At 64.5% G+C, this 55,312-nt stretch carries 52 protein-coding genes (1 of these 52 running past the window's edge); 20 read left to right on the top strand and 32 right to left on the bottom strand.

Annotation, left to right across the window (positions count from 1 at the left end; genetic code table 11):
* Positions 1–27: 27 nt before the first annotated feature.
* Entirely contained in the window at positions 28–1,251 is a 1,224-nt protein-coding gene (locus AC3RCP_RS12555) for an acetylornithine transaminase (protein ID WP_492571588.1), read from the top strand.
* A 140-nt stretch (positions 1,252–1,391) separates the two neighbouring features.
* Here AC3RCP_RS12555 and AC3RCP_RS12550 read toward each other — a convergent pair whose 3' ends face one another.
* Positions 1,392–1,931: a DUF4174 domain-containing protein gene (locus AC3RCP_RS12550; protein WP_007924989.1), complete on the bottom strand. Its 540-nt coding sequence runs from the start codon at positions 1,929–1,931 to the stop codon at positions 1,392–1,394.
* A 504-nt stretch (positions 1,932–2,435) separates the two neighbouring features.
* Between AC3RCP_RS12550 and AC3RCP_RS12545 the strand changes: the two genes are divergently transcribed.
* Positions 2,436–3,305, top strand: a complete 870-nt coding sequence (locus AC3RCP_RS12545) for an isocitrate lyase/PEP mutase family protein (protein ID WP_009043268.1) — start codon at positions 2,436–2,438, stop codon at positions 3,303–3,305.
* A gap of 95 nt (positions 3,306–3,400) precedes the next feature.
* On the opposite strand, the gene AC3RCP_RS12540 is transcribed toward AC3RCP_RS12545, so the two are convergent.
* The 4 genes from AC3RCP_RS12540 to AC3RCP_RS12525 all read right to left on the bottom strand — a co-directional run bounded on the left by AC3RCP_RS12540 (position 3,401) and on the right by AC3RCP_RS12525 (position 7,535).
* A complete protein-coding gene (locus AC3RCP_RS12540; protein ID WP_007924986.1) occupies positions 3,401–3,808 on the bottom strand; it encodes a response regulator in 408 nt (135 codons plus the stop codon).
* A gap of 82 nt (positions 3,809–3,890) precedes the next feature.
* Positions 3,891–4,955: an MBL fold metallo-hydrolase gene (locus AC3RCP_RS12535; RefSeq protein ID WP_256593473.1), complete on the bottom strand. Its 1,065-nt coding sequence runs from the start codon at positions 4,953–4,955 to the stop codon at positions 3,891–3,893.
* A gap of 37 nt (positions 4,956–4,992) precedes the next feature.
* Positions 4,993–5,403, bottom strand: coding sequence for a hypothetical protein (locus tag AC3RCP_RS12530; RefSeq protein ID WP_101337518.1), 411 nt, complete (start codon positions 5,401–5,403; stop codon positions 4,993–4,995).
* A complete protein-coding gene (locus AC3RCP_RS12525; protein WP_492571587.1) occupies positions 5,400–7,535 on the bottom strand; it encodes a C1 family peptidase in 2,136 nt (711 codons plus the stop codon). Before AC3RCP_RS12525 ends, AC3RCP_RS12530 begins: the two co-directional genes overlap by 4 nt.
* Before the next feature lie 293 nt (positions 7,536–7,828).
* Here AC3RCP_RS12525 and ppnN point away from each other — a divergent pair, with 293 nt between their 5' ends.
* Together ppnN and AC3RCP_RS12515 are read left to right on the top strand one after the other, a co-directional pair.
* On the top strand, positions 7,829–9,202 hold the full coding sequence (gene ppnN / locus AC3RCP_RS12520) for a nucleotide 5'-monophosphate nucleosidase PpnN (protein WP_007924984.1): 1,374 nt from the start codon (positions 7,829–7,831) through the stop codon (positions 9,200–9,202).
* Positions 9,203–9,370: 168 nt separating this feature from the next.
* The gene (locus AC3RCP_RS12515) at positions 9,371–9,688 is read left to right on the top strand and encodes a DUF2388 domain-containing protein (RefSeq protein WP_492571585.1); all 318 of its coding nucleotides are present in this window, start codon (positions 9,371–9,373) and stop codon (positions 9,686–9,688) included.
* A 53-nt stretch (positions 9,689–9,741) separates the two neighbouring features.
* Here the strand turns inward: AC3RCP_RS12515 and AC3RCP_RS12510 are convergent, their stop codons facing one another.
* Positions 9,742–10,356: an NAD(P)H-dependent oxidoreductase gene (locus tag AC3RCP_RS12510; RefSeq protein WP_492571584.1), complete on the bottom strand. Its 615-nt coding sequence runs from the start codon at positions 10,354–10,356 to the stop codon at positions 9,742–9,744.
* Between the two features lie 104 nt (positions 10,357–10,460).
* Between AC3RCP_RS12510 and AC3RCP_RS12505 the strand changes: the two genes are divergently transcribed.
* Positions 10,461–11,087 carry a TetR/AcrR family transcriptional regulator gene (locus AC3RCP_RS12505; protein ID WP_009043262.1) on the top strand — a complete coding sequence of 209 codons (627 nt, stop codon included), beginning with the start codon at positions 10,461–10,463 and terminating at the stop codon, positions 11,085–11,087.
* Here the strand turns inward: AC3RCP_RS12505 and AC3RCP_RS12500 are convergent.
* Both AC3RCP_RS12500 and AC3RCP_RS12495 read right to left on the bottom strand, forming a co-directional pair.
* The gene (locus AC3RCP_RS12500; protein WP_492571583.1) at positions 11,084–12,325 is read right to left on the bottom strand and encodes an MFS transporter; all 1,242 of its coding nucleotides are present in this window, start codon (positions 12,323–12,325) and stop codon (positions 11,084–11,086) included. The two genes, AC3RCP_RS12505 and AC3RCP_RS12500, sit on opposite strands and share 4 nt — an antisense overlap.
* A 135-nt stretch (positions 12,326–12,460) precedes the next feature.
* Entirely contained in the window at positions 12,461–13,420 is a 960-nt protein-coding gene (locus AC3RCP_RS12495) for an AraC family transcriptional regulator ligand-binding domain-containing protein (RefSeq protein ID WP_492571582.1), read from the bottom strand.
* Between the two features lie 69 nt (positions 13,421–13,489).
* Between AC3RCP_RS12495 and AC3RCP_RS12490 the strand changes: the two genes are divergently transcribed.
* The 6 genes from AC3RCP_RS12490 to AC3RCP_RS12465 all read left to right on the top strand — a co-directional run bounded on the left by AC3RCP_RS12490 (position 13,490) and on the right by AC3RCP_RS12465 (position 17,331).
* On the top strand, positions 13,490–14,344 hold the full coding sequence (locus AC3RCP_RS12490; RefSeq protein WP_492571581.1) for a sterol desaturase family protein: 855 nt from the start codon (positions 13,490–13,492) through the stop codon (positions 14,342–14,344).
* Positions 14,341–14,937, top strand: a complete 597-nt coding sequence (locus AC3RCP_RS12485) for an NADPH-dependent FMN reductase (protein WP_101337510.1) — start codon at positions 14,341–14,343, stop codon at positions 14,935–14,937. The genes AC3RCP_RS12490 and AC3RCP_RS12485 overlap by 4 nt, the downstream gene beginning before the upstream one ends.
* Positions 14,938–15,237: 300 nt before the next feature.
* On the top strand, positions 15,238–15,957 hold the full coding sequence (pcsA, locus tag AC3RCP_RS12480; RefSeq protein WP_007924962.1) for a phosphatidylcholine synthase: 720 nt from the start codon (positions 15,238–15,240) through the stop codon (positions 15,955–15,957).
* A 36-nt stretch (positions 15,958–15,993) separates the two neighbouring features.
* Positions 15,994–16,359, top strand: a complete 366-nt coding sequence (locus AC3RCP_RS12475; protein WP_009043256.1) for a DUF2784 domain-containing protein — start codon at positions 15,994–15,996, stop codon at positions 16,357–16,359.
* Between the two features lie 116 nt (positions 16,360–16,475).
* On the top strand, positions 16,476–16,874 hold the full coding sequence (locus AC3RCP_RS12470; RefSeq protein WP_124321289.1) for a hypothetical protein: 399 nt from the start codon (positions 16,476–16,478) through the stop codon (positions 16,872–16,874).
* Positions 16,875–16,890: 16 nt separating this feature from the next.
* Positions 16,891–17,331 carry a GNAT family N-acetyltransferase gene (locus AC3RCP_RS12465; protein ID WP_492571580.1) on the top strand — a complete coding sequence of 147 codons (441 nt, stop codon included), beginning with the start codon at positions 16,891–16,893 and terminating at the stop codon, positions 17,329–17,331.
* Positions 17,332–17,345: 14 nt separating this feature from the next.
* On the opposite strand, the gene AC3RCP_RS12460 is transcribed toward AC3RCP_RS12465, so the two are convergent.
* Entirely contained in the window at positions 17,346–18,686 is a 1,341-nt protein-coding gene (locus tag AC3RCP_RS12460; protein WP_101337508.1) for a dicarboxylate/amino acid:cation symporter, read from the bottom strand.
* A gap of 91 nt (positions 18,687–18,777) precedes the next feature.
* Complete coding sequence (locus AC3RCP_RS12455; protein ID WP_007924955.1) at positions 18,778–19,833, bottom strand: tartrate dehydrogenase; 1,056 nt, start codon at positions 19,831–19,833, stop codon at positions 18,778–18,780.
* Positions 19,834–19,970: 137 nt separating this feature from the next.
* Here AC3RCP_RS12455 and AC3RCP_RS12450 point away from each other — a divergent pair, with 137 nt between their 5' ends.
* Positions 19,971–20,900 carry a LysR family transcriptional regulator gene (locus tag AC3RCP_RS12450; RefSeq protein ID WP_102680607.1) on the top strand — a complete coding sequence of 310 codons (930 nt, stop codon included), beginning with the start codon at positions 19,971–19,973 and terminating at the stop codon, positions 20,898–20,900.
* Between the two features lie 61 nt (positions 20,901–20,961).
* Here the strand turns inward: AC3RCP_RS12450 and AC3RCP_RS12445 are convergent, their stop codons facing one another.
* From AC3RCP_RS12445 to AC3RCP_RS12435, 3 genes are all read right to left on the bottom strand, one after another.
* Complete coding sequence (locus AC3RCP_RS12445) at positions 20,962–21,372, bottom strand: hypothetical protein (RefSeq protein ID WP_492571579.1); 411 nt, start codon at positions 21,370–21,372, stop codon at positions 20,962–20,964.
* Between the two features lie 93 nt (positions 21,373–21,465).
* Positions 21,466–22,305, bottom strand: a complete 840-nt coding sequence (locus tag AC3RCP_RS12440; protein WP_102680605.1) for an AraC family transcriptional regulator — start codon at positions 22,303–22,305, stop codon at positions 21,466–21,468.
* A 114-nt stretch (positions 22,306–22,419) separates the two neighbouring features.
* On the bottom strand, positions 22,420–22,980 hold the full coding sequence (locus tag AC3RCP_RS12435; protein WP_492571578.1) for a TetR/AcrR family transcriptional regulator: 561 nt from the start codon (positions 22,978–22,980) through the stop codon (positions 22,420–22,422).
* Between the two features lie 171 nt (positions 22,981–23,151).
* Here AC3RCP_RS12435 and AC3RCP_RS12430 point away from each other — a divergent pair, with 171 nt between their 5' ends.
* Genes AC3RCP_RS12430 through AC3RCP_RS12420 form a run of 3 tightly spaced genes read left to right on the top strand, consistent with a single transcriptional unit; the run spans position 23,152 to position 28,880 of the window.
* Positions 23,152–24,315 carry an efflux RND transporter periplasmic adaptor subunit gene (locus tag AC3RCP_RS12430; protein ID WP_492571577.1) on the top strand — a complete coding sequence of 388 codons (1,164 nt, stop codon included), beginning with the start codon at positions 23,152–23,154 and terminating at the stop codon, positions 24,313–24,315.
* Between the two features lie 27 nt (positions 24,316–24,342).
* Positions 24,343–27,483 (top strand): multidrug efflux RND transporter permease subunit, encoded by a 3,141-nt coding sequence (locus AC3RCP_RS12425; protein WP_101337501.1) that lies wholly within the window; start codon positions 24,343–24,345, stop codon positions 27,481–27,483.
* A 5-nt stretch (positions 27,484–27,488) separates the two neighbouring features.
* On the top strand, positions 27,489–28,880 hold the full coding sequence (locus tag AC3RCP_RS12420) for an efflux transporter outer membrane subunit (RefSeq protein ID WP_101337500.1): 1,392 nt from the start codon (positions 27,489–27,491) through the stop codon (positions 28,878–28,880).
* 91 nt (positions 28,881–28,971) lie between these two features.
* On the opposite strand, the gene AC3RCP_RS12415 is transcribed toward AC3RCP_RS12420, so the two are convergent.
* Complete coding sequence (locus AC3RCP_RS12415) at positions 28,972–29,934, bottom strand: GlxA family transcriptional regulator (protein ID WP_492571576.1); 963 nt, start codon at positions 29,932–29,934, stop codon at positions 28,972–28,974.
* Positions 29,935–30,041: 107 nt separating this feature from the next.
* On the opposite strand from AC3RCP_RS12415, the gene AC3RCP_RS12410 reads away from it, so the two are divergent.
* A complete protein-coding gene (locus AC3RCP_RS12410; protein ID WP_492571575.1) occupies positions 30,042–30,587 on the top strand; it encodes a thioesterase family protein in 546 nt (181 codons plus the stop codon).
* A gap of 116 nt (positions 30,588–30,703) precedes the next feature.
* Here AC3RCP_RS12410 and AC3RCP_RS12405 read toward each other — a convergent pair whose 3' ends face one another.
* Both AC3RCP_RS12405 and AC3RCP_RS12400 read right to left on the bottom strand, forming a co-directional pair.
* Positions 30,704–32,692: a peptidase U32 family protein gene (locus AC3RCP_RS12405; RefSeq protein ID WP_101337498.1), complete on the bottom strand. Its 1,989-nt coding sequence runs from the start codon at positions 32,690–32,692 to the stop codon at positions 30,704–30,706.
* Positions 32,693–32,810: 118 nt separating this feature from the next.
* Positions 32,811–33,191: a RidA family protein gene (locus AC3RCP_RS12400; RefSeq protein WP_009043240.1), complete on the bottom strand. Its 381-nt coding sequence runs from the start codon at positions 33,189–33,191 to the stop codon at positions 32,811–32,813.
* Between the two features lie 224 nt (positions 33,192–33,415).
* Between AC3RCP_RS12400 and AC3RCP_RS12395 the strand changes: the two genes are divergently transcribed.
* Complete coding sequence (locus tag AC3RCP_RS12395; protein WP_007924943.1) at positions 33,416–33,802, top strand: VOC family protein; 387 nt, start codon at positions 33,416–33,418, stop codon at positions 33,800–33,802.
* 88 nt (positions 33,803–33,890) lie between these two features.
* Here AC3RCP_RS12395 and AC3RCP_RS12390 read toward each other — a convergent pair whose 3' ends face one another.
* From AC3RCP_RS12390 to AC3RCP_RS12340, 11 genes are all read right to left on the bottom strand, one after another.
* Positions 33,891–34,598, bottom strand: a complete 708-nt coding sequence (locus AC3RCP_RS12390) for an ABC transporter ATP-binding protein (protein WP_087088157.1) — start codon at positions 34,596–34,598, stop codon at positions 33,891–33,893.
* Complete coding sequence (locus AC3RCP_RS12385) at positions 34,595–35,458, bottom strand: ABC transporter ATP-binding protein (protein ID WP_256584104.1); 864 nt, start codon at positions 35,456–35,458, stop codon at positions 34,595–34,597. The genes AC3RCP_RS12390 and AC3RCP_RS12385 overlap by 4 nt, the downstream gene beginning before the upstream one ends.
* 4 nt (positions 35,459–35,462) lie before the next feature.
* The gene (locus AC3RCP_RS12380; RefSeq protein ID WP_492571574.1) at positions 35,463–37,457 is read right to left on the bottom strand and encodes an ABC transporter permease; all 1,995 of its coding nucleotides are present in this window, start codon (positions 37,455–37,457) and stop codon (positions 35,463–35,465) included.
* 57 nt (positions 37,458–37,514) lie between these two features.
* On the bottom strand, positions 37,515–38,633 hold the full coding sequence (locus AC3RCP_RS12375) for an ABC transporter substrate-binding protein (RefSeq protein ID WP_492571573.1): 1,119 nt from the start codon (positions 38,631–38,633) through the stop codon (positions 37,515–37,517).
* A gap of 127 nt (positions 38,634–38,760) precedes the next feature.
* On the bottom strand, positions 38,761–39,417 hold the full coding sequence (locus AC3RCP_RS12370; protein WP_007924929.1) for a GntR family transcriptional regulator: 657 nt from the start codon (positions 39,415–39,417) through the stop codon (positions 38,761–38,763).
* 18 nt (positions 39,418–39,435) lie between these two features.
* Positions 39,436–39,924 (bottom strand): RidA family protein, encoded by a 489-nt coding sequence (locus AC3RCP_RS12365; protein WP_007924927.1) that lies wholly within the window; start codon positions 39,922–39,924, stop codon positions 39,436–39,438.
* A gap of 24 nt (positions 39,925–39,948) precedes the next feature.
* Positions 39,949–41,328 (bottom strand): aminotransferase, encoded by a 1,380-nt coding sequence (locus AC3RCP_RS12360; protein WP_492571572.1) that lies wholly within the window; start codon positions 41,326–41,328, stop codon positions 39,949–39,951.
* Positions 41,329–41,354: 26 nt separating this feature from the next.
* Positions 41,355–42,947 carry a gamma-glutamyltransferase family protein gene (locus tag AC3RCP_RS12355; RefSeq protein WP_087088164.1) on the bottom strand — a complete coding sequence of 531 codons (1,593 nt, stop codon included), beginning with the start codon at positions 42,945–42,947 and terminating at the stop codon, positions 41,355–41,357.
* A gap of 31 nt (positions 42,948–42,978) precedes the next feature.
* The gene (locus AC3RCP_RS12350) at positions 42,979–44,427 is read right to left on the bottom strand and encodes an NAD-dependent succinate-semialdehyde dehydrogenase (RefSeq protein ID WP_007924910.1); all 1,449 of its coding nucleotides are present in this window, start codon (positions 44,425–44,427) and stop codon (positions 42,979–42,981) included.
* A gap of 386 nt (positions 44,428–44,813) precedes the next feature.
* Positions 44,814–46,490: an MFS transporter gene (locus AC3RCP_RS12345; RefSeq protein WP_101337494.1), complete on the bottom strand. Its 1,677-nt coding sequence runs from the start codon at positions 46,488–46,490 to the stop codon at positions 44,814–44,816.
* Positions 46,491–46,783: 293 nt separating this feature from the next.
* Positions 46,784–46,915 carry a hypothetical protein gene (locus tag AC3RCP_RS12340; RefSeq protein WP_256583235.1) on the bottom strand — a complete coding sequence of 44 codons (132 nt, stop codon included), beginning with the start codon at positions 46,913–46,915 and terminating at the stop codon, positions 46,784–46,786.
* Between the two features lie 141 nt (positions 46,916–47,056).
* Between AC3RCP_RS12340 and AC3RCP_RS12335 the strand changes: the two genes are divergently transcribed.
* Entirely contained in the window at positions 47,057–47,998 is a 942-nt protein-coding gene (locus tag AC3RCP_RS12335) for a class I SAM-dependent methyltransferase (RefSeq protein WP_101337493.1), read from the top strand.
* A 70-nt stretch (positions 47,999–48,068) separates the two neighbouring features.
* Here AC3RCP_RS12335 and AC3RCP_RS12330 read toward each other — a convergent pair whose 3' ends face one another.
* From AC3RCP_RS12330 to AC3RCP_RS12320, 3 genes are all read right to left on the bottom strand, one after another.
* Positions 48,069–49,328: a DUF1479 domain-containing protein gene (locus tag AC3RCP_RS12330; protein WP_492571598.1), complete on the bottom strand. Its 1,260-nt coding sequence runs from the start codon at positions 49,326–49,328 to the stop codon at positions 48,069–48,071.
* A 153-nt stretch (positions 49,329–49,481) separates the two neighbouring features.
* Complete coding sequence (locus tag AC3RCP_RS12325) at positions 49,482–50,348, bottom strand: helix-turn-helix domain-containing protein (protein ID WP_492571571.1); 867 nt, start codon at positions 50,346–50,348, stop codon at positions 49,482–49,484.
* Positions 50,349–50,412: 64 nt separating this feature from the next.
* A complete protein-coding gene (locus AC3RCP_RS12320) occupies positions 50,413–51,201 on the bottom strand; it encodes a DeoR/GlpR family DNA-binding transcription regulator (RefSeq protein ID WP_150050245.1) in 789 nt (262 codons plus the stop codon).
* 180 nt (positions 51,202–51,381) lie between these two features.
* On the opposite strand from AC3RCP_RS12320, the gene yghX reads away from it, so the two are divergent.
* Positions 51,382–52,281: a YghX family hydrolase gene (gene yghX / locus AC3RCP_RS12315; protein ID WP_492571570.1), complete on the top strand. Its 900-nt coding sequence runs from the start codon at positions 51,382–51,384 to the stop codon at positions 52,279–52,281.
* Positions 52,282–52,332: 51 nt separating this feature from the next.
* Here the strand turns inward: yghX and AC3RCP_RS12310 are convergent, their stop codons facing one another.
* Complete coding sequence (locus tag AC3RCP_RS12310) at positions 52,333–53,754, bottom strand: phophatidylserine decarboxylase associated domain-containing protein (RefSeq protein ID WP_492571569.1); 1,422 nt, start codon at positions 53,752–53,754, stop codon at positions 52,333–52,335.
* Between the two features lie 269 nt (positions 53,755–54,023).
* Positions 54,024–54,968: a LysR family transcriptional regulator gene (locus AC3RCP_RS12305; protein WP_101337488.1), complete on the bottom strand. Its 945-nt coding sequence runs from the start codon at positions 54,966–54,968 to the stop codon at positions 54,024–54,026.
* Between the two features lie 146 nt (positions 54,969–55,114).
* On the opposite strand from AC3RCP_RS12305, the gene AC3RCP_RS12300 reads away from it, so the two are divergent.
* Positions 55,115–55,312: the 5' end (the start) of a RidA family protein gene (locus AC3RCP_RS12300; protein WP_492571568.1), read on the top strand. It continues 207 nt past the right edge of the window; only the first 198 of its 405 coding nucleotides appear in the window; it begins with the start codon at positions 55,115–55,117; its stop codon lies off the right edge, out of view.

Raw genomic sequence — 55,312 nt, 5'->3', positions numbered from 1 at the left:
ACACCCCACTCGATGGAGCGACCCGTCATGACCGCCACCTGCCTGATGAGCACCTATCAACCGCTGCCCCTGAGCTTCACCCACGGCCTGGGCACCCGCCTCTGGGACCAGGCCGGCCGCGAATACCTGGACGCGGTGGCCGGTGTGGCGGTGACCGGCATCGGCCATTCCCATCCCAAACTGGTCAGCGTCATCCGCGAACAGGCCGGCCTGCTGCTGCACACCTCCAACCTGTACAGCATCGATTGGCAACAGCGGCTGGCGCAGCGGCTGACCCGCCTGGCTGGCATGGACCGGGCGTTCTTCAACAACTCCGGCGCCGAAGCCAACGAGACCGCGCTGAAGCTGGCACGGCTGCACGGCTGGCACAAAGGCATCGAGCGGCCGCTGGTGGTTGTCATGGAACACGCCTTCCACGGCCGTACCCTGGGCACCCTGGCGGCCAGCGACGGGCCGGCGGTGCGCCTGGGCCTGAACACACTGCCCGGGGATTTCCTCAAGCTGCCCTTCGGCGACCTGGCCGCCCTGGAGCAAGCCGCGCAGGCCCACGGCCCGCGTATCGCCGCGGTGCTGATGGAGCCGATCCAGGGCGAAAGCGGTATCCGCCTGGCCCCGCCCGGCTACCTGAAAGCCGTGCGCGAACTGTGCAGCCGGCGCAACTGGCTGCTGATGCTCGACGAGATCCAGACCGGCATCGGCCGCACCGGCCAGTGGTTCGCCTGCCAGCACGAGGGTGTGGTCCCGGATGTGATGACCCTGGCCAAGGGCCTGGGCAACGGCATCCCCATCGGCGCCTGCCTGGCCCGGGGCAAGGCCGCGCAGCTGTTCACCCCCGGCAGCCACGGCAGCACCTTCGGCGGCAACCCGCTGGCCTGCCGGGTGGCCTGCACCGTACTGGAGATCATCGAGGAACAAGACCTGCTGGCCAACGCCAGGCGCCAGGGCGAGCATCTGTTGCAACGCTTGCGGGTGGAGCTGGCCGATCACCCGCAGGTCCTGCAGGTGCGCGGCCTGGGCTTGATGATCGGCATCGAGCTCAAAGCCCCGCAGCGCGAGCTGGCGCTGCGGGCGGCGCAGGATCACGGACTGCTGATCAACGTGGCCCGGGGCACCACCATCCGCCTGCTGCCAGCGCTGATCATCGATGAACGGGAAGTCGAGATGATCGTGCGCGGGGTCAGCCGGACGCTGCAAAACGCTGAAGGTGATGGCGGTGCAGCAAAAGAGGCAGAAATGCTGGCAGTGTCGTGACCGATGCCTGATGGTCAGCGAGGTCAGGCGAGGTGAGTTAGAACGCTATCGCGAGCAAGCTCGCTCCTACAGGAGCCTGTATGTTTCTGCAGGAGCGAGCTTGCTCGCGATGCGCTATCAGGAAACGGTGATGGCCAGACTCAGTCGTCCAGCGGCTTGGGTGGTGCCGCAGGCTTGCCCGATTTGGCGGCCTTGCCGGCGTGGGCCGCCTTGACTTCCGAGACCGGCGCCAATGCCGGAGCGGTGGCTTCCTTTTCCGCGGCCGGCAGTTGGTCGATGGTGCTGAAAACTTCCTTGAGTTCGATGGCCCCGGAATGCTCGAGCTTCTTCTCACCGTCCTTGCCCACCAGGATCACCTTGGTCTGCGCCCCGGCGCCGAGCTTCAGGCTGCGGATCAGCGCCATGGTCGATTGCGGGTCCAGGTCCTTGCCGTCGCGTTGGCCGATGGTGTTGATCACCGTGTAGAGCACCATGTTGCGTTCGCTGAAGGCCTGGCGGTTGGCCGGCTCGTCGAGGGACTTCTTCAGCGCCACCAGGGTCGGGTCCACGGTGCTGGGAGCGATGACGATCAGTGGGCGCGCCTTGCCCTGATCCTGGGCCAGAGGGCCTTCGTTGTCGGCCGCCATTGCGGGGCCGACGACAGCGAGCAGCGTTGCGAGGGTCAATGACCGAATGAACATGCGTCTCTCCTTTGGGTATCCACGTCCTAATGATTGCGCATCAGGGGAAAAGGTCCAGACCCGGACTCAAATTCTGACATTTTATTGAGCCGTCCCCCTGGTTCGTGGCGTTGCAACGAGCGCTGCGTACTCTCGTCCTCGCCGCTACAGATCGACGCGCCCATAAACGCCAGTGATAACCGAACCCTCTTGTTCGGCATGATCGACCCGCCTTGGCGCCCATGACAACCGGCATGACCTATGCCGTTCTGGCATGGGCCCATACGAATTCGTCATCATTTTCGCCGCGGCGGCGTGATAGCCTTCATCCCGGCCATAACAAGAGCGCCCGCCTGGCTTTTTCCATCCAGTGCGGCGTCACCCGCCGTTTCATACCTGCTTGCTTCGTCTTCATCTGCCCAGGTTTTCGCAGCGAACCTTTTACACAGGCGCGCTGGACGACCGATTGCATTTTTGACTCGACGCTATCGTCGGCATCTCTTTTACCTCCTTCCGGGAGTTCGTATGTCCAGGCTGTCTCATCAAGATTTACGCCGTAGTTTTCGCGAGTTGATCGCTTCAGACTCCTGCTTTCACACCGCCTCCGTATTCGACCCGATGTCGGCGCGGATCGCCGCCGACCTGGGGTTCGAAGTGGGCATTCTCGGCGGCTCCGTCGCCTCGCTGCAGGTGCTGGCCGCGCCTGACTTCGCCCTGATCACCCTGAGCGAATTCGCCGAGCAGGCCACCCGCATCGGCCGCGTCGCCCAGCTGCCGGTGATCGCCGACGCCGACCATGGCTACGGTAACGCCCTCAACGTGATGCGCACCGTGGTCGAACTGGAGCGCGCCGGCGTCGCCGCCCTGACCATCGAAGACACCCTGCTGCCGGCCCAGTTCGGGCGCAAGTCCACCGACCTGATCTCGGTCGCCGAAGGCGTGGGCAAGATCCGCGCGGCCCTGGAAGCACGGGTCGACCCGGAACTGGCGATCATCGCCCGGACCAACGCGGCGATCCTGCCGATCCAGGAAATCATCAGCCGCACCCAGCAATACGAGCGCGCCGGCGCCGACGGCATCTGCATGGTCGGGATCAAGGATTTCGAGCAGCTGGAGCAGATCTCCGAGCACCTGTCGGTGCCCTTGATGCTGGTGACCTACGGCAACCCGGCGCTACGCGACGATGCGCGCCTGGCGCAACTGGGCGCGAAGATCATCGTCGACGGCCACGCGGCGTACTTCGCGGCGATCAAGGCCACCTACGACTGCCTGCGCGAACAGCGGCAGATCTTCACCCAGGCCTCGGACCTCAGCGCCACCGAGCTGGCCCACACCTACACCCAGCCCGAGGAGTACATCGTCTGGGCCAAAGAGTTCATGAGCGTCAAAGAGTGAGCCGCTAGCTCACCCTCCCTTGCGATCACCGAGGACCCAAGGTCCTGGGTGGTCGAAAGCCGCTTCACTCCTCATCTCGCCAGCGCCCCGCCCAACTACCTATTCCCCGCCTTGTTCAACGCCTCGTCGACACTGTCGAGGATCTGCCCGATGGTCCAGGGTTTGCGGATGAACGACACCGGATAGCGGATGCCGGAACTCTGCGGCGTCTCATAACCGGACATCACCAGCACCGGCATTTCCGGCCAGCACTCGCGCACCCGATTGGCCAGGCCCGCGCCGTTCAAGGTGCCCGGCATATTGATATCGGTCAGCAGCAGACGCACCTGGTCCGGGTGGCTTTCCAGGAACTGCAGCGCCTCATCCGCGCGGAGCATGGCCTGGGTGGCGAAGCCCTCGTCCTGCAGGATCTCGCAGAGGAACTCCAGGATCATCGGCTCGTCCTCGACCACTAACAGCAGGCGACAAGGCTGGCCTGGATTGACAGATGAAACTGGGCTCATGTGGATGCCGCTCCCTGACTACGTACACAACCCTGACGCGATTACGCCATTTAGAGTTATGAGCAGCGCCTGACCGATAAATTCACTCGGCCTGCCGAGGTGCTGGGCAAGACCGCGTACGCACCGCCGGTTGCGCCGGCGGCAGCGGGATCACCGCCAGAGGCGCCGGCAAGACCACCGGGACACCACGGGCGACGTGGCAGGCAACAGTGTCCAGGAAGGGTTGGAGCTTGAGCCCGGGAAGCGGCTGTGGCCGGTACGGATCGTTACCGAAGAAGTTTTCCCAGTGGCCGATCAGGACCATCCGAGGTTGGGTGACCGTGAGCAGGTGCCAGGGATAATCCCGCACCTGGGTCCAGGACGCAGCGCTGAGGATTTCCACGTCGATCCCCTTGCCATCAGCCAGCGCCGGAGGAAAACCGAAAGGCGGCGGCGCACCGGAATCCTGATAGTGCAGGCGGTACACCGGGTTCTTGCCCGACTCGTCGAGCAGGTCGATCAGCCAGGCCATCGGCTGCCCCGGTTTCCACTGCCAGATGTAATCCGGTGTGTCCTTGAGGTCGAGGACATAATGCCCGGGAATCAGGTTGATCCCGGCGACATGCCCGGCATGCTGGCTCTGGATCGGCATGGCCCGTATGCGCCCACCGGTGGAATACAGCCAGGTACCAGGCCTCGGCGGCAGCCAGGTGCCATCGCGTTCCTCAAGACGGGCCATGGCCCACTGCGCGTTGACCACCCGCTTCGGGTCGACCATGGTCCGCAGCATGTGCGCCACCGAGGACGAACCATAGACCAGGGCCTTGGGACTATGTTTTTTCATCACCCAGGGGACGTCCAGCAGATGGTCATAATGCCCATGCCCTACCAGCAGCATGCTCACGTCATCGGCGCGCGGCATGTAGAGGTCGATACGCTTGTGGTCGGCCACCACCCGCGCCGGCGGCAGGAAGCCTGAGTTCACGGCCGCCGGATTGCTGAACGACGGCGCCAACAGCACGCCCTCCCCGCGCCAGTGCAGCAGCCAACCGCCCACCCCGAGAAACTGGATCTTCGGTTCGCCGATCACCGTCCGTTCCCGATAGAGCCCCGGCATCCCGCCTTCCGGGTCGTGGGCGCAGCCGCCGAGCAGCAACAGGACAAGCATCAACGCAGCCGGCATCTCCCTTGCGCCCAGCGCTGTGTCAGCCACCCTGGGTGACATCGAGCACCCGGACGTCCATCTTCCCCGAGTTGTTCCCGTAGAAGCCCAGCACGTCGTTGGCGCAGAACTGCAGGCGCCCCGGCGGCAGGTCCGACCAGACGCCGTCGCCGCGCCCGAGCAGGCGCCAGGGCGACTTGCCCGCCGGGCCCCTGGTCCGCACCAGCAGCGCCATCCAGGCCGCCTCGGGCAAGCGCTTGGCCCAACCCAGGCATTCGCGGATGCCACCGGGGTGCGCCACGCCCTCGGGCTTGGTCGGCTTATCGCTGGCATCGGCCCACAGGCCTTCCACCAGGAAGCGGTAGCGATGCCCGGCTTCGATTTCGAACTCACTGGTGACACAGGACTGGTTGGCCGGTACTTCGATGGGGCGGATCTGCGAAGGAATGCTCATGGTTGCCTCCGGCCAATGCTGCTGGCCAGGTCCAGCTGGCGCCGCCGTTGCGCCCGCTCGGCGATGGGTTGCGACAACACCAGGGCTTGCCGCGCTCCGCCTTGCCCGAGGATCCGCGCCAGGGTCGCGCGAACCGTGGTTTCGTCGTTGTCGAAATCGCCGTGGTGACGGGCCCCGGAGGCATTCTGACTGCCCATCGGCAAGTCGTTGGGCGCGCGTACCCAGTCGGCGTTCGGAGCATTGGAGAACAGCTGCGCCAGATCGCTTTCGCCGGTGACGAACCGCTCCATGCCGAGGATCGGCTCACCGTCGGGTCGAATCAGCGGTATGCGTACCTTGTCCTCGAAGGCATCGGAGACCAGGTACAGCAAGGACTTGTTGTAGATATGCGCGCAATGGTCGTCACGTTCGGCCTGGTCGGTCAGGGTGAACAGGCCGAACTTCTGGATGCGCTTGTCGCGAATCGGCGCCAAATAAGTCTCGCGAAACAGCTTGACGGTGCAGGCCGGCGCCCACAGGTGGCAACTGGCGATCTTCACCTCCAGCCCCTTCAACTGGCTGCGCGCCATCGGCCCGCCGTTCATCTCACCCTTGGATACCAGGTACTGCACCATCGGCGCCAGCAGGATGCTGCCCGCGCTGTGCCCGACGATATGGATCTCCACCCCCTGGGCAGCCAGGCGCGCCAGGGCCCTGGCCACCACCCGCGCCCCGCCGTTGGCATTGACCATGGCACGCAGGCCGTTTTCCTTCATTTCGTCCCACTCGGCCTTGCCGGTCAGCAGCCGGGCAATGGGCTCCAGCGCATCGTCCAGGCGGTCGAGCATAAAGTCCTTGGTCGCGTCCAGCACCCCTTCGGAGCGCCGGCGCCGGGCAGCATCGGCCAGCATGTTGCCCAGGGTGCTCCAGTAATCGGTCTTCCAGATGAACGCCAGCGGATAACACTCGGCCTGCAACATGGCCGCGCGGTAGCCGGCCACGGTTTCGATGGCCCCGGCCTGCGCCACCAGGCCGCCGTGGGCATACACCACGATGCGTTTTTTCGCCCAGCCGGCGGTGATGCGCGGGAAGTCCACGGCGAATATTTCCTCGACGCTGGCCGCGGTGGTCGCCAGGTCGCCACGCGGGTCGAAGGCGCCGTCGTTGCCCAGGCTGATGACATGCGGACGAATCTCCCGCAGGGTCTCGCTGGACGAAGCCGCCGCCACCGCCTTGGCCTGCGATGCCGCCTGCAGCGACACGCGCAGGGTGATCGGCGCGCCGAGCCGAGCGACCCAGGCATCCGCGCCGTTGGCCAGCCAGTCGTCGTAGCGCAGGTGGGCAAACCCCTCGTACCCCCACGTCTCGCCCCAGGAATTCTGAATCCAGAAACCGTCCTGGTCATAGGCGACGATCGCGAAGGCATGGCCGCCGAGAATGTTCGCCGAGGGCTGGATATGGCCATCCCCACCGACCGCATGCCAGCCCTCGTGCACGCTGGCGCTGGCGTACAGCACACCGACTTCGGCAATCGCCGCGTGCATGGCGACGATGTCGGTATGGTTGACCCGGAAGTACGCCCCCAGCGGGCGCAGCGCCGACTCCTCGGCCAGCACCTGGGTCAGGGTCGTGGCCTGGTTGTTGGCCTGCCACCGCGGTGCCGGGCACACCCCGTGCTTGTACCAGCCCTTCATCGCCCCGCGACAACTGGAACCTTCGTCCACCTCGCCGGCCCATTCGTCATAACGACGGGCCAGGTCGTACAACATGTGCGGGCTGACGAGCGTGGCGTCGGACTGATAGCGACGGGTGCGCAGCAGGTAATGCGCCACCGTCGCCAGGCCATAACCGGTGCAGGCGTTTTCCTGGCCCTGGTCGAGTACCGGCACCCTGGTCTTGCGGTAGTCGCTGAGTTCGCGGCGTACCGGGACTTCCACCAGGGTCGGGATATACATGGTGTCGCGAAAATCCAGGCCGTCCGGTCGCACGTTCAGGACCCGCACAGGGGCCGTGGCGGCCTTGCGGCGGGCGATCTTCTTGCCAGTCCTGGCGACCGTTGCGGCAGTTTTTTTCGTGGTTTTTTTCTCGGCTTTTTTGGCTGTAGCCGCAGCCTTGCCCTTTTTGACCGCGGACCGGTCGGATGCAGATGCCATGCTCACGCGCTCCCGATGTCGTGACGAGACTGGCACTGCCGGCGCCTGGTTGCGCTCCCCAGCCCTATGGGTGACTGGGCTGAGCATAGCCAAGGGCGATGCACGCCGCTTTCGCTTCGGACCACCAGCTGTGAGAAAGTAGCGTGGCGGACGCGCCGCACGTTCCGGTGGCCCCGTTTGCCTTCGCGTGGTGAAGCCCGGGAGAATGTTTTTCCCGGCGTCCCGCCCGCCGCTCACTATTCTTAAGCCATGGGCCCGCATGGGCCGGTGGTCTCGCTTTCAAGGAATCCAGAATGCATTCAAGACACGTCATCAACGCTTCGGTCAGCCCCAAAGGCAGCCTGGAGACTTTGTCCCAACGTGAAGTGCAACAACTCAGCGAAGCCGGTTCCGGCAGCATCTATGCCCTGTTCCGCCAGTGCGCCCTGGCCATCCTCAACACCGGCGCCCATGTCGATAACGCCAAGACCATCCTCGACGCCTACAAGGATTTCGAAGTCCGCATCCACCAGCAGGACCGCGGCGTGCGCCTGGAACTGCTGAACGCCCCGGCCGATGCCTTCGTCGATGGCGAGATGATCGCCAGCACCCGGGAAATGCTGTTCAGCGCCCTGCGCGACATCGTCTACACCGAAAGCGAACTGGCCAGCCAGCGCATCGACCTGGAAAGCTCCCAGGGCATCACCGACTACGTCTTCCACCTGCTGCGCAACGCCCGCACCCTGCGTCCGGGCGTGGAACCGAAGATGGTGGTGTGCTGGGGCGGCCACTCGATCAGCACCGAGGAATACCAGTACACCAAGAAGGTCGGCCATGAGCTGGGCCTGCGCAAACTGGATGTCTGCACCGGCTGCGGCCCGGGCGTGATGAAAGGCCCGATGAAGGGCGCGACCATCGCCCATGCCAAGCAGCGCATGAGCGGCAGCCGTTACCTGGGGCTCACCGAGCCGGGCATCATCGCCGCCGAGGCGCCGAACCCGATCGTCAACGAGCTGGTGATCCTGCCGGACATCGAGAAGCGCCTGGAAGCCTTCGTCCGCGTCGGCCACGGCATCATCATTTTCCCGGGCGGCGCCGGCACCGCCGAGGAGTTCCTGTACCTGCTGGGCATCCTCATGCACCCGGACAACCGCGAGCTGCCGTTCCCGGTGATCCTCACCGGGCCGAAAAGCGCCGCGCCCTACCTGGAGCAACTGCACGCCTTCGTCGGCGCGACCCTGGGCGATGCGGCCCACAGCCTGTACCAGATCATCATCGACGACCCGGCCGAGGTCGCCCGGCAGATGACCGAGGGGCTCAAGGAGGTCAAGCAGTTCCGCCGCGAACGCAACGACGCCTTCCACTTCAACTGGCTGCTGAAAATCGATGAAGGCTTCCAGCGTCCGTTCGACCCGACCCACGCCAACATGGCCAGCCTGCAACTGGACCGCGCACTGCCGTCCCACGAGCTGGCGGCCAACCTGCGTCGCGCGTTCTCCGGCATCGTCGCCGGCAACGTCAAGGACAAGGGCATCCGCCTGATCGAGAAGCACGGCCCGTACGAAATCCACGGCGACACGGCGATCATGCAGCCGCTGGATCACCTGCTCAAATCCTTCGTCCAGCAGCACCGGATGAAACTGCCGGGCGGCGCGGCCTATGTGCCGTGCTACCGGGTCGTGAGCTGACAGCCCAGTGACCATGGCCCCCGGCGCAATGCCGGGGGCTGCTGGCTACCCCATGCAAAACACCCGGCCAGCGGCCACCGCGAGCGCCCGGGGAACTCCTGGGCTGCGTCGCGCATCCTAGATTGTGTAGTACTTCCTTTTTGCTTCACGCTGTCGGAGGACGCCCTCATGCGCCGCCTATTACTCGTTTCTTCGTTGTTGCTCTGTCTGCCCGCAGGTTCAGCCATGGCCCGTGTCGATGCGGGTGATGTCGCCACCTCCGCAGGGGTTTCCGCCTCGCTGTACTCGACCTTCAAGGACGACAAGATAGTGATTCCCGCCCGAGACGACGCCTCCAGCTTCGTCGCCAGCGGTGGCGCCATCCGTGGCGTCTACCTGGAGTCGGTGCTGCAGAAAATCCGCCAGGAAAACCCAGGCCTCAACGCCAGCGATGAAGAACTGGCCAGGGCGATCCTCACTCAACAGGCGCAGCCCGCCGGGCACTGACGGCCAAAGCCGTCCTGCGCTCCGCGACCGGGACGTCGCGGAGCCTTATCCCCTCATCCCGCCTGAACCGCCGCGGCGGCGCTGGCGCGACTGAACAGATCGCGACCGATGGCCCGGGCCGTGCGCAGATGCAGCGCCGGATCCTGGCTTTCCGATTCCAGCAGCAGCTCCGAGGTCAGCACCCGCGCCCCGCAGTAGTCGAAGATCCCATGGTCGATCTGGGTCTTCATCGCCGCCTCGTAGCCGTGGCGCTCGTAGGTGCCGGCATCGGCCCCACCGACGCCGAGCAGATGCACCCGCAGATGCCCGAGTTTCTTCTCAAAGCGATTGGCTTCGAGGTTGAAATCGAATGCCCAGCCGTTGGCGAACACCCGGTCGATCCAGCCCTTGAGCAGCGCCGGCATCGACCACCAGTACACCGGATAGACCAGCACCAGCGCATCGGCGCGGTCGATGCGCGCCTGCTCGGCCAGCACGTCGGCCGGGGGCTGTTCCTGCCGGCGATGGACCGCGTGGTCGGCGACGTTGAAGCGTGGGTCGAACGCCTCGGCGAACAGGTCGGCGATCTCGAACGAGTGGGACGGCCCCAGCCCCTCGGCGACCTGGGCCGCCAGGCTGTGGCTGAGGGAGCGGGGATCATGGTGGGCGACAACGATAAGCGCATGCATGGCGAAGACTCCTGCCGATAGAGGCAAATTGGATTGAGGGCGGCAACCAGGCCCTATATACTTTTGGTAAGTTACGAACAGTAAGTTACTTTTGGTATATAAGCATGTCAAGCACCCCCTCCGAGGCTTCACCCCCCCGTCGCCGCCTGTCCCGCGAAGAGCGCCTGCAACAGTTGCTGGAAGTGGCCTGGCAATTGATCGGCGCGGAAGGCACCGAAGCCCTGACCCTGGGCCGCCTCGCCGAACAGGCCGGGGTGACCAAGCCGGTGGTCTATGACCATTTCGTCACCCGCGCAGGATTGCTGGCGGCGCTGTACCAGGACTTCGATGCCCGCCAGACATTGCTGATGGACGCCGCCCTGGACCGCAGCGAAGCGACCCTGGCCAGCCGCGCGGCGGTCATCGCCGGCTCTTACGTCGATTGTGTGTTGACCCAAGGCCGCGAGATCCCCGGGGTGATCGCCGCGCTGGCCAGTTCGCCGGAACTGGCGCGGATCAAGGAGGAGTACGAGCTGATCTTCCTGGAAAAATGCCGCGCCGCCCTCGCCCCCTTCGCGGCGCCCGGGACCATAGCAACGGCTGGCCTACGGGCGATGCTCGGGGCGGCCGAGGCGCTGTCCCATGCCGCGGCCACCGGAGAAATCAGCCGTGAGCAGGCCCGCGACGAACTGTTCGACAGCATCGTCGCCATGGTCGAGCGCAGTGCGCGGCGTGGCGCCGGCCCGGTCTAACCGGCTTCGCCTGCCACCGCCACGGCAGGTTTCATCGAGCCGAACCACCAGGTGACAAGAGCGCACAGGGTCATGACGCCACAGGTGCCGACAAACACCGTGCGCATGCCGAAGTGCCCGCCGAGAAAGCCCCCGGCCAGGGGGCCGAGCACCTGCCCGACGTACTGGCTGGAGGTCGAGTAGCCGAGCATCCGCCCGGCGATGTTTTCCGGCACCGAATGGCGAATGATGCTGGAGATGCAGGGCAACAGGCCGCCCAGGGCCAGGCCCATGAGAAAGCGCAGCAGCACCAGTTGCCAGGGCGCGCTGACCAGCGCCTGGGGAATCAGCAGCAGGGCCGCGGCGGCCAGGCACACAGTCAGCACCCGCCAGTGGCCGATACGGTCGGCCAGTTTGCCCAACTGCGACGCGGAAATAATGCTGCCCAGGGCCGCGGCGGACATCACCAGCCCCGCCATCAGGGTGACGTTTTCCGCCCGCAGTTCCTGCAGGTACACGGTGATGATCGGCTCGATGGACATGGTCGCGAACATCAGCAGGCAGGCCACAGCGAACATGCTCAGCACCGGCCTTTTGTCCTGCACCGATGCCCAGGAGTTGTCCGGCGCCTGGCCCTTTTGCGTGGCCGGGCGCGGCTCGCGCGGCGCCTCCTTCAGCAGAAAGGTGGTGGCCAGGAAGGTCACGAAGATCGCCGCGCCGGCGATGAAGAAGGTATTGCGGATGCCGATCAGCGGCGGCAGCAGACCACCCACCAATGGCCCGGCCAGGCTGCCGGCCATGATCCCCGAAGACAGCACGCCCAGGGCCCAGCCGGAGCGCGCCTTGGGGGTTTGCGTGGCGACCAGGATGGTCGCCCCCGAGGCATAGCCGCCGAGCAAGCCCGCCAGCAGGCGCAACAGCACCAGTTGCCAGACGTTCTCCGCCAGGCCGATCAGCGACATGGCCACGGCCATGCCGAGGCTGGCGCGGATCAGCATCAGCTTGCGCCCATAGCGGTCACCCAGGCGGCCCCACAAGGGCGCGGTGATCGCCGCCGACAGGAAGGTCGCACCAAACGCCACGCCGGACCACTGGACGATGGCCGCCGGGTCGCTGCCCCCCAGTTGCTCGACGTACAACGGCAGGAACGGCAGCAGCAGGGTCATCGCGACAATGGTGGTGAACGCCCCCAGGGCGCACACCGCGAGGTTGCGCTGCCAGTAGCGTTCGGCGGGAGACAGCGGCTGCGGGGTGGACATCGGGGCGCTCCATCGGTCAGGGACGGGGCCACGCTACAGGCTCGATTTCGATAAATAAAATTCATGTTTTTTATAGAGTGGATTCCTTTAAGGAATCCGCGCAACACCTGCGGTGATGCCGCGAGCCTGATGGATTCAGTCGCGCTTCCAGCGCTTGCGCGCATGCAGGTACGCCGCGAGGTCACCGTAACCCAGCTGGGCCGCCACCTGGACGCGGCTCTCGCCGAGAAACTCCAGCTGTTGCTCCAGCTCGGCGCGGACCTGATCGAGCAACTGGCGAAAGGTCATGCCCTGCTCCTCCAGGCGCCGACGCAAGGTGCGCGGGCTCTGGTACAGCGCCTCGGCCTGGTTCTCCAGGCTCGGCACCACGCCACGGGCCAGGCTGTCGCGCATGCTGGCCGCGACCTTGCCGGTCCAGCCGGCCAGTTGCAGGCGCTGGGCCAGGCGGCGGTCCAGCTCGCTGCGCAACAACGCCTGCATGCCGGCGTGACGCGTCAGCAGCGGCAGGCGCAGGGTGGCCTGGTCGTAGTACAGGCAGTTGTGCAGGCAGTCGAATTCGAGGTTGTCGCCGAACCACTGGCGGTATTGCGCGTGGTACGCCGGGCGCGGATGGCTGAAGCAGGCGCGTACCGGTTGCACGGGTTGCCCGGTGCTTTGCCGCATCTGGGTCAGGGCCATGACGCAGTAATGCTCCACCACGTAGCGGGTCAGCCCGGCGGGCGCGTCGATGCACAGTTCGACGCCGAGCAGCTCGCCGTCGCTGACCAGCTTCAGGCTGTCCATGTCCGAGGCCAGCGCGGCGTAGTCGGCCCAGCATTGCATGGCGCCGCGCACGTCCGGGCAGTACAGGCAGATGTAGGCCAGTACGTGCAGGTCCTGGGGGGTGAATTCGCCGAACAGGTGCAGGCCGATGGCCGGGTCGCGCTCCGCCGCCAGGCGCCACAACTGTTCCAGTTCCAGCAGGTTGTAATCCTGGCGGTCGCCGCGGGTCTGGCGCTGCAGGACCCGCTCCAGCACCCGGCCGAGCTGGCCCCGGTGAAAACGGCGGACCGGTTGATTGGCCTCTTCGCCAGTGTTTTTGTCCAGTTCGCGCATAGGGTCCGGGCGGCTCTTGGTTTCTTATTGTTCGGGCAATGCCCATGTCGGGCCTGACTCGAGATTGCCATGAATACAACAATGCTCGCCAACAATCCAATCCTGGTCGTGGCCGGGATTTTCCTCGGTTTCATCCTCCTGGAAATCGCCTGTACCTGCTTTCGCCAGCCCAAGGGCCAGCGCCGCGATGTGCTGATCGAGATCATCGGTTCGTCGCTGTTGCTGGGCCTCACCTTCCCCTTGGTGATGTTCCTCAGCACCCTGCTGCTCGACACCTTCGCGCAGTCCCTGAAGAACAGCCTGGGCGACCTGCACTGGGTGGCGGGCGCGGCCCTGTTCCTGTTGCTCGATGACATGACCCAGTACTGGTGGCATCGCCTGACCCACCGCCTGCCGTTCCTCTACGCGCTGCACCGCGCGCACCATTCGGCGCCGTACATGAGCATCCGCATCGTCTACCGCAACAACAGCTTCTATTACCTGCTGATGCCGGGCATCTGGCTCTCCGGCCTGCTCATCTACCTGGGCCTGGCGCCGGTCTACTACGGCTACCTGATCGTCAAGATGACGGTGATCTTCGCCGCCCACAGCAGCGTCGCCTGGGACGACAGGCTCTATCGCATCCCGGCCCTGCGCCCGCTGATGTGGCTGCTGGAGCGGACCATCTCGACCCCTTCCACCCACTCCGCCCACCACGGCCTGAACGCCAAGGACGGGGTGACCCATTACAAAGGCAATTTCGGCAATCTGCTGTTCTTCTGGGACGTGCTGTTCGGCACCGCGAAAATCACTCGCCGCCGGCCCATCGCCTATGGCATCGAAGACTTGCGCCCCATCAGCTGGCAGCAGGAACTGTTCTGGCCGCTGGTGCGTTCGCCCAAACCCGCAGCGCGTCCCGAAGCCAAGCAGGAGGTGGTGCAATGAGCCTGCATATCGCGCTGCTCGCCGGCTCCAGCCAAGTCGGCAGCCAGTCGGCCAAGGTCGCCCATTACCTGGGCCAACGCCTGCAACAGCTGAAACTCTGCGAGCAGGTCACGTTGCTCGACCTCGGGCGCTCGCCCTTGCCGCTCTGGCCAAGCCCGGACTCGAACAGCGCCTGGAGCCAGTACTCGGCCAGCTTGCTGCAGGCCGACGCGCTGGTGGTGGTGACGCCGGAGTGGAACGGCATGGCCTGCCCGGCCATCAAGAATTTCTTCGTGTATGCCGGCCACACCGAGCTGGGGCACAAGCCGGCGTTGCTGGTCGGGGTCTCGGCCGGCGTGGGCGGCACCTACCCGCTCGCCGAGCTGCGCGTCTCCAGCTACAAGAACTGCCGGATCTGCTACCTGCCGGAACAGCTGATCGTTCGCCAGGTGGAAGGCGTATTCAATGCGCATTCCGCGCCCACGCCTGAAGAACGCCACCTGCGTGCCCGCGCCGACTGGAGCCTGGAAGTCCTGGCCGAATACGCCGGCGCGCTGAAGCACCTGCGCTCGCGCATCGATATCCGCGCCGTGCCCTTCGCCAACGGAATGTAGCCACGCAATACAGGGAGTGAACGCTCCGGGGGGCACCCTGCCTCCCCGGCGCCGTGAAGGAATTCGCTTTCGCCAAGGCTCGTCCCGGCCAACTGTGGCTACAGTCTTATAAGTCGCCACGGGCTTGGCATCCTGCTGCACGCGGGCAAGTCCATGAGCGGCCTGACAAAGACACGGGCAAGGGTGAACCTTATCGCCGCCTGCCCGGTCGATAGATGCAATCTGGCCAGGTTTGGCGATAAGCCCCCGTTTCTTCCAATGGGGCGTCGCACGGCTGGTTTCATTTCCTGGAGAACGCCCGTGATAACGACCCGACACATCGCCAGTCTCAAAGCCTGGGGCGCCCATGGTTTCACCGCGACCGGCGTGGTCACGGCCTTTCTCGCCACCCTGGCGCTGTTCGACAACCAGCCCAAGGCCTGCCTGCTGTGGCTGGGCGTGGCGCTGATCGTCGATGGGGTCGACGGCTCGCTGGCGCGCAAGGTCAATGTGCAGTCGGTGCTGCCGCATTTCGACGGCTCGGTGCTGGACCTGGTGATCGACTACCTGACCTATGTGTTCATCCCGGCGCTGTTCATCTATCGCTACATCCCGCTGCCGGACTACAGCGCGCTGCTGGCGACCTCGGTGATCCTGGTGTCGTCGCTGTTCTGCTTCTGCAACGTCAACATGAAGAGCAAGGACAACTATTTCGTCGGCTTTCCCGCGGCCTGGAACGTGGTGGCGCTGGCGCTGTACATCCTTGCCCCGACACCCTGGCTGAGCCTGTCGAGCATCGTGGTCCTGGCGCTGCTGACCCTGACCCGGATGAAATTCCTGCACCCCTTCCGCGTGCGCCGCTTCATGCCGGTGAACATCGCAGTGACCGCCATCTGGCTGCTGTGCAGCCTATCGCTGGTGATCAACCATCCCTACAATGGCCCCTGGGTGATGGGCTTGTGGCTGGCCATGTCGGCGTACTTCCTGGGCATCTGTATCTGGCGCACCGCGCTGGGCTGGTTCGACCGCGCGCGAACCTGAACCCCTGCTGTACCCCTGACCGCAACGAGACTCGACATGCTCTACCGCTTCGCCGCTGACGCCCTGGTATCGCTGCACCTGGCCTTTATCCTGTTCGTACTCTTCGGCGGCCTGCTGGTGCTCAAGTGGCCGCGCCTGGCCTGGCTGCACCTGCCCGCCGCGACCTGGGGGGTGGCGGTCGAAGTCTTCCACCTGCCCTGCCCGCTGACCGAGTGGGAAAACCGCCTGCGCCACGGTGCCGGCCAGCAGGGGTATGGCGACGGTTTCATCGAACACTATCTGATCCCGCTGATCTACCCGGCCGGGCTGACGCCGCAGATCCAGCTGGGCCTCGGCGCGCTGGTGCTGCTGATCAACGCCCTGGTCTACGGGCGCCTGCTGTGGCGGCGCCGGCAGCCTTGAAAAAATCCGCGGCATGGCTGGCGAATCCCGCGCCACAGCCTGCCCCCGTCTGTGTATATTTCCAGGCAACCCCGTGGGCAACGGCGATCCGCGATCGCTTCGAGTGGAGTCCATAGATGCCCGATTTCCAGATCCGCCAGCCTTGCCCGCCCGGTGCCTGCGATTGCGATCGCGAGCGCCTGCTGCAAACCCCTGGCACCGACCTGCGCATCCTCGGCCTGACCCGCCAGGAGGAAAAGCGCCTGCTCGAGCGGCTGGAGAACCTGCAAAGCTTGAGCGACCTCGAACACATGCAGCGGCGGATGTACGAACTGCTGGGCATCCGCGTGCAGATCGCCCCCAGCTTCAACGAAGTGCGCAGCATGCGCGGCATCGCCATCCAGCTCGACGAGCTGCCGGGCCTGTGTCGCAAGACCCGCCAGTCGATTCCCGCCGCGATCCGCCGCGGCCTGGAGAAGAACCCGGAAATCGCCTACCGCCTGCTCGACGCCCACGACCTGTTGCGCGACGCCTGAACTGGAAATCTCCTCTATGAAAACCGCCGTCACGGCCAGCCCCTTGATCGTTATCAGCAACACCATCGACAGCACCTTCGAAACCCTGCTCGGCAAGGGCCTCGCCGCCTTCAACGAGCAGATGACCGGCTACAACGATCGCCAGCCCCTGGCCGTGGAACTCAAGGACCCGCAAACCGGCCAGGTACTGGGCGGCATCAGCGGCCGCACCTCCCTGGGCCTGTTGTTCATCGACCTGTTCTACCTGCCCGACAGCCTGCGCGGCGCGGGCCTCGGCGCCCGACTGCTGCAGGCTTGCGAAGACGAAGGCCGGCGCCGCGGCTGCCGCTCGGCCGTGCTCTACACCCTGAGCTTCCAGGCGCCGTCGTTCTACGAAAAACACGGCTGGCAACGCTTCGGCGAGATCCCTTGCGAACCCGCGGGCAGCAGCCGGATCTTCATGAGCAAGGCCTTGTAGGCGACCAGGGCTGCCTAGGCCCGAGAGGCCTTCTCCAGGCCGGGCAGCAAGGTGCCAGCCCCTTTCGCCGGCGGCGTGCTGTCAGGCGCCGGCTGCGCCTCTTGCACTTCGCCATTGAACGCCTTGTGCATCTTCGCCGTGTCCAGTGCCCCCACCCATTTGGCGATGGCCAGGGTGCCGACCCCGTTGCCGATGGTGTTGGTGATCGCCCGCGCTTCCGACATGAAGCGGTCGACGCCCAACAGCAGGACCATGCCCGCCACCGGAATGGTGCCCAGAGACGCCAGGGTCGCCGCCAGAATGATGAACCCCGAACCTGTGACCCCCGCCGAGCCCTTGGAGGTGAACATCAGCACCGCCAGCACGATCAACTGATCGGTGAGGGTCAGCGGCGTGTTGGTCGCCTGGGCGATGAAGATGGCGGCGATGGTGTAGTAGATCGCCTGCCCGTCCGGGTTGAAGGTCAGGCCCGAGGGAATGATCATCCCGGCCACCGGCTTGGACACACCGGCCTTTTCCATCTTGGAAATCATCTGCGGCAGCACCGACTCCGAGGAGCTGGTGCCGAGCACGGTGAACAGCTCCTCCTTGATGAAACGCAGGAACTTCCACAGGCTGAAACCGCTGTAGCGGCAGATCGGCCCCAGCACGAAGATCACGAACAGCACGCAGGTCAGGTAGACGCAGGCCATCAGCTTGCCGAGGGAAAACAGCGAGCCGAAACCGTATTTGCCGATGGTGAAGGCAATGGCGCCGAACGCGCCGATGGGGGCCAGGCGCATGACCATGTTGACGATGCGGAACATGCCCTGCATCAGGCTATCCAGGGCATCGACGAAGAACTTGCCCCGCGGTCCGACCTGGGCCAGGGCAATGCCCAGCAGGATGGAAAACAGCAGGATCTGCAGGACGTTGCCCTTGGCGAACGCATCGACGATGGTGTCGGGAATGATGTTGAGCACGAAGTCCATGAACGAGGCGTGCCTGGCGGCGCTGGTGTAGGTGCCCAGGCTGGACGTATCGAGGCTGGCGACATCGATGTTCATGCCGGCGCCGGGCTTGAACACATCCACCACCACCAGCCCCACCACCAGCGCCAGGGTAGAGACCACCTCGAAATAGATCAGCGCGCGAAAGCCGACCCGGCCCAGCTCCTTCATGCTTTCCATGCGGGCGATGCCGGTGACCACGGTGAGGAAGATCACCGGCGCCAGGAGCATCTTGATCAACTTGATAAAGGCGTCGCCCAAGGGTTTCAGCGCGGCGCCGGTTTCCGGTAGCAGCACCCCGACCAGGGCGCCGAGCATCACGGCGATAAGGACTTGCACATAGAGTTTGCCAAGTATTCTTTTCATCACAGGGCCCTGATTCTTATTGTTGTCAGGAAATGCCAGGGGCGCGGATCGCGACCCGCCCCCTGGCGTTGTGCCGCAGTACGACTGTGAATCAGCGATTGATCAGGGCGAGCACCGCGTCGGTGACCTGCCGGGTGCTGGCCGTGCCGCCCAGGTCAGGCGTATGCAGGCCGCTCTCGGTCACCGCCTCGATGGCCGACATCAGTTGCTTGGCCGCGGCCGCTTCGCCCAGGTGTTCGAGCATCATCGCCGCCGTCCAGAAGGTCGCGATCGGGTTGGCCACGCCCTTGCCGGTGATGTCGAAGGCCGAGCCGTGGATCGGCTCGAACATCGAGGGAAAACGCCGCGCAGGGTTGAGGTTGGCGGTCGGGGCGATGCCCAGGCTGCCGGACAGCGCCGCCGCCAGGTCGGAGAGGATGTCGGCGTGCAGGTTGGTGGCGACTATCACGTCCAGGGTCGCCGGCTTCAGCACCATGCGTGTGGTCACCGCGTCCACCAGTTCCTTGTCGACCCTGACGTCCGGGAAGTCCCGGGCGACCTCATAGAAGATCTCATCCCACAGCACCATGCCATGGCGCTGGGCGTTGGACTTGGTGACCAGGGTCAGGTGCTTGCGCGGACGGCTTTGCGCCAGCTCGAAGGCAAAACGGTGAATGCGCTCGACCCCGGCCCGGGTGAACACCGAAACCTCGGTCGCCACCTCTTCAGGCAAGCCGCGGTGCACCCGGCCGCCGTTGCCGGAGTACTCGCCCTCGGAGTTTTCCCGCACCACCACCCAATCGATCTGCTCGCCGTTGTGCAACGGGCTTTTCACCCCAGGCAGCACCCGCGCCGGACGCACATTGGCGTACTGGTCGAAACCCTGGCAGATCGGCAGGCGCAGGCCCCACAGGGAAATATGGTCCGGCACGTTGAGGGCGCCGACCGCGCCGAAGAAGATCGCGTCGAAGGTCTTCAGCTCCGCCAGGCCGCCTTCGGGAATGTAGTAGCCGTTTTTCAGGTAGTTGTCGGAGTTCCAGTCGAAGTGTTTGAAGTCCAGCTGGAAGGCCGACTTCTTCGCCAGCGCCTGTAACACCTCGACGCCCGCGGCGATCACTTCCACACCGATGCCATCACCCGGGATCGCGGCAATTGTGTATGCACTCATGGTCCACCCCTTTCTCGTTGCCTTCTTGTTGTGCCTGTCGGACAAGGCTGTCCAGACAGGGTGTGGGCGGAGTATATGTAGTGAGAAAAGCCCCATGAGTTACTCAAAATCACTACATACATAACTTTGAGTTACCAATGAACCAGAGCCTCGACCTGTCGTTTTTCTACCTGCTGGCCAACAAGGGCAGCCTCGCCGCCACTGCCCGCGAGCTGGGCGTCACCCCACCGGCGGTGAGCAAGCGCCTGTCCGCGCTGGAAGCACGGCTGGGTATCCGCCTGGTCAACCGCACCACCCGCTCCATGAGCCTGACCACTGAAGGTGAGCTGTATTTCTCCCACGCGGCGCGCATCCTGACCCAGATCGACGAGGTCGAGCAGTTGCTCGGCAGCAGCCGGGCGACACCCAAGGGCCTGATCCGGGTCAATGCCTCCCTGGGGTTCGGCCGGCGTTACATCGGCCCGGCCCTGGCCGCGTTCTTCGCGCGCTACCCCGAGGTGGAAATCCAGCTGGAAATCAGCGACCACCCGCTGGACCTCGCGACCCACGGCTTCGACCTGGGCATCCGTTTCGGCAGCCTGCCGGACGCGGCTTTCCATGCGCGCAAGATCGCCTCCAACCGCCGCCTGTTATGCGCCTCACCGCTGTACCTGCAAAAGCATGGCGTGCCGCAACGCCTGGCGGACCTGCAGCAGCACAACTGCATCTTCCTGCGCCAGAACGAGACGCCCTACGGGGTGTGGAGCTTCACCAACGGCGGGCGCACGCAGAACGTCAAGGTCCGCGGCGCCCTGGGCTGCAACGACGGCGAGGTGGCCCTGAACTGGGCCCTGGAAGGTTATGGCATCCTGCTGCGGGCCGAATGGGACATCGCCCGTTACGTGCGCAGCGGCCGCCTGCGCCTGGTGCTGGAAGACCAGACGCCGACCCGCGCCGACGTCTATGCGGTCTACCCGCAACAGCTGCATTTGTCGGCGCGGGTGCGCAGCCTGATCGACTTCCTGGTGGAACGTTTCAAGCACATCGACAACCTCGACGAGCCGGGGTCGCCGCCCACCCTGCCGTAGGAGCGAGCGGGCGGCGATCCGACTGGCCCGCGCTGGCCGCGACGCGGTCTGCCGGGAACACCTACCAGTTATGGCTATTGATCCGCTTGTGGCCCAGCAACTGGTCGACCAGGGCCACGGCGGCCGCCTTCGAAGCGCAGTGCAGCAAGGGGTAGCCCCAGAACTTGCGGTAGGTTTCGGCGAAGGCTTCCACCCGGGCCTGGGTCGCGCCGTCGGGGGCGATCACGATGCTGGCCCTGATCCAGCGGCGGATCGCCTCCTTGTTGCGCTTCATCCACAAGGAGGCCTGCTTGAGGCTGGCCTGGGCGTCTTCGCCCTGCTGCGGTTGTTCGCCGGGCGCGTCGGCGGTCACCAGCACAAAGGGCTTCTGGCGTTGCAGCAGTTGGTCGAGCTGGCTGAAAGGATCGGTCTGGCTGGCCGCGCCGTGGTAGTGCATCCAGACCAGGGGAAACTGACGATGGTCGATGTTCATAAGGCTTCCTCGACAAGAGACAAACAAGAATGCCTATCATCTGCAAAGGAAGACTTGTCTGCATCAGTCAACCTGGACAAGCTATTGACCGATTCAGCCAAATGAAGATTCGGCGTCCCGGACCGGAGAATGGTCGCCCAGCAGCATCCCGCGCTCGGCGAGAAAGCGCGCCGGCGGCTGGCCCACGGCCTTCTTGAACATGCGGATAAAGGCACTGGCGCTTTCATAACCCAGGCCCAGCGCCACACTCTCCACCGACTCGCCCCGGGCCAGGCGCTTGATTCCCAGCAGGATGTGCAACTGGCGTTGCCACTGGCCGAAACTCAAGCCGGTCTCGGCCAGGATCAGCCGGCTCAGGTTGCGTTCGCTCATGCCGATCCGCTCGCCCCAGCCACCCAGGCTGCGACGCTCGGCCGGCTGCTCGATGATCGACGCGGCCATATCGCGCAACTGCGGGTGCCGGGGCATGGGCAGGTGGATCTGTTCCTGGGGCGCGGCGGCCAGTTCATCCAGGGCCACCGCCATCAGCCGCCCCTGCGGGCCGTCGAGATCATAGAGCTCGGGCACTTCCACGCAACGCTTGAGCAGTTCCTGCAACAGCGGCGAAACCGCCAGGGTGCAACAGGCCCCGGGCAGGCCGCGGACCTGCTCGGGTTCGACGAACAGACAGTAACTCTCGGTCCGCTCCAGCCCCCGCACGTTGTGCCGCATGTCCCCGGGAATCCACACCGCGCATTGCGGCGGTGCCATCCACAGACCTTCGTCGGTCTCGCAGGTGATCACCCCGGCCAGCGGGAACAGCAGCTGCGCCTTGCGATGGCTGTGCCAGGGCCGCTCCCAGCGCGTGGCCTGGAGGGAGATGCGCAGCGCATACAGCGGCCGGTCGACCCGGTCCGGGTCCTGGGGATGATGTTGGTCGTGCAGTACCGGCATGGCGAAACCCGTGGAGGATGAGACTCGAGCCACTGACCGGCCCGAGCCTCTGACGCAGGGGATTGTGCTGGCCGCTGGACGTTTCGCCAAGCAGCGCCGGCGACACGCCGGGAATCAGGACGACGGCGTTGCCGCGCCATGCAGGAACATCTGCTCCATGACCAAAGCAGATCCTGCTGGAGCAGCGCGCCCCAGGCGTTCGGAATCGACGATGCCGCAGATCAGGGTCATGAACAGATCGCTCAACACCGGCGCGCTGACGTCGATGCGCAGGTAACCCTCTTGTTGCGCCCGCAGGAAGAAGGCGTCCAGGGCGTCGATGCAGGGCTGCCAGCGATTGCCCTCGGCGTTGGGCGCCATGGTGTCCGGGCGATACTGGAAGACCATGAACAGCAGCAACTCGCGCTGCGCCAGATTCAACTGGATCAGATTGCGCAGGGCCACCGCCGGCGCGGCCTGGTGCAGGTCCGCGGTCTCGATGATCTGCTTCATCACCTCGCAGGTGTGGCTCATCAGCATCTCGATCAGGTTGTCCCGGGTGCCGCAGAACCGGTGCAGGGTGGCCTTGCTCACCCCCGCCGCCTCGGCCAGCTCCTTCAGTGTCCCCCACGGATGGTCGACGATGGCCACGGCCAGCGCCTTGAGGAGTTTTTCGTCGGAAGCGGGCGAAGACATAAAGGCAGACTCATTCTGGGCAGGAAGAACGCACGCATTGTGCAGAAAATCCCTACAAGCTCAAGGGAGTTGACACTTTTTAACACGAAAGAATCATTTGAGACAAATTTGCCTCATAAGATCCTTGAAGATATTATTCGCGCCTTTCCAGAACCAGCCTTCAGGTGAAACATGAATGCGTTGCGCGAATTGCGTGTATTGAGCTTGGCAGCGGTGGCCCTGATGGGCATGGCCGGCTGCGGTAATGGCGAGCAGCCCGGAGCGCAACCGAGTGCGCCCAGGCAGGTCGAGACCCTGACCGTCCACCCCGAGACCCTGGCCCTGAGCAGCGAACTGCCTGGCCGTATCGAGCCGGTGCGGGTCGCTGAAGTGCGGGCGCGGGTGGCCGGTATCGTGATCCAGCGCCACTTCGAGGAAGGCGCGGACGTGAAGGCCGGCGACCTGCTGTTCCAGATCGACCCGGCGCCGCTCAAGGCCGCGCTGTCCCGCGCCCAGGGCGAGCTGGCGCGGATCGAGGCGCAACAGAGCGAGACCCAGGCCCGACTCAAGCGTTATGAACAGCTGGCAAAAGTCGAAGCGGTCAGCCAGCAGGACCTCGACACCGCCCGCTCCGCCCTGCAGAGCAGCCAGGCCGCCCGCCAGTCGGCCCGCGCCGATGTGGAAACCGCCCGCCTCAACCTGGGTTACGCCACGGTCCGCGCGCCGATCTCCGGGCGCATCGGCCGGGCCCTGGTCACCGAGGGCGCCCTGGTAGGCCAGGGCGAAGTGACTCTGATGGCGCGCATCCAGCAACTGGACCCGATCTACGCCGACTTCACCCAGCCGGTGGCCGAGGCCCTGCGCCTGCGCGAAGCGCTCAAGCAAGGCAGCCTGACCGCCGGCGAGGAGTCGCGGCTGTCGATCCAGGTCGAGGGCACTGAGTTCCAGAGCCAGGGCGAACTGCTGTTCTCCGACGTCTCGGTGGACCGCGGCACCGGCCAGGTGTCCCTGCGCGGGCGCTTCGACAACCCCGAAAGCACCCTGCTGCCGGGCATGTACGTGCGGGTGAAGGTGCCCCAGGGCACCGACCGCCAGGCCCTGTTGGTGCCGCAACGTGCGGTGCAGCGCGGCAGCGACGGCCAGGCCCGGGTACTGGTGGTGGACGCCAGCGACAGCGTCGCCCAGCGCCCGGTGCAGACCGGCGTCATGCAGGACAAGCGCTGGCAGATCACCCAGGGCCTGGAAAGCGGCGACAAGGTCATAGTCGGCGGCATGAGCGGCCTCAATCCCGGCGACAAGGTCGCCATTCAACAGCCCGATCCGCAACCCGCGCAGCAGCAGGCAGCCCGCCAGTAAGCCCGGCCCCGCGTTCGAGGACACACCATGTCTCTGTTCTTTATCAAACGGCCCAAGTTCGCCTGGGTCGTCGCCTTATTCATTTCCCTGGCCGGCCTGCTGGTGATCCCCGCCCTGCCAGTGGCCCAATACCCCAGCGTGGCGCCGCCGCAGATCAGCATCACCGCCACCTACCCCGGCGCCTCGGCGAAAGTGCTGGTGGATTCGGTCACCAGCGTGATCGAGGAGGAGCTCAACGGCGCCAAGGGCCTGTTGTATTTCGACTCCACCAGCAACTCCAACGGCGTCGCCGAAATCGTCGTCACCTTCGAGCCGGGCGTCCAGCCGGACATGGCTCAGGTGGAGGTGCAGAACCGCCTGAAGAAGGCCGAGGCGCGCCTGCCCCAGGCCGTACTCAGCCAGGGCGTCCAGGTCGAACAGACCAGCGCCGGCTTCCTGATGATCTACGCCCTGAGCTACAAGGAAGGCGCCCGGGAGCAGGACACCACCCTGCTGGCCGACTACGCCGCGCGTAACGTCAACAACGAGATCCGCCGGGTCGAAGGCGTGGGCAAGCTGCAGTTCTTCGCCTCGGAAGCGGCCATGCGGGTCTGGATCGACCCGCAGAGCCTGGTGGGCTACGGCCTGTCCATCGAGGACATCGGCAACGCCATCCGCGCGCAGAACGTGCAGGTCCCGGCGGGCAGTTTCGGCAGCGCCCCGGGCGCGGTCGGCCAGGAGCTGACCGCCACCCTGGCGGTCAAGGGCACCCTGGACAACCCCGAGGAATTCGCGCGCATCGTGCTGCGCGCCAACCAGGACGGCTCCAAGGTCACCCTGGGCGACGTGGCGCGGATCCAGGTCGGCAGCCAGGACTACAACTTCACCACCCGCCTCAACGGCAAGCCGGCGGTGGGCGCGGCCATCCAGCTGTCGCCGGGGGCCAACGCGATCAAGACCGCCAGCGCGGTCAAGGAGCGCTTGCACGAGCTGTCGGTGAATTTTCCGGAGAACGTCCAGTACTCCGTGCCCTACGACACCTCGCGCTTCGTCGACGTGGCCATCGAAAAGGTCATCCACACCCTGATCGAAGCCATGGTCCTGGTGTTCCTGGTGATGTTCCTGTTCCTGCAGAACCTGCGCTACACCCTGATCCCCAGCATCGTGGTGCCGGTGTGCCTGGCCGGTACGCTGACGGTGATGTACCTGCTGGGCTTCTCGGTGAACATGATGACCATGTTCGGCATGGTGCTGGCCATCGGCATCCTGGTGGACGACGCCATTGTGGTGGTGGAGAACGTCGAGCGGATCATGGCCGAGGAAGGCCTGTCCCCGGCGGCGGCTACCGTCAAGGCCATGGGCCAGGTGTCGGGGGCGATCATCGGCATCACCCTGGTGCTGTCGGCGGTGTTCATGCCGCTGGCGTTCATGGCCGGCTCGGTGGGGGTCATCTACCAGCAGTTCTCGCTGTCGCTGGCGGTGTCGATCCTGTTCTCCGGGTTCCTCGCGCTGACCTTCACCCCGGCGCTGTGCGCCACCCTGCTCAAGCCGGTGGCCCCGGGGCACCATGAGAAGCGCGGCTTCTTCGGTGCCTTCAACCGCCTGTTCGGCCGCCTGACCGAGCGCTACAGCGCCTTGAACAACCACCTGGTGCGGCGCGCCGGGCGCTACATGCTGGTCTACCTGGGCGTGGTGATGCTGCTGGGCGTCGTCTACCTGCGCCTGCCCGAGTCCTTCGTGCCCGTGGAAGACCAGGGCTACATGATCGTCGACGTGCAACTGCCACCGGGCGCCTCCCGCGAGCGCGCCTCGGCCACCGGCCAGCAGCTGGAGCAGTTCCTCGCCTCCCGCGAGGCCGTGGCCAACACCTTCCTGGTGCTGGGGTTCAGCTTCTCCGGGCAAGGCGAGAACGCCGCCCTGGCCTTCCCGACCCTGACAGACTGGTCGCAACGCGGCGCCGAGCAGTCGGCCGAGGCGGAAACCGCCCAGGTCAACCAGCGCTTCGCCAGCCCCGACGACGGTACGGTGATGGCCGTCAGCCCGCCGCCAATCGATGGCATGGGCAACTCCGGCGGTTTCTCCCTGCGCCTGCAGGACCGTGGCGGCCTGGGGCGCGAAGCCCTGCTGGCAGCCCGCGACCAGTTGCTCGGCGAAACCTACGACAACCCGAAGATCCTCTACGCGATGATGGAAGGCCTGGCCGAGGCGCCACAGCTGCGCCTGGACATCGACCGGGACAAGGCCCAGGCCCAGGGGGTGGGGTTCGATGCGATCAACAACGCCCTGTCCACCGCCTTCGGCTCGGCGGTGATCAACGACTTCGCCAACGCCGGGCGCCAGCAACGAGTGGTGGTACAGGCCGACCAGAGCCAGCGCATGACCCCGGAAAGCGTGCTCAAGCTCTACATTCCCAACAACAGCGGCGCCCTGGTGCCCCTGAGTGCCTTTGTCTCCACCCATTGGGAAGAAGGCCCGGTGCAGATCGCCCGCTACAACGGCTACCCGACCATTCGCATCTCCGGCGACGCCATGCCCGGGGTCAGCACCGGCGAGGCCATGGCCGAGATCGAACGCCTGGCGGCCCATCTGCCGGCCGGCATCGGCTATGAATGGACCGGCCTGTCGTACCAGGAAAAGATCGCCAGCGGCCAGGCCCTGCAACTCTTCGCCCTGGCCTTCGTGGTGGTGTTCCTGCTGCTGGTGGCGCTGTACGAGAGCTGGACCATTCCCCTGGTGGTGATGTTGATCGTGCCGGTGGGCGCCCTCGGCTCGGTGCTGGCGGTGACCGCCGTCGGCATGCCCAACGACGTGTACTTCAAGGTCGGCCTGATCACCATCATCGGCCTGGCGGCGAAGAACGCGATCCTGATCGTCGAGTTCGCCAAGGACCTCCGGGCCGAGGGCTATAGCCTGCGGGACGCGGCCCTCAAGGCGGCGCGCCTGCGCTTCCGGCCGATCGTCATGACCTCCCTGGCGTTCATCCTCGGCGTGGTGCCGCTGGCCCTGGCCACCGGCGCCGGCGCGGCCAGCCAGCGCGCCATCGGCACCGGGGTGATCGGCGGCATGCTCAGTGCCACCCTGCTGGGGGTGATCTTCGTCCCGATCTTCTTTGTTTGGGTGCTGTCGCTGCTGCGCCGCGAACCCACGACGAGCAACGATGACCTGCAACCCGCGCGGACCGAGGAATGACCGGCATGAAATCCAACCCCCTGATCTACGCCGCCCTGCCCCTGGCCCTGCTGCTGGCCGGCTGCTCCCTGGCGCCGCGCTACGAGCGTCCGCCGGCGCCGATCGCCGCGACCTGGGAAGACCAGGCCGCGACGCCGAAGGAGCTGCCGCAGTGGCAAGCCTTTGTCCTCGATCCCGACCTGCGGGCGCTGGTGGACAGCGCCCTGGCCAACAACCGCTCGCTGCGCCAGGCGCTGCTGGATATCGAGGCGGCCCGGGCGCAATACCGCATCCAGCGCGCCGACCGCCTGCCGGGGTTGAACGCCAGCGGCTCGGGCAACCGCCAGCGCCTGCCGGCCGACCTGTCGTCCAGCCAGACGGCCGGGGTGTCCAGCACCTACCAGGTGGGGCTGAGCCTGCCGGAGTACGAGATCGACCTGTTCGGCCGTGTGCGCAACCTGTCGGACGCCGCCCTGGAGCAATACCTGGCCACCGAGGAAGCCACCCGCGCCAGCCAGCTGGCGCTGATCTCCGAGGTGATCCAGGCCTACCTGACCTGGGACGGCGCCCAACGCCAGCTGGCCCTGACCCGGGACACCCTGCGCAGCCGCGAACAGTCCCTGGAACTGATCGGCCAGCGGCGTACCATCGGCACCGCCACGGCCCTGGATTATCAGGAGGCCCAGGGCCTGGTGGAGCAATCCCGGGCCGAGCTGGAAAACACCGACCGCCAGCTGCGTCTGGCGCGCAATGCCCTGACCCTGCTGGTGGGCACCCCGGACGCGCTGCCCGCCCAACCACGTGACGAACTGTTGCTGGTGCAGGACATGCTGCCCGGGGCGCCGTCCGAGCTGCTCGCCCGACGTCCGGACGTGCTGGCCAGCGAGCATCGGCTCAAGGCTCGCCATGCCGATATCGGCGCGGCACGGGCGGCGTTCTTTCCGCGCATCACCCTGAGCGGCAGCCTGGGCACTTCCAGCAGCGAGATGTCCGGGCTGTTCGACGGCGGTTCGCGGTCCTGGTCGTTCCTGCCTTCGGTGTCGATCCCGATCTTCGCCGGCGGGCGCAACCGGGCCAGCCTGGACCTGGCCGAGGTGCGCAAGGACAGCGCCGTGGCCGCCTACGAAGGCACCCTGCAACAGGCCTTCCGCGAAGTGGCCGACGCCCTTGCCGCCAGCGACACCCTGCGCCGCGAGGAGGCGGCGCGCCAGGGTCTGGCGCGCACCAGCCAGGCCACCCTGGAACTGGCCAAGGCCCGCTACGACAGCGGCCTGGACGATCACCTGCGGTACCTCGACGCCCAGCGCAGTGCGTTCAACGATCAGTCCACGCTGATCCGCATCAGCACCCAGCGCCAGATCGCCCTGGTGGACCTGTTCCGGGCCATGGGCGGTGGCTGGGACAGGCAGCCGCTCTAGGGTTGTGCCGCATCCCGGGCAGGGTAGCGGGCAGGCAGGCCCACTGCCCTGCCCGTGTTTTTTTGCGCCGGCCGGCGCTGGTCATCGGCACTCAGCCAGCCGCCTGGAACTTCTTGCGATACGCCGCCGGCAGCAGGCCGAGCCGTTGCTGGAACAGCCGGCGAAACGAGTTGCTGTCTTCGTAGCCCACTTTGTAGGTGATGCTGTCCAGGGTCATGCGCGTGGACTCCAGCAGCTCCTTGGCTTTCTCCAGGCGCAGGGTCTGCAGATAGGCCAGGGGCGTGTAGCCGGTGGCCTCCTTGAAGCGGCGCTTGAAGTTCCTCACGCCAAAGCCAAAACGGCGGGCCGTGTCGTCGATCAGCAGCGGCTGGTCGAAGTGTTCCTCCAGCCAGTCCTGCACCCGCAGGATCTCGCCATCGCCGTGGCTCTTGGGCAGCGACCACATGACATAGACCGACTGCTCGCTGCGCACCTTGTCGATCAGCAAGTACTTGCTGCACTTCTGCGCCAGCTCCAGGGAGGCGAAACGCCGCACCAAATGCAACAGCAGGTCCATGGCCGCGCTCGCGCCGCCGCTGGTGATCAGGCGATCGTCCTCGCAGAGGAGCTGCCCCTCGTCCAGCTTGACCCCGGCATAACGCCGCCGGAACAGCTCGGCGAAGGCCCAGTGGGTGGTGGCGCGAGCGCCCTTCAATAGGCCGGCTTCGGCCAGCAGGAAGGTGGCGGTGCACATCGAGGCCAGCACCGCGCCCCGGGCATGCTGTTGCCGCAACCAGGGCCCATGCCCGGCAAATGCCGGCAAGGCCTCCTTCAGGGTGAAGAGAAAACCGGGGATCAGCACCAGATCGGTCTGGGCGATCTCGGCCACCGAGCGCTGCACCCGCAGCACCTGCCCACCCCAGGCGCTGACATCGGCGCCATCCAGCGAGGCGACCACCACCTCGAACGGCGCGCTGGCGCTGTCGGCGAACAGGTTGGCGGCGCTCAGCACTTCCAGGGCCAGGGTGGCGCTGGCGGCGGAACAGTAATCGGTCAGGAGCAAGGTGACGTGCATAGTGGATTCCGTTGCGCTTTTCGCATGAAAAATGTCATTTGCGCACCTACCTTAGCCGATTCTTCTTCCCTAGAGTGCAGCCATCCTTTTCCATCATCGGTGCACTCATGAATCTCTGGTTCCGCATGCTGCTCATGCTGTTTCGTCGTCCGTGGCGCAAGCCGGTCGCAGGCCTGGCCACCACCGTGGTGCGCATGCGCGTCTGGCCGCTCGACCTCGACCTCAACCGCCACGTCACCAACGGCCGCTACTTCACCCTGGCCGACCTCGGGCGCATGGACTTCGTCCTGCGCAGCGGCGCCTACCGCGTGGCCCTGCGCCACAGGGCGGTGCCGATCGTTGGCGATGTGTGGGGCAAGTTCCGCCGTGAACTGAAGCTGTTCGAAGCCTTCGAGATCCACAGCCGGATCCTCGGCTGGGACGAGAAATGGAGCTTTATGGAACACCGCTTCGTGAGCAAAGGCCGGGTGATCGGCGTGGTGGTGATGCGCGGGCTGTTCCGCTCGGGCAAAGGCACCATCGCCCCCGGCGAATTCGTCCACGAGCTGGGCGTGGACACCTCTCCCGAGTTGCCACAGTGGCTGCAAGACTGGTCGCAAAGCTGCGACGACATGAGTGTTCAGTTGCGCGCCGAGGAAGATCCAGCGCGTTAAGGCAGTTCGCAGAAACAACAACGCCATTGCCGACCCAGTCGACAATGGCGTTGATGCACGATAGCCAGCGCTTGAACGAGTGAGCAAGCGCGACGCCGAGGCGCCGCGCCCGCCACTCAGTGCGGAGCGCGGGGGATGGTCTTGAGCAGGTCTTCGGGGCTGATGTGGCCGACCACGCTGCCCGGTTGCGGCATGTTGAGGATGTGGCCTTTCATCTTGCCGATGATGTGCATCTCGCACGGTTTGCAGTCGAACTTCAGGGTCAGCACTTCGTCACCGTGAATCAGCTGCATCGGCGCCACCTTGGTGCGCACGCCGGTGACGCCCTTGGCCTGTTTCGGGCACAGGTTGAAGGAGAAACGCAGGCAGTGCTTGGTGATCATCACCGGCACTTCGCCGGCCTCTTCGTGGGCCTCGTAGGCCGCATCGATCAGCTTCACCCCATGGCGATGGTAGAAGTCGCGGGCCTTCTGGTTGTAGACGTTGGCCAGGAACGACAGGTGCGACTCCGGGTACACCGGTGGCGGCGTGGTCTCGGCCTTGCGGCTGCCACGCGGGTGAGCGGCAACCCGCGCGGCGGTCAAGGCTTCGATCACTTCGCGGCGCAAGGCCTTGAGCTGCGAGTTGGGGATGAAGTAAGCCTGCGGCGCATCGAGCTTGATGTCGATGGCGTGGTACTGCGTGGTGCCGAGCTGGCCGAGCAGGTCGCGCAGTTGTTCCAGCGCCTGCTCCGGCTTGTTGGCGACGCCGAACGGGCCGTCCAGGGTCACGCTGGCGCTGATCCCCTCTTCACTGGTCGCGGTCACTTCCAGCTGTTCTTCGCGCAGGCGCGCGACCCAGCTCAGGGCCACGCGACGCTCGGACGAAGTCTTCTGCAGGGCCTGCTGCCAGTTGTGATCGAGGTTGCGGTTCAGCGGGTGGTTCGGCCGCAGCTTGTACAGGCCTTCCGGCATCTCGTTGGGCTCGACGCGATAGCGATAGCGCTTTTCGCCGTCCTCTTCGAACTCGCCCTTGGGCTCGGCGATGTTGGCGCGAAAACCCACCACTTCGCGCTTGACCAGCACGTTGAGGCCGTCGCCGTTGGACAACGGCTCATGGGTCACCACGTGCAGGTCGCGCTTGGCGACTTTCTCCACCACGCCCACCGGCAGGCCGGTAAAGGTCGGCGAGTCGAAGGCGCCGATGTCGATCTTGCGATCGGTGACGAAATAATCGGTGCTGCCGCGGTGGAAAGTCTTTTCCGGGTCGGGCAGGAAGAAGTGCGCGGTGCGGCCGCTGGAAGCGCGGGCCAGGTCGATACGGTCTTCGAGCACATCGTCCAGGCGCTGGCGGTAATAGGCAGTGATGTTCTTCACATAGCCCATGTCCTTGTAGCGCCCTTCGATCTTGAACGAACGCACGCCGGCTTCCACCAGGGCGCGGATGTTGGCGCTCTGGTTGTTGTCCTTCATCGACAGCAGGTGCTTCTCGTAGGCGATCACACCGCCCTTTTCATCCTTGAGGGTGTACGGCAGGCGGCAGGCCTGGGAGCAGTCGCCACGGTTGGCGCTGCGGCCAGTCTGCGCATGGGAGATGTTGCACTGGCCGGAGAAGGCCACGCACAGCGCACCATGGATGAAGAACTCGATCGCCGCGTCGGTCTCGTCGGCGATGGCGCGGATTTCCTGCAGGTTCAGCTCGCGGGCCAGGACCAGCTGCGAGAAGCCGGCCTGGTCGAGGAACTTGGCCCGGGCCAGGGTGCGGATATCGGTCTGGGTGCTGGCGTGCAGCTCGATCGGCGGAATGTCCAGCTCCATCACGCCCAGGTCCTGGACGATCAACGCATCGACGCCCGCGTCGTACAGCTGGTGGATCAGCTTGCGCGCCGGCTCCAGCTCGTTGTCGTGGAGGATGGTGTTGATGGTGGTGAAGATCCGCGCGTGGTAACGCCGGGCGAACTCCACCAGCTCGGCGATTTCGCTCACTTCGTTGCAGGCGTTGTGGCGCGCGCCGAAGCTCGGGCCGCCGATGTACACGGCGTCGGCGCCATGCAGGATGGCCTCGCGGGCGATGGCGACATCGCGGGCAGGGCTGAGCAATTCCAGGTGATGCTTGGGCAAGGACATATTTTTTTAGTCAGGCTCGTCGAGGCGCGCATTGTAGCGGCGAAACGCCTGACCGGCACCCGTGTACTGCCCGGTGGCGCCCACTCGCCGAGCGGCACCACCGGATAACGCCGCAAACTCAGCCCTTGGCCGCCATCGCGGTGACTTCCACGCGCATGCCTTCGACCGCCAGGGACGCTACGCCAACGGCGGCGCGCACCGGCCAGGGCTTGGCGAAGAAGCGCTGGTAGACCTCGTTGAACGCGGCGCGCTCGGCCATGTCGGTGAGGTAGATGGTCAGGTGCAGGACCCGGTCCATTGAGCTGCCGGCCTTTTCCAGGGCCACCTTGAGCGCCTGCAGGGTGCACTCGCTCTGCGCAGTGATGTCGCCCAGTTCCAGGCTGCCGTCGGCGCGGGTGGGGATCTGGGTGGAGACCAGGATGCCGGCGAAACCGGCAACGTCGGAGGAGATGGAATCCGCGTCGGGATCGGGAATGAAATCGATATCGTGGTTGGCCATGGGGCTCTCTTGTTCGAGGGGATGAAAGGCGCCAGTTTACAGCCCCGGCGCCGGGTCGTGCGGGAATCGGCGGGAAAACCCGGCAGCCTGCCGGGCTGTCAGTACCCCGCTTCGCTCACAGGACAGCCGGTCGCCCTCCAGGGCGTGGACACCGCGGCTGCCCGGCTATTATTCCTGCCAGGTATTTATTGCCACCGGTACATCAAATACGGAGGAAGAACCCCATGAAGATCGTGATCACCAGCGTGGTCGTCGACGACCAGGCCAAGGCCCTGGCCTTCTACCGGGACGTGCTGGGTTTTCAGCTCAAGCACGACATCGCCATGGGCGAGCATCGCTGGCTGACGCTGACCTCCCCCGGCGACCCCGACGGCGTCGAATTGCTGCTGGAGCCCGACGCTCACCCGGCCGCCAAGCCATTCACCTCGGCACTGAAACGCGATGGCATCCCCTTCACTTTCTTCGGGGTCGAGGATGTACACGCCGAATATGCCCGGCTGAGCACCTTGGGCGTGCAGTTCACCCGAGCGCCGACAGTTGCCGGCCCGGTGACCCTCGCGGTCTTCGACGATACGTGCGGCAACCTGATCCAGATCGTGCAGCACAATTGAGGGGTAACGGGCCCTCTGTCAGCGGCCCGCCTCTACCTGAGCTGGAAAACCCAACGTGCGCTGCTGCACGCAAAGACCTGCTCCTGCGCTAGCTCAGGTAGAAGTCTTTCAAGGCTTCCTCGGTCACGCTTTCCCCCGCCAGCACGGAAACGATCTCGCCGACACGCAGGGCATACACGCGAGTCGCCATCTGGATGGCTTCCACTGTGTTCTGTTCGACGAGCAGGATCGGTGTTTTCCGCGAGCGAATCTCTCGAAGGGTATCGAGTACCACCTCAATCATTTTCGGTGAAAGCCCCATGGTCGGTTCATCCAAGATCAGTAGCTCCGGGCGGGACATCATCGCCCGGGCAATGGCCAGCATTTGCTGCTCGCCGCCGGACATGGTGCCCGCCTGCTGCTTGCGTCGCTCCTTCAGGATCGGGAACAGCTGGTACATGTCCTCGATGTCGTCGGCAATGGCTTTGCGATCATGGCGGGTGTAGCTGCCCAGCTTTATATTTTCTTCGATCGTCAATCCCGGGAATACGTGACGCCCCTCGGGCACATGAGCCAGCCTCATGCGCACTCGCGCATCAGGTGAAAGCGTGGTGATGTCCTTGCCCTGGAAGCTCACCTTGCCACTCTTGCACGGCAAGAGGCCGGAAATGGCCCGTAGCGTCGTGGTCTTGCCGGCACCGTTGCTGCCGATCAGGCTCACGATTTCATCCTTGTCTATCGACAGGGATATGCCCTTCACCGCTTCGATACCGCCATACGCCACGCAGAGGCTGCTGACCTCAAGAAGCTGATTCATGCTTTGGCCCTCCCCAGATAGGCAGCCTGGACTTCTGCATGACTCAGCACGTCATGGGTGGTCCCGCTGATCAATTTTTTCCCCTGGTAAAGCACGGTCGTGAAGTTGGCAAGGCTTCGGATGACGTCCATGTCGTGCTCGATCAGCAGGATCGCCACCCCGCTTTCCCGGACCTGGTCGATCAACTCGCTCAGAGCCGCCTTCTCCGACACGTTCATGCCCGCCAGCGGTTCGTCCAGGAGCAACACCTTGGGCTTGGAGATCAACGCGCGGGCGATTTCCACTCGACGTTGATGGCCATAGGGCAATGAATTGGCTGGCACCCCTTCGACATTGGGCGGCAACCCGACAAACCGGATCAACGCCCTGGCCTCTTCCACTGTGTTGCGCTCGAACTCGACCGCGGACCTTGTCCTGAACAGGGCCGCGAACAACCCGCCCTGGAAACCCGCATGACGCCCCACCAGGACGGTTTCCAGAACCGTCATCTCGCCGAACAGACGGATATTCTGGAAAGTCCGCGCCAAGCCTGCCTGGGCGATGGCGTGGGCGGTCCAGTGACCCGAGGTCTTGTCGCCGATGGTGACATTTCCTGCATCGAGAACGGCGAATCCCGATAAGGCATTGACCGCCGTGCTCTTGCCGGCGCCGTTCGGGCCTATGAGCGCATGCACCGAATGGCTGCGCACCTCGAGGTTCAAATGGCTGACCGCGCTCAGGCCACCAAAGCGCACGGTCAATTCGCTGGCTCGCAGAACAACGCTGGCTCTCATATCGGCTCGACTGACAGGTTTTTGCGCGGTCATCGGCTCGACCAGCAGGGGTGTGAAAAGCTCATGATTGTTGACTACAGGCATCATCGGATTACCCCATTACAAGACGCTGACGGGCCTTGGCGGCTAAACCACTGGGACGAAACAGCATCAATGCGATCAGCATGGCGCCCAGCAGGATGTATCGAGACTCGGGGAAGCTCTCGACAAAGGGAATATTGAGGGAGGCTTGCAGGAACACGATCCATACCGCGGCACCGACGAAGGGCCCGATCATGGTTCCCATACCGCCGAGCACCACCAGCATCAGGATCACGATGTTCTCGAACAGCGTGAAGCTGATGGGGCTGATGTACTGCTGGAAGTGCGCGTAGAACACCCCGACCAGACCACCGACAAATCCGCTGCACGCATAAGCCAGCAGTTTGTAGCACGTGCCGTGGATGCCCATCGCCTCCGCCGCGTCGTCATCCTCGCGCAGCGCCACCCAGGCCCTGCCGACGAAGGAACGCACGACCCGGCCAATGCAGAACAGCAGCACGACGCTCAGTGCCAGGGCGAAGAAGTAAAGCGCCCGGGTCGAGCCAATCTCGTAGCCAAACAGCATGGGCAACGGAATCCCGCGAATCCCCATCGGGCCATTGGTCACCGGGACCCAGTTGGTCACGACAACGCGCACGATTTCACCGAAACCCAGGGTCATGATCGCCAGGTAGTCGCCGCGGACCCGCAGCGTCGGATAGCCCAGGAATACCCCGAACAGGGCGGCAATCAGCCCGCCAATGATCAGGTTGGCATACAGCACCCACCAGGTGGCGGCGATGTCCAGGCCATAGACGCCCTGAAGCACACTGACGAATACGATCGAGGTGTAGTACGCCCCGACGGCCCAGAACGCGACGAACCCCAGGTCCAGCAAGCCCGCGAAACCGACCACGATATTCAACCCGCTGGCGAGCATGCCGTAGAGCAGGACCATCACCAGAATGCCGAGCCAGTAGTCGGACTGGATACCAAAACCGACACCTACGGCTGCGGCGATGGCGACGAACTTGACCAGGTTGCTCGCCATCAGGCGTGAAGCGAACACACCATCGAGCAGGCGCAATGGCGCGGTGACCCATGAGCCTTTGTCGGTTCTGTCACTGGTCAGGCTTCCACGGGCATGGCTATTCATTTCCTTCCTGCCCAGCAGCCCCTGCGGACGGACCAGCAGTAGCAGCACCAGCAGGACAAAACTCAGGGCGTCCTGATAGATGGCGCCGCCGGGGATATAGCCGGAACACAGCGATTCGACCAGGCCGAGCAACAACCCACCGACCGCGGCCCCGGGAATATTGCCGATCCCACCAAGCACCGCCGCCGTCAACGCCTTCAAGCCGGGCGCGAAGCCCATGGTGGGGCTGGCGAACGCGAAGGATTGCGCATAGAGAATGCCGGCAAACGCGGCGAACGCCGAACCGAGCACAAAGGCCAGGCCGATGATCCGGTTCACTGGAATACCCACCAGGTAAGCGGCCGTCGGGTCCTGAGCCGAAGCGCGCATCGCCCGTCCCAGCGAGGTGTAGTGGACGAACAGCTGCAGGGCGATCATGGCCACCAGCGCGGAAGCCATGACCAGCCATTCAACGCCGGTGACCGTGATTTCACCGAGCTGGAGCGCCGGCAGACGCGTCAGGGGCGTCTCTGGAAAACTCAGCGAGCTGGGCCCCCAGACGGTCTGGGCCAGACTCTGCAAGAGTACCGAGACCGCAATCGAAGTAATCAGCGAAGCCATGCGCGGAGCATTGCGTAGCGGCCGATAGGCGATGCGGTCGATCAGGGCTCCCAGCGCCGCCACCGCCACCATCGCGACCAGGGCCGCCAGGAAGAAGTTCAGGTTCGGCATCGCCACCTGATATCCGAACAGTGAAAGCTCGGGCAACATCAGTGACAAGGTGATAAAGGCGCCCAGCATGAACAGCTCGCCAAATGCGAAATTCACCATTTTGACTACACCGTAAACCAGCGTGTAAGCCACCGCCGCCAGGGCATAAATGGCCCCGAGCATCAGGCCATTTATCAGAAGCTGCTCAAAGTAAAGCATGAGGATCTCCAGCGGTTTTGCAGGGGCGGCAAACCGCCCCCGCACACCGCGATGTCATTACTGGTCGGCGAGAACGAACTTGCCACTTTTCACAGTGAAGTAATGCAGTGAACCCGATCGGTCTCCGTCGGCCTGGAAGGAGATGTCGCCGGTCGCGCCTGGCAGGCGCTCGATGCTGCTGAGCGCATCGTTCATGGAGGCTCGATTGAGCTGGCCGCTGGCGCGCGCAGCCTTCGCCGCCGCGCCCAGGGTCAACGCCGTGTCGTAGCCCAAGGCCGCCCAGCCATTGGGCTCTTGCTGGTATTTGGCAACGTATTGCTGGACGAACGCTGCAGTTTGCGCTGACGTCTGCGAGTGGCTATCGAACATGCCATACAGCGTCATGCCCTCGGTGGCGCTGCCGCCCAACTGCACAAGCTGCGACGACAGCGCGCCATCGGTGCCGATCAGGCGGGCGTTGATGCCCAGCGATTGGGTCTGCTTGGCGATCATCGCTGCCTCGGTGTAGAAGCCGCCGATAAAAATCGCATCGGGCTTGCGCTGCTTGACGCCGGCGAGGATGGTCCGGAAATCCTTGGTCCCCAGGTTGTAGCTGTTCTGCCCGGCCAGGGTGCCGCCCGCCGCCACGAAGGCATCGGCGAAAGCCTTGTTGATCCCGATGCCGTAATCGTCCTGCTGGTACAGGATGTAGAGCGATTTGACTCCCATCGTCCGAGCGACGTACTCGCCCATCATCGCGCCCTGGGCCGCGTCGGTCATGATCAGGCGCCGGAAGTACGGGTTGATGCCCGTCAGCTGCGGGCTGGTGATCGCCGAGGCCACGATCGGCATCTGGCACTTTTTCAGGATCGGTGCGGCAGCCAGGGCGACCGAACTGAAGGTGTAGCCGGCGACCGCCAGGGTGTCCTGGTCCTCGCAGAAGCGCCCCGCCGCCAACACGCCATCGTTGGGCTGGCCATGATCGTCGGACACCTTGACCTGGAGGTTCACGTCGTCCTCCGACCTGACCTTCTCGACACCCAACTCAAAGCCTTTGCGCACATCCAGGCCGTAGGAAGCGAAATCGCCGGTCAAGGTGGCGGTAAAGCCGACCTGGACAGGTTCCGACGCACGCGAGACAACGGAACATAACAGCACTGCACTGCATGCCGCAGTTGATACTATTCGTTTGAACATGCTGCACCTCTTTAAATATTGTTATTGTTGAATTCAAGGCGAAACATCCCTGTCGCGACCTCCTTGACAACTAAGGAGGTCACGCTGAAACAAGTAGTAAATTTAACTGACGGCTCTCGCCAGGTTATTAACTTACTAAAGTTACCAGTGCAGGAATCGTAGCCCTTACATGTTCCCGCACCACCGACTCTACCAACGCCTGATCGCCACTTTTGAGGGCTCGAATAATGCCCGCATGATCATCCCGCGAAGTCATCGGTTTATCCGCATGTTCAAGCCATATGCGCATGTAAGGCTCCAGCGAGGAATGCAAGCCGACGAGCTGAGCATTGAGACGTGGCATGCCGGCCAATCCCGACAGGTACTCATGGAACTCACGATGTTTAGTGACCCATTCGGAATAATCCGAGTTGCACAGTTCCATCTGGTCAAGCAAATGTTCCAGAGTTGCAATGGATTGCGGCGTCAGCCTGGGCATGGCGAGACCGGCCGCCAGGGCTTCAAGGCTGGCGCGAATTTCGAATACTTCGCGCATTTCCTGCGCATTCAAGCCGCGCACGATTGCCCCGCGGTTCGGCCTGATATGCAGCAGTCCTTCGGCGGAAAGCCTGCGGAAGGCTTCGCGCACCGGCATTCGGCTCATGCCGATTTCAGCGGCAATATCCTCGGCGACGAGCCGCTCTCCCGCGCGATAACGGCCCTGCCGGATTCCGCTTTCGATGAAGCGATATGCCTCACCTTCAGCCGAAAGTGCGAGTCCGTTAAATTCGATTTGCTCAGCCATGACACCCTCTGTATATGCTCAGGAAAACTCGACAGTCACCCAAGTTTCGAAACAGTAATCGTCCGCTAGCGACGTGACTCCGATGGTTGCCCTTGGGGCAATTCCTATTGTCTCCCCAAAGGCGTCCACCAGTAAATCGCTCATGGCGCTCGACACCAGATGCGGCTCGGTAAAATCAATGTCGCAGGCTACAAAGTTAAGAACTCTGGCAATACCCACTACACGATCCAGATCACCAATGGCATTCTTGATCGCGGCAATGCAATTAATACCCGTCAACTTTGCCGCTTCACGCGCCTGATCGACATCAATGGAACGCCCTACGCGGCCGGGATATCTCGCCTCGCCTTGGGCATTCAACCCGGCGGTTTGCCCGGACAGAAACAACAAGTTGCCGCTGATATAGTGAGGCTTCATTTTTCCATATTTGGTGCCGTAGTAATGTTCGCCCACTTCGGCAAGCGGTAATTCAATGCCCATCTCTTTTAAACGCTGTTCAACTTTCATGCCGCCGTGCTCCTGTCTCGTGTTTCAACGACTGCCCTGGACCTCAACAGTCACTTCGGCCAGCGCCTCTTCGTAACGGTCCAACAGGTCTGCAAGTTGCTCTTGAGTAATGATCAACGGCGGGCACAACGCAATGGCATCACCGATATTGCGCGTAATGACCTTACGACGGAACAACGCAGCGGACATCATCGTCCCCAGGTTTCCGGCGGCCAGGTATGGCGTCTTGTCATCCTTGTTGCCAACGAGTTCGATCGCCCCGATCAAACCCAGGGACCGCACCTCGCCTACCAGCGGATGCGCGGCAAGCCTGGCCAGGCGAGTGGCCAGGTATTCGCCCAGGGCACAGGCCTTCGCCACCAATTCACGCTCTTGGATGATCTTGATGTTCTCCAGCGCCACCGCGGCAGCCACCGGATGCCCCCCTGCCGTCAGGCCATGGCCAAAGGTGCCGCGACTCGCACTTTGCGCAGCGACGGCCGAGTAGACCTTTTCGTTGATCAGCAAAGCGGAAATCGGCAGATAGGAAGATGAAAGCTGCTTGGAGAGCACCATCATGTCCGGGGTGATGCCGAAGTGCTCGCTGCCGAACATCTTGCCGGTCCGCCCGAAGCCGCAGATCACCTCATCGGCGACCAGCAGAATGTCGTGCTTTTCAAGGACCGCCTGGATCAAGGTCCAGTAACCGGCCGGTGGCAGTATTACCCCTCCCGCGCCCATCAAGGGTTCAGCGAACATGGCGCCAATGGTCTGCGGCCCCTCGCGCATAATCAGTGCTTCCAGTTCCTGTGCCAGGCGCTGGGAAAAATCCGCTTCGGACTCACCCTGCCGGCCTTCGCGGTAATAGTGCGGCGCGGTCAGATGAAAGAAACCCGGCAACGGCGCGTTGAAACCACCCTGGACATGGGGCAGGCCGGTCAGGCTGGAGGCACCCAGCGTTACACCGTGGTAGGCACGATTGCGCGAGATGATCTTGGTCTTCTGTGGCTGGCCCAAGGCATTGGCGCGGTACCACACCAGCTTGATCGCCGTGTCGTTGGCCTCGGAACCGGAGTTGGTGAAGAAGGCCTTGCTCATGGGAACAGGCGCCAGGGCGATCAGCTTTTGCGCCAGTTCAACCAAGGGCTGGTTCGAGCGCTGGGTGAAGGTGTGGTAGAACGGCAGCTTCTTCATCTGCCGCGCAGCCGCTTCGACCAAGCGCTCCTCGCTGAAGCCGACCGCCACGCTCCAGAGGCCGGACAGTGCTTCGATGTACTTCTCACCCTGCTCGTCAAAAACGTAGATGCCCTCCCCGCGGTCCATGATCAGCGAGCCTTCCTCGCGGTTCTTCACTGCATTGCTGAATCCGTGCAAGTGATGCTGTGCATCGAGGCGGGAAAGGTTCTGTTCGGTAGGTGCGTGCATGTTTTTATTCTCTTGTAAGGGGTGGGTCAGTAACCGACAGCCTGGCCGTCACGACGGGAATCGGAGGCGGCAACGTAGCTGCCGTTTGCGCCGCACTGGATCAGCTGGGCGCTGCCAAACTCCATGCTCCCGGGCTCATGGATCTGCAGGTGGTGACCGCGGTTTTTCAGCGATTCAATGACATGGGCCGGGGTATGCGCCTCCAGGTGAACGACGGGCCCCGCCTCGACGCGAAAACGCGGGGCATCGCTCATGGCCTGCGGGTTCTGATCAAAGCAGGCCAGGCGCGTCATCATTTGCAGGTGACCTTGTGCCTGCATGCTGCCGCCCATCACCCCCATGGCCATGACCGGCTCGCCTCCCCGGCTGATGAAACCCGGGATGATGCTGTGCAAGGGCTTTTTCCCCGGGCTGACCTGGTTCACATGCCCAGGCTCCAGGACAAACCCCATGCCACGGTTGTGCAGGCTGATGCCGGTGCCGGGCACGACGACCCCGGAGCCGAAACCTTTGTAGTTGGACTGGATAAACGAAACCATCATCCCGTCGGCGTCCGCCGCGGCGAGATAGACCGTACCGCCAAGCGCTGGAGTACCGGCGACCACCGATGAAGCCTGGGGCTGAATGAGCTGTGCACGCTGGCGCAGATAGTTCTTGTCCAGCAGCGCCTCGGCCGAATGCTTCATGTGCGTGCGATCACCGACATGCGCATGCAGATCCGCAAAGGCGAGCTTCATGGCTTCGATCATCACGTGATAGGCATCAGGGCTGTCGAGGCCCATGGATTCAATATCGAACGACTCGAGCATGCCCAGCGCCATGAGGGCGGCGATGCCCTGGCCGCTGGGCGGGATCTCATGCAGGGTGTAGCCGCGAAAGTCCTGGCTGATCGGTTTGACCCATTCCACTTCCATGGCCGCCAGGTCGTCAGCGCACAAGGCGGCTCCGCACTGCCTGGCGAAGGCCAGGATCCGTTCGGCGAGCTCGCCACGATAGAAACTTTCGCCATGGCTTTGCGCGATGCTCTGAAGCGACGCCGCCTGCTCGGGAAAACGCCACCAGTCACCTGCCGCGGGCAATTTACCGTCTCGCGTGAAGGCCTCGCGAAAACCTGGCTGCTCCATCAGGTCGGGGGCCTGGGCCTGCCACTGTCGGGCGATCTGCGGACTGACAGCGAACCCCTCCTGCGCATACTCGAGCGCCGGCCCGAACAACTGCGGGAACGGCAACTTGCCAAAACGTCGCGACAGGGCTGCCCAACCCGCTACCTGCCCCGGCACCGTCACGCTGTCCCAACCTTTGGTCGGCATCTGGCGCTGGCCGGCAAAATGTTCCAGGTCCCAAGCCGCGGGGGCCCGTCCGCAGGCATCGAGACCGTGCAGCTGGCCGTTGTCCCACACCAGGGCGAACAGGTCGCCGCCGATACCGTTCATGACCGGCTCGACCACGGTCAGGGCGATTGCCGTGGCCAACGCCGCATCCACCGCATTACCGCCAGCCAGCAGCATTCGTACGCCGGCTTGCGCCGCCAGCGGCTGCGAAGTGGTGACAACGTTCTTCGCCAGCAGCGGCATCTTTTGCGATGGGTAGGGAAGATCCCAGTTGAATGTCTTGTGCATTATTTTTCACTCAGCATGGAAAGGGCTTAACTCAGACCTGAATACAAGCGAACTTGGTTTCCAGATACTCATTGATTCCTTCCCGGGCCCCTTCGCGGCCCAGTCCGGATTGTTTGACTCCGCCAAAAGGCGCGACTTCATTGGCGATCAAATGGCTGTTGACGCCGACCATGCCGTACTCCAACTGGCGCAGCACACGGAACACCCGCGCCATGTCCCGGCTGAAGAAATAGGCAGCCAGACCGTATTCGGTGGCGTTGGCCATGGCGATGGCCTCCTCCTCTGAAGAGAAGCGATACAAGGCGGCAACCGGCCCGAAGATTTCCTCACGGGCCATGCGCATTGAGGCATCCACTTCTGCCAGGACCGTCGGTTCAAAGAACGTGCCGCCCAGCGAGTGCCGGCTGCCGCCCAGCAACAGGCGCGCATTCCCGGCCACGGCATCGCCGATCAAGGCGTCGAGCTTATGCACGGCACGTCCGTCGATCAGAGGACCGACCTGCGTGCCTGGGTCCAGGCCATCGCCCACCTTCAGCGCTTTCACCGCGTCAATCAAACGCTCGAGGAATTCATCGTAAATGCCCGCATGCACCAGAACGCGGTTGGCACTGGTACACATCTGCCCGGCGTTGCGAAACTTGACCGCGACCAGGGATTTCACGGCGGCGTCCAGGTCCGCATCCTCGAAGACGATAAAAGGTGCGTTGCCTCCCAGTTCCAGCGACAGCTTCTTGATGGACGGGGCACATTGCGCGATCAGCATGCGCCCCACCTGGGTAGACCCGGTGAAGCTGATCTTTCTTACCGTGTCGCTCGCGCACAGCACGTCGCCAATCTCCTGCGGATCCCCGGTAATCACCGAGAAGACCCCTGCCGGCAAGCCAGCCTCTTCTGCCAGGGCAGCCAAGGCCAATGCCGACAACGGTGTCTGCTCCGCGGGCTTGAGGATCAGGGTGCAGCCCGCCGCCAGCGCGGGGGCGACTTTGCGAGCGATCATCGATGAAGGGAAATTCCACGGGGTGATCGCCGCACACACGCCCACCGGTTCGCGAAAAACCAGGTAGTGCTGGTCCTCCGAAGGCGACGGCAGCACCTGCCCCTCGATACGACGCGCCTCCTCGGCGAACCAGCGCAGATAGGCCACCGTGGAGCCCACTTCACCACGCGCCTCGGCCAGCGGCTTGCCCTGCTCCGCCGTCAGGATGCGGGCCAGCTCTTCAGTGTGCGACTCAACCAGCTCGGCCCATTGGAACAACAGCCTGGCCCGCTCCTTGGCGGGCTGCATCTTCCAGCTCTGCTGGGCCAGCCTGGCTCGCTCAATGGCATCCAGGGTCTGCGCAGCGCCCACACGGGGTACCGAGCCAATCGCCTGGCCGGTAGCCGGATTGGTCACGCTGAAAGTTCGTTTGTCTGGCGCCTCGATCCAGTGACCCGCGACGAAACACTGATCCTTGATGAGCTCACAGGGTAGAGATTGCATTTTTGGCTACCTGGATAATTGGATACATTAATACATGAATCCATATAAGCACCTTTATTCAAGTCCGGCAATTCCAAAAAACGACAGGACATACCCCTGAGCGACACGGTTTGATGAGCGTGGCGAGGCGTTGCAATTGATCTGAATGGGGAAAGGCCGTGGCGCCCGCTGCCTGGAGCGTTGAACCACTGCGACGGGCTAAAGCGGATGTTCGGCTCGGCCGCTCAAGGAGCGCCCTCGATGAACTCGATAAGGATGGGACTTGGCGTTGCGTCGCGCGCAATCACAGGCACAGCGATGCAATGGCTGTAGCGCCTGCGCCATCGGTAAGAATTGCCCGCCACACGAGGCACGCCCTCTCCCAGGCGGGAGAGGACGTGCGCACCTCAAGCGTGGTGAATGTCCCGATCCTTGGTTTCCGGCAAGAAGAAAGTGCCCAGGATCGCCGTCATCACCGCGATGACGATCGGGTACCAGAGCCCGTAGTAGATGTCCCCGGTGGCCGCCACCATGGCGAACGCCACCGTCGGCAGGAAGCCGCCGAACCAGCCGTTGCCGATGTGATACGGCAGCGACATCGAGGTGTAGCGGATGCGCGCCGGGAACAGCTCCACCAGCCAGGCGGCGATCGGGCCGTAGACCATGGTCACGTAGATCACCAGCAGGGTCAGCAATGCCAGCACCGCCGGATAGTTGGTCTTGGCCGGATCGGCCTTCTCGGGGTAGCCGGCGTCCTTGAGGGCGCTGCCCAGGGTGGCGACGAAGGCATCGTTCTGCGCCTTGAAGTCGGCGGCCGGCATGCCGGTGCCTTCGAAGCTCGCCAGCACCTTGTCGCCGATCCGGATCTGCGCCACGGCGCCCGGCTCGGCCTTCTCGTTCGCGTAAGGGATGGCTTTCTTCGCCAGCACGCTCTTGGCCAGATCGCAGGAACTGGTGAATTTGGCCTTGCCCACTGGGTCGAACTGGAACGAGCACTGGGCGGGATCGGCGATCACCGTGACCGGGTTGCGCGCCTGGGCACTGAACACCTCGGGGTTACCGTATTCGGTCAGCGCCTTGAAGATCGGAAAGTAGGTCAGCGCCGCGAGGACGCAGCCGGCCATGATGATGCCCTTGCGCCCGATGCGGTCCGACAGGCTGCCGAACAGGATGAAGAACGGCGTGCCGATCAGCAGCGAGCCGGCGATCAGCAGGTTGGCGGTCTGCGGGTCGATCTTGAGCGTCTGCAGCAGGAAGAACAGCGCGTAGAACTGCCCGGTGTACCAGACCACCGCCTGGCCGGCGGTACCGCCGAGCAGCGCCATGATCACGATCTTGAGGTTGTCCCAGCGGGCGAAGGACTCGGTCAGCGGCGCCTTGGACGACTTGCCTTCGGCCTTCATCTTCTGGAACACCGGCGACTCGCTCAGTTGCAGGCGGATGTACACCGAGACGATCAGCAGCAGGATCGACAGCAGGAAGGGAATCCGCCAACCCCAGGCCTCGAAGGCTTCGGTGCCGAGGATCGTGCGGCAGGCGAGGATCACCAGCAGCGACAGGAACAGGCCCAGGGTCGCCGTGGTCTGGATCCACGACGTGAAGTAGCCGCGCTTGCCCTTGGGGGCGTGCTCGGCCACATAGGTCGCCGCGCCGCCATACTCGCCGCCCAGCGCCAGGCCCTGCAGCAGGCGCAGGCTGATCAGGATGATCGGCGCCGCCACGCCGATGGTCGTGTAGCTGGGCAGCAGGCCGACCACGGCGGTGGAGACCCCCATGATCACGATGGTGATGAGGAAGGTGTGCTTGCGCCCGATCATGTCGCCCAGGCGGCCGAACACGATCGCGCCGAACGGCCGCACGGCAAAGCCCGCGGCGAATGCCAGGAGGGCGAAGATGAAGGAGGTGGTTTCGTTGACGCCAGCAAAGAAATGCTTGGCGATGATCGCGGCGAGAGAGCCGTAAAGGTAGAAGTCGTACCACTCGAATACGGTGCCCAGGGAGGAGGCGAAAATGACCTTGCGCTCCTCCCGGGTGATCCCGCGGTTGGGCGTGCTGCCCGTGGTTGTACTGTCGATTGCCGGCATGAGGGTTCTCCGTCTTGTTCTTGTTATAGGCCGGAGTGCCTTACTACCCTTGCCGCACCCAGGCCCTGGGCTGATGTCATCGAACTGAAGCTCATTGAACAGATGTTCACCGAACTGATGTCACCGAACTGAAGCTCATCGAACTACGGATTGCACAAAGCATGGAAACAGACTGACGGCCTCGCATCGCTGCAAGGTTCCCTGAAGCATAATCAGCTTCACGCAGATATCCACTCGCCCGCTGCCTGACGGCCCCTGCCACGCCGCCGCCAATCATCACGGCCGTCGATCATTCAAATCATGAAAGCGGATTTTTCATTTTCCACCGATGCCTTCAGAATGGCGCCACCTTCAATACCGTCGGACAAGTACGTCATGAATATCAATTTTGCGGTCGCCTGCATGATCGTGGTTTCCTTTGCCATCGCCCTGTTCCACACCTGATCGGCAGCCCCGCTCGACATAGCCCCCGGCCATCGGCACGGGTGCCGGCCACTGACTTGCCGCGTTCCCCACGCGGCATTTGTGTTTAAAATGCCCGCCCTTTTATTGCCGGCCCTCCTTCGATGAACCCCGACGCCCTCTCCATCCTGCACCATCACCTGCTGACAGCCCTGGCCTGCGCTCCCGCGGAAACCCGGCGCCTGTTCCATGGCCGCGGGCGTTGCTGGCCGGGGCTGGAGCAAGTGACCGTGGACTGGCTGCAGGGCGTGGTGCTGGTGGCGCTGTTCAAGGAGCCGGAGCCGCAGCAGCTGGAGGCGCTCAAGCAGTTGCTGCTGGCACTCAGCACCTCGCCGCAGTGGCAGGCCTGTGGCGCCCACACCCTGCTGCTGCAACACCGTTATCAGCTGCAAAGCCCGGTGGACTGGCTAGTGGGCGAGCCTATCGATGAATGGACCCTGGTCGAGGAAGGCCTGCGCTATCGGGTGGACCTGGGTCAGAAGCAGAACAACGGCCTGTTTCTCGACATGCGCTACGGCCGCAACTGGGTGCGCGCCAATGCCCGGGACAAGCGCGTGCTGAACCTGTTCGCCTACACCTGCGGCTTCTCGGTGGCGGCCATCGAAGGCGGCGCGACCCATGTGGTCAACCTCGACATGTCGCGCGCGGCCCTGAGTCGTGGCCGCGACAACCACCGGCTCAACGGCCACGACCTGAGCCGGGTGAGCTTTCTCGGCCACGACCTGTTCAAGTCCTGGAGCAAGGTGAAAAGTAGCGGGCCCTACGACCTGGTGATCATCGACCCGCCTTCGTTCCAGAAAGGCAGCTTCCTGCTGACCAAGGACTACGCCCGGGTGCTGCGGCGCCTGCCGGAATTGCTCACGGCCGACGGCTGCGTGCTGGCCTGCATGAACGACCCGGCCGTTGGCTCGGACTTCCTGATCGACGGCGTCACCCGCGAAGCCCCGGGCCTGCGCTTCGAGCAACGCCTGGACAACCCGCCGGAGTTTCCCGATAGCGATATCGAGAGCGGCTTGAAGGCGCTGGTGTTCCGCCGGGTCGAATAAGCCCGGCATCCCTCGCCCGGCCCCTCAGCAGACACCACCGCCCTCGGCCTGAGCACCGGCAGCCCGGGGGTCACTCCAGCCCCAACCCACGCCGGCCGATGGCATTGAGTTCCTCGGGGCCGAACCGGCTCTGCCAGGTGCTTTCATAGTCTTCCCGGGGAAAGTCCGGCGGCGATACGCCCCGCTCGAAGGCGCCATACACCGCCTTGGCGTAAGCCTGGTTTTTCGCGCACATGGGCGCCGCCGGCACGTACATCACATTGCCCCAGCCCTGCTGGTTTTCCACGGCGGCCACGCTGTGGACCAGGTCGCAATGCCACCACACCGAATCGCCGGCGCGCACCTCGGGGATCGGCCGCAAGGCCTGCATCAACAGCGGGTGCCATTGCCGGGAAACCGGTAACACCTGGCCCGGCGCCACGCCGCACAATTCATCTTCCGGCACGTCGTCGAGCAACGGGCGCAACAGCAGGTAGGCCATGGCCTTGGGAATCGGCACGCAGTGCAGCACGCCCTGGTCGGCGCGCATGTCCGACAGCGCGGTCCAGCCCTGGAAGGTCCTGAACACCGAACACGTCACCGTGTCGCGGTAAGCGTACTCGTCGACCTCGGTGCGATGCGCCGCGTCCCAGGGGTCGTAGGCCGCGAAGTCATTACGGTAAAGGCTGTCGAAGACCTTCAGGTAGGCCGGGTGCAGCCAGCGTTCCAGGGCGCCGGAATCGGTGTGCGGGCCCAGGCCCCTGGAACGGGTGCCCGGCGGCCGGCGCCGGACCCGGTCGGGGTACAGCACATTCACCTGCGGGTCGAACCATTGCCGGCCCTGGGACTCGCTCTTCCACAGCCGGTTGAGAAAGACCTGCACCCGGGCCATGCGCTCGTGCTGGCGCAACTGCATCTGCGCCCGCGACCAGTAGATCGGCAAGATCTGCGGTCGCGAAGCCTCCAGGTTGCCGAAGAAGCGGTCGACCGGGCCGCGGTAGATCCGCTCGAAATCATTGCGCGCCAGATAGCCCAGCAGATCCCGGTCCCAGGCGCTGACGGTGTCCCGGGCGAAGTGCCCGCGCACCATCACGCAGCCGCGCCGGTGGATCGCCGTGCGCTGTTCGGCGCTGACCCGGCCCGCGGCGATCTGCGCATAGTCCAGCTGCGGCCAGGCCTGGCCGCCCTGGGCATCGATCGAGGCGATCTCCTGCTCGATAAAGGCGCTGACCTCGGCGAACAGCGACTGCACGTCGCCGATCCGCGCACGCAGGGCGCGCTTCATCCGCACTATGTGCTCACGGTAGTTGTCGGGCAGGGTCTGGCAGTGGAAGGCAGCGTAAGGATTCATGGTCATGGCCTGTGTCGTTCGGGTCGGGAGAAGCGCGAGCATGGCGCCGCGCTGTCGCCATGAAACCCCAGGGCCCTGGCCGCAGGCAGTGGGGTTTGGCGCGTCGAGCGATACGATTGTGGCGTTTCCAGCGCCGCTGGCAGCAGGATGCTGTCACTGGAAATGCGCGCGGTGGCGCTGGCGAAAAGCCGAAGGGGTCATGCCCTGCCGGGCCTTGAACTGGCGATTGAACAGGGCCAGCGAGCCATAGCCCACGGCCTCGGCAACCTGGGTCACCGGGGTCTGCGGCCCTTGCACCAGCAGCGCGCAGGCACGGCCGATGCGCAGGCGGGCGATGTACTCCAGGGGCGTCGCGCGGGTATGGCGGCGGAACATCCGGTGAAACGCCGAGACGCTGACACAGGCCATCCGCGCCAGCTCGGCGATGCTCAGCGCTTGGCAGTAATGCGCGTGAATATGCTCCAGCACCCGCTGCAGACGCCCGTCCTCGATCACCGCCGGCCCGGCGGCGGCCGGCAGGATCTTCTCGGCGCCACGGTCGCGACTCAGGCGCGTCAACAAGGCCAGCAACGACACCAGGCGCGTCGGCTCGTCCTGCGCGACCATGGCCTCGATCAGCGGGCGCGACTCCCACGCCGCCTCGCCGCTGAACTGCAAGGCACCGCGGGCCGCGGCCAGCAGGGGGCGCAGGCCGGCCATTTCCGCAAACAGCTCGACCAGGGCAGTCGCCCAGGCTTCGGAAAACCAGATCACCAGGGCGATATGGGGCTGGCGCGGGTCGATCCGCTGCTGCGAACTCCAGCTGTGGGGCACGTTCGGCCCCACCAGCACCAGGTCGCAATCGTCATAGGCACGCACATCGCCGCTGATATAGCGCTGCCCGCGACTGTTGAGGGTCAGGGTCAGTTCGTATTCGGGGTGGTGGTGCCATTCGAAGGGAATTTCCTCGGGCAGACGCCGATCGAGCATCGACCAGGAGGCGGTGGCCGTGGTGGGGATCTGCTCGAAGCTCGGTTTCATGGCGACACGCTGTCCTGTTGGCGAGGCTCATGGCCAGAGAAAGTACCCTGAAGCGGCGCCGCCGTCACACCGGTGCCTGCACCACCTCGATGCCCAGGCGCCGGTAGTCCTCGATGCTGCCCGAGGCCAGATGCTGCTCGGTGATCAGCGTATGCAGGCGATTGCACGGCGCCACGGCGAAGGGTTCCACCGCGCCGAGCTTGTCGGCGGTGGTCACCGCGATGACCTGGGAAGCGCTGTCGAGCAAGGCCTGCTTTACCGGCACTTCGTCGAAGTGCAGCGAGGTGATGCCGACCTCCGGGTGAATCGCGCACACCCCGGTGAACAGCAGGTCGGCGCGGATGCCCTGGATCAGGCGTACCGCCTCATGGCCGCCGGAAGACAGGGTCGCCGGGTTGAGCCGGCCGCCGGCGAGAATCACCTGGCTGCGCGGGTATTCGGCCAGGGCGACGGCGATCAGCGGCGAAGCGGTGACCGCGGTGATGCCGATATCGGCAGGTAGCGACTGGGCGATCAGCAGCGTGGTCGAGCCCGAGTCGAACATCACGATCTGCCCTTCCTGCACCTGCTGCGCGCCGAGCCTGGCCAGGTGGCGCTTGACCTCGCTGCTTTCGCCCAGGCGGGTGAACACATCCTTGCCGGTGTCCTTGGGCCGTGGCAGCGCGCCGCCGTGCACCCGCTGCAGCAGCCCGGCATCGGCCAGCTCCGCCAGGTCGCGGCGGATGGTGTCCTCGGAAACCGCGAAATGCTGGCCCAGCTCGGACGCCATGACCTTGCCGTCGCGTTCGAGCAGCAACAGGATCTTCTGCCGGCGCACATGGGGCAGTTCGGCGATGGAATGCTGGTTTTGCATGGTTATGCCTGTTTTTGCGTGTTTATGCGAGATTAGCCAAGTCTTTGCCCAAACACAACGTCGGCCCTGCGCATTGGCCGCTCGGGCCCAGGCTTGCTTTACTGAGGCAACCGGGGCGAATTCGTCCCGCCCACAAGTCATGGGGCACCCGGACGCCCATGAGTGAGGAGATAACGCGCGATGCAACGTCTCAGTGCCAAAGACTTCGCCCCCGAGCTGCTCGAGCTCTACGACTACTACGCCCACGGCAAGATCAGCCGCCGCGAGTTTCTCGACCGGGCGGCGGCCTTCACCCTGGTCGGGCTGACCGCCAGCGCCACCCTCGCCGCCCTGACGCCGAACTACGCCCTGGCCGAACAGGTGTCGTTCACCGACCCGGCGATCGTCGCCGAATACATCACCTACCCCTCGCCCAAGGGCCACGAACAGGTCCGGGGTTATCTGGTGCGCCCGGCGAAGGCCGAAGGCAAGTTGCCGGCGGTGGTGGTGGCCCATGAAAACCGCGGGCTCAACCCGTACATCGAGGACGTCGCGCGGCGCCTGGCCAAGGCCGGTTTCATCGCCCTGTCCCCCGACGGCCTGACCTCCCTCGGCGGCTACCCCGGCAACGACGACAATGGCCGCGAGCTGCAACTGAAGGTCAATCCGGAAAAGCTGATGAACGACTTTTTCGCCGCCGTCGAATGGTTGCTCGAGCACGACGCCAGCACCGGCAAGGTCGGCATCACCGGCTTTTGTTATGGCGGTGGCGTGGCCAATGCCGCGGCCGTGGCCTACCCGGAACTGGCGGCGGCCGTGCCCTTCTACGGGCGCCAGCCGGACAGCGCGGAAGTCGAGCGGATCCAGGCGCCGCTGTTGCTGCACTACGCCGAACTGGACACCCGCATCAACGAAGGCTGGCCGGCCTACGAGCAGGCACTGAAAGCCGCGGGCAAGACCTACGAAGCCTATATCTACCCCGGGGTGAACCACGGTTTTCACAACGACTCGACCCCGCGCTACGACGAGGCGGCGGCCACCCTGGCCTGGGACCGGACGCTGGCGTGGTTCCACAAGTACCTGGTCCAGGCCAGCGGCTGACAGCGGTTTGCAGGCGACGGCGCGAGGGCGCCGTCGCTTGTGCTCGGCGGCTCAGCCCTTGTTCAGCAACGCGGTGGCGATCACCGTGCCCATGGGCGTCGGTTGCGGGTCGTTCTGGTGCGCGACCGCGTTCACCGCCCAGTCCTCCAACTGCACCCGGCCCTTCTGGAAGATCATCATGTGGGTCGAACCACCGAACTCGAAATGCCCGATCTCGGTGCCACGGGTGATGTTCACCGGTGCCGCGCCTTGGTCGACGATGAACGGCGGCTCGATCACGCAGGTCGAGACCTCGACCATGCCGATGCAGATCAGCGCGACATATCCGCAGGTCGGGTGCTCGAAGACAAAGATCGCCCGGGCGGCGACATGCCCCAGGTACGGCTGCGACTCGGTGCCCTCCCAGGTGCCCTCGCCTTCGCCCTGGGCCGGACGCTGGGCGAAATAGGTGCCCGGCTGCACCCAGGAGCGCACCAGCTTGCCATCGAGCGGGGCGTTCCAGCGGTGATAGTGGGTCGCCGACAGGAAGCCCTGGTAAGCCTGCCCACCCTGGAACGGCGCGGCCCACTGCTCCTGGCCGCCGAACAGATCGAGCAGCGAGTAATTGACGTCCTTGATCCAGAACTCGGTCTCGAACGCCACATCGTTTTCGTACTGCCAGGGCGTGGTCTCGCAGCCGATATCGACCTGGGTCAGCGGATTGCCCTGGAACGGCCGCGCGCCGGGCACGAACCTGCGGATGAAAAACGCGTTCCAGGAATCGAAGCCGTAGCCGGGCAGGTTCGGGTCATGCTCCATCTGCGTCCAGACCCCGGCCTCATGGGCCGCCGCGGAGATCCACGAGCCCTCTTTTTCCGGGTCGTTGATGTCCAGCTTGTCGAGGGAAGCGCTGCTCTTGAGGAAGGCGTTCCAGGCATTGAGGACCTTCTTGAACTGCTGGTTGAAGGTCGTGTCATGGAACAGCGCGACACCCGCCTCGGTACCCATCGACACCGCCAGGAAAGCGTTCATCGGCGTGCCGACCTGGGCCGTGGCGTTGAACGACGAGGAGGTGCTGATGATCTCGTTGAGAATCTCGAAGAAGCTGTCGTAGCCGGCGATCCACAGTGCATCGCCGTCCGTGCCCTTGATCTGCTCCTTGGTCGCCTCGTCCAGGGTCGCCACGTAGGCGTTGGACTGTTCGATCATCGAGTTGACCCACATGCGGTACACGCTGTTGTGGGTGACCCAGGTCTTGAACTCGATGATTTGCGTGCGCATCGGGGTCAGGGTGCCGGCCTTTTTCTTCTCGGCGATCAGGTTGCGCAGCGGCACCAGGAATTTGGCCGTGGCCCATACCCGGTTGGGCACCCAGAAGCCCATCTGGATCGGCCCGGCGTTGGCCAGCGTCAGGCGTTCGGCGCCGGTGCTTTCCAGGCGTGCCTGGCGCGACGGCTGTTTGGGGTTGTTGAGCTGTTTGTCGTACTGAGTCATGTCTTTACTCCTTTAAAGAGGCGGCGCCCGGGCTGCGATGGCCCGGGCGCGACCAGACCGCGATGAGGTACTGGCCAGCAAACGACTGCTCCAACAGGCGTTCATGTCAGGGGGCGACAAGGGTCTGGTACGGGGTTGAACGACACTCCGTGTCCTTCTCGCAATGCCGGTCCCGGGCAGAATGCGGCGGCCGAACGGCCATCTACAGGCGCGACTTGCCTGGACAAGTAAAGCTGCTCTGGCGGGTTTCTGGGGGGCGCCCAGAAAGTTCATGTAACCGGTCGCTTCACGCCCCCGGCTCGGCTGGCGATGGGCGCATGTTCGGCCATCAGCTCGGCGACCCAGTCGATAAACACCCGCAGCTTGATGCTGATATGCCGATTGGGCGGGAACGCCACGTAGATCGGCATCGGCTCGAGCCGCCAGTCCTCGAACAGACGCACCAGCTCGCCCCGTTCCTGATGCGCCCGGGCCATGTAGTCCGGCAGCCAGAGCACGCCCAGGCCCGCCAGGCCGGCGGCGAGGTAGGCATTGCCATCGTCGACCGCCAGCACATAGCGGCCCTTGATCTGCAGGCTCTCGCCGTGGCCGTGCATGGCATAGGGCAAGGCCTTGCCGGTGCGCGCCCAGAGAAAACCGACGATGCGATGCAACGAATCCTCCAGTTCGCGCGGATGCGCGGGGGCGCCGAGGCGCTCCAGGTAGCCGGGCGCCGCATACACGCCCAGCTGGAGGTCGCCGACCCGCCGCGCCATCAGCGACTGGTCCGTCAACTCGCCGCCGCGCACCACGCAATCCACGTTCTCGCCAAGCACATCGACGATGCGGTCGCTGACGCCCAGGTCGATCTGGATGTCCGGGTAGCGGGCGTGAAACCCGGGCAGCGCCGGCACCAGGATCATGCTCGCCAACGGGCTGGGCACATCCACCCGCAGGCGTCCCCTGGGCAGCGCCGAGGCACTGGACAGGCTGGTCTCGGCATCGTCGAGGTCGGCCAGCAGGCGCACCACACGCTCGTAATACACCGCGCCGTCGGCGGTCAGGTGGACCCGGCGCGTGGTGCGGTTGAGCAACTTGACCCGCAGGCGCGCCTCCAGCTGCTGCACCAGTTGCGTCACGCTGGTCTTGCTCATGTGCAGCGTGTCGGCGGCCTTGGTGAAGCTGCCCGCCTCCACCACCCGGGCAAAGGCCTGCATCGCATCAAATCGGTCCATTTCCACCCCGGCTAACCATTGGATTGTTTGGATTCCACAAACAGTGATGGCTACGGTTGCTGGTTTATCGGCCCGGCGCAAGTGCCTAGAGTCAGCTTCATCGTTCATTCCAGGTCGGCTTCGGCCCTTATCGATGGAGGCAACACATGACTCAGCGCGACGTGGTTTTTCCGCCCGGACGCCAGGCACTTTACCAGCGCAACCGCTACTCGCCGGCGATCCGCTCCAATGGCTTTCTGTTCGTTTCGGGGCAGGTCGGCAGCACCGCCGACGGCTCGCCCGAGCCGGACCTCGAGGCCCAGGTGCGCCTCGCGTTCACCAACCTCAACACCATCCTGGCGGCC

It is taken from the genome of Pseudomonas sp. GW822-FHT05A08 (assembly GCF_058800485.1).
Note: the sequence above shows the minus strand (reverse complement) of the source record. Positions and strands in the feature narration are given on the sequence as shown.

What these genes read in the sequence shown, in the direction of transcription:
- AC3RCP_RS12555 (WP_492571588.1), top strand. Translation starts at nt 28, where the DNA reads ATGACCGCCACCTGCCTGATGAGCACCTATCAACCGCTGCCCCTGAGC.
- AC3RCP_RS12550 (WP_007924989.1), bottom strand. Translation starts at nt 1,931, where the DNA reads ATGTTCATTCGGTCATTGACCCTCGCAACGCTGCTCGCTGTCGTCGGC.
- AC3RCP_RS12545 (WP_009043268.1), top strand. Translation starts at nt 2,436, where the DNA reads ATGTCCAGGCTGTCTCATCAAGATTTACGCCGTAGTTTTCGCGAGTTG.
- AC3RCP_RS12540 (WP_007924986.1), bottom strand. Translation starts at nt 3,808, where the DNA reads ATGAGCCCAGTTTCATCTGTCAATCCAGGCCAGCCTTGTCGCCTGCTG.
- AC3RCP_RS12535 (WP_256593473.1), bottom strand. Translation starts at nt 4,955, where the DNA reads ATGCTTGTCCTGTTGCTGCTCGGCGGCTGCGCCCACGACCCGGAAGGC.
- AC3RCP_RS12530 (WP_101337518.1), bottom strand. Translation starts at nt 5,403, where the DNA reads ATGAGCATTCCTTCGCAGATCCGCCCCATCGAAGTACCGGCCAACCAG.
- AC3RCP_RS12525 (WP_492571587.1), bottom strand. Translation starts at nt 7,535, where the DNA reads ATGGCATCTGCATCCGACCGGTCCGCGGTCAAAAAGGGCAAGGCTGCG.
- ppnN (WP_007924984.1), top strand. Translation starts at nt 7,829, where the DNA reads ATGCATTCAAGACACGTCATCAACGCTTCGGTCAGCCCCAAAGGCAGC.
- AC3RCP_RS12515 (WP_492571585.1), top strand. Translation starts at nt 9,371, where the DNA reads ATGCGCCGCCTATTACTCGTTTCTTCGTTGTTGCTCTGTCTGCCCGCA.
- AC3RCP_RS12510 (WP_492571584.1), bottom strand. Translation starts at nt 10,356, where the DNA reads ATGCATGCGCTTATCGTTGTCGCCCACCATGATCCCCGCTCCCTCAGC.
- AC3RCP_RS12505 (WP_009043262.1), top strand. Translation starts at nt 10,461, where the DNA reads ATGTCAAGCACCCCCTCCGAGGCTTCACCCCCCCGTCGCCGCCTGTCC.
- AC3RCP_RS12500 (WP_492571583.1), bottom strand. Translation starts at nt 12,325, where the DNA reads ATGTCCACCCCGCAGCCGCTGTCTCCCGCCGAACGCTACTGGCAGCGC.
- AC3RCP_RS12495 (WP_492571582.1), bottom strand. Translation starts at nt 13,420, where the DNA reads ATGCGCGAACTGGACAAAAACACTGGCGAAGAGGCCAATCAACCGGTC.
- AC3RCP_RS12490 (WP_492571581.1), top strand. Translation starts at nt 13,490, where the DNA reads ATGAATACAACAATGCTCGCCAACAATCCAATCCTGGTCGTGGCCGGG.
- AC3RCP_RS12485 (WP_101337510.1), top strand. Translation starts at nt 14,341, where the DNA reads ATGAGCCTGCATATCGCGCTGCTCGCCGGCTCCAGCCAAGTCGGCAGC.
- AC3RCP_RS12475 (WP_009043256.1), top strand. Translation starts at nt 15,994, where the DNA reads ATGCTCTACCGCTTCGCCGCTGACGCCCTGGTATCGCTGCACCTGGCC.
- AC3RCP_RS12470 (WP_124321289.1), top strand. Translation starts at nt 16,476, where the DNA reads ATGCCCGATTTCCAGATCCGCCAGCCTTGCCCGCCCGGTGCCTGCGAT.
- AC3RCP_RS12465 (WP_492571580.1), top strand. Translation starts at nt 16,891, where the DNA reads ATGAAAACCGCCGTCACGGCCAGCCCCTTGATCGTTATCAGCAACACC.
- AC3RCP_RS12460 (WP_101337508.1), bottom strand. Translation starts at nt 18,686, where the DNA reads ATGAAAAGAATACTTGGCAAACTCTATGTGCAAGTCCTTATCGCCGTG.
- AC3RCP_RS12455 (WP_007924955.1), bottom strand. Translation starts at nt 19,833, where the DNA reads ATGAGTGCATACACAATTGCCGCGATCCCGGGTGATGGCATCGGTGTG.
- AC3RCP_RS12450 (WP_102680607.1), top strand. Translation starts at nt 19,971, where the DNA reads ATGAACCAGAGCCTCGACCTGTCGTTTTTCTACCTGCTGGCCAACAAG.
- AC3RCP_RS12445 (WP_492571579.1), bottom strand. Translation starts at nt 21,372, where the DNA reads ATGAACATCGACCATCGTCAGTTTCCCCTGGTCTGGATGCACTACCAC.
- AC3RCP_RS12440 (WP_102680605.1), bottom strand. Translation starts at nt 22,305, where the DNA reads ATGCCGGTACTGCACGACCAACATCATCCCCAGGACCCGGACCGGGTC.
- AC3RCP_RS12435 (WP_492571578.1), bottom strand. Translation starts at nt 22,980, where the DNA reads ATGTCTTCGCCCGCTTCCGACGAAAAACTCCTCAAGGCGCTGGCCGTG.
- AC3RCP_RS12430 (WP_492571577.1), top strand. Translation starts at nt 23,152, where the DNA reads ATGAATGCGTTGCGCGAATTGCGTGTATTGAGCTTGGCAGCGGTGGCC.
- AC3RCP_RS12425 (WP_101337501.1), top strand. Translation starts at nt 24,343, where the DNA reads ATGTCTCTGTTCTTTATCAAACGGCCCAAGTTCGCCTGGGTCGTCGCC.
- AC3RCP_RS12420 (WP_101337500.1), top strand. Translation starts at nt 27,489, where the DNA reads ATGAAATCCAACCCCCTGATCTACGCCGCCCTGCCCCTGGCCCTGCTG.
- AC3RCP_RS12415 (WP_492571576.1), bottom strand. Translation starts at nt 29,934, where the DNA reads ATGCACGTCACCTTGCTCCTGACCGATTACTGTTCCGCCGCCAGCGCC.
- AC3RCP_RS12410 (WP_492571575.1), top strand. Translation starts at nt 30,042, where the DNA reads ATGAATCTCTGGTTCCGCATGCTGCTCATGCTGTTTCGTCGTCCGTGG.
- AC3RCP_RS12405 (WP_101337498.1), bottom strand. Translation starts at nt 32,692, where the DNA reads ATGTCCTTGCCCAAGCATCACCTGGAATTGCTCAGCCCTGCCCGCGAT.
- AC3RCP_RS12400 (WP_009043240.1), bottom strand. Translation starts at nt 33,191, where the DNA reads ATGGCCAACCACGATATCGATTTCATTCCCGATCCCGACGCGGATTCC.
- AC3RCP_RS12395 (WP_007924943.1), top strand. Translation starts at nt 33,416, where the DNA reads ATGAAGATCGTGATCACCAGCGTGGTCGTCGACGACCAGGCCAAGGCC.
- AC3RCP_RS12390 (WP_087088157.1), bottom strand. Translation starts at nt 34,598, where the DNA reads ATGAATCAGCTTCTTGAGGTCAGCAGCCTCTGCGTGGCGTATGGCGGT.
- AC3RCP_RS12385 (WP_256584104.1), bottom strand. Translation starts at nt 35,458, where the DNA reads ATGATGCCTGTAGTCAACAATCATGAGCTTTTCACACCCCTGCTGGTC.
- AC3RCP_RS12380 (WP_492571574.1), bottom strand. Translation starts at nt 37,457, where the DNA reads ATGCTTTACTTTGAGCAGCTTCTGATAAATGGCCTGATGCTCGGGGCC.
- AC3RCP_RS12375 (WP_492571573.1), bottom strand. Translation starts at nt 38,633, where the DNA reads ATGTTCAAACGAATAGTATCAACTGCGGCATGCAGTGCAGTGCTGTTA.
- AC3RCP_RS12370 (WP_007924929.1), bottom strand. Translation starts at nt 39,417, where the DNA reads ATGGCTGAGCAAATCGAATTTAACGGACTCGCACTTTCGGCTGAAGGT.
- AC3RCP_RS12365 (WP_007924927.1), bottom strand. Translation starts at nt 39,924, where the DNA reads ATGAAAGTTGAACAGCGTTTAAAAGAGATGGGCATTGAATTACCGCTT.
- AC3RCP_RS12360 (WP_492571572.1), bottom strand. Translation starts at nt 41,328, where the DNA reads ATGCACGCACCTACCGAACAGAACCTTTCCCGCCTCGATGCACAGCAT.
- AC3RCP_RS12355 (WP_087088164.1), bottom strand. Translation starts at nt 42,947, where the DNA reads ATGCACAAGACATTCAACTGGGATCTTCCCTACCCATCGCAAAAGATG.
- AC3RCP_RS12350 (WP_007924910.1), bottom strand. Translation starts at nt 44,427, where the DNA reads ATGCAATCTCTACCCTGTGAGCTCATCAAGGATCAGTGTTTCGTCGCG.
- AC3RCP_RS12345 (WP_101337494.1), bottom strand. Translation starts at nt 46,490, where the DNA reads ATGCCGGCAATCGACAGTACAACCACGGGCAGCACGCCCAACCGCGGG.
- AC3RCP_RS12340 (WP_256583235.1), bottom strand. Translation starts at nt 46,915, where the DNA reads ATGGCAAAGGAAACCACGATCATGCAGGCGACCGCAAAATTGATATTC.
- AC3RCP_RS12335 (WP_101337493.1), top strand. Translation starts at nt 47,057, where the DNA reads ATGAACCCCGACGCCCTCTCCATCCTGCACCATCACCTGCTGACAGCC.
- AC3RCP_RS12330 (WP_492571598.1), bottom strand. Translation starts at nt 49,328, where the DNA reads ATGAATCCTTACGCTGCCTTCCACTGCCAGACCCTGCCCGACAACTAC.
- AC3RCP_RS12325 (WP_492571571.1), bottom strand. Translation starts at nt 50,348, where the DNA reads ATGAAACCGAGCTTCGAGCAGATCCCCACCACGGCCACCGCCTCCTGG.
- AC3RCP_RS12320 (WP_150050245.1), bottom strand. Translation starts at nt 51,201, where the DNA reads ATGCAAAACCAGCATTCCATCGCCGAACTGCCCCATGTGCGCCGGCAG.
- yghX (WP_492571570.1), top strand. Translation starts at nt 51,382, where the DNA reads ATGCAACGTCTCAGTGCCAAAGACTTCGCCCCCGAGCTGCTCGAGCTC.
- AC3RCP_RS12310 (WP_492571569.1), bottom strand. Translation starts at nt 53,754, where the DNA reads ATGACTCAGTACGACAAACAGCTCAACAACCCCAAACAGCCGTCGCGC.
- AC3RCP_RS12305 (WP_101337488.1), bottom strand. Translation starts at nt 54,968, where the DNA reads ATGGACCGATTTGATGCGATGCAGGCCTTTGCCCGGGTGGTGGAGGCG.